The sequence below is a fragment of the Gimesia algae genome, assembly GCF_007746795.1.
Taxonomy (GTDB): Bacteria; Planctomycetota; Planctomycetia; order Planctomycetales; family Planctomycetaceae; genus Gimesia; species Gimesia algae.
On record NZ_CP036343.1, the window covers coordinates 5,859,500 to 5,917,170 of the forward strand.

At 49.0% G+C, this 57,671-nt stretch carries 26 protein-coding genes and 1 pseudogene (2 of these 27 running past the window's edge); 14 read left to right on the forward strand and 13 right to left on the reverse strand.

Translation table 11 applies throughout. The features are described from left to right. Positions 1–3,941 carry the 3' portion of a DUF7133 domain-containing protein gene (locus tag Pan161_RS21910; RefSeq protein WP_197995461.1) on the forward strand. It extends 235 nt beyond the left edge of the window, so the window shows 3,941 of its 4,176 coding nt (coding positions 236–4,176); its start codon lies off the left edge, out of view; it ends in the stop codon at positions 3,939–3,941. Here Pan161_RS21910 and Pan161_RS21915 read toward each other — a convergent pair. From Pan161_RS21915 to Pan161_RS21935, 5 genes are all read right to left on the reverse strand, one after another. Continuing rightward, positions 3,904–5,262, reverse strand: a complete 1,359-nt coding sequence (locus Pan161_RS21915; protein ID WP_145230862.1) for a prealbumin-like fold domain-containing protein — start codon at positions 5,260–5,262, stop codon at positions 3,904–3,906. The genes Pan161_RS21910 and Pan161_RS21915 overlap by 38 nt on opposite strands. A gap of 45 nt (positions 5,263–5,307) precedes the next feature. Beyond that, positions 5,308–6,753 carry a DUF1700 domain-containing protein gene (locus Pan161_RS21920; protein WP_145230863.1) on the reverse strand — a complete coding sequence of 482 codons (1,446 nt, stop codon included), beginning with the start codon at positions 6,751–6,753 and terminating at the stop codon, positions 5,308–5,310. A 44-nt stretch (positions 6,754–6,797) separates the two neighbouring features. Then, entirely contained in the window at positions 6,798–8,255 is a 1,458-nt protein-coding gene (locus Pan161_RS21925) for a DUF1700 domain-containing protein (protein WP_145230864.1), read from the reverse strand. After that, the gene (locus tag Pan161_RS21930; RefSeq protein ID WP_145230865.1) at positions 8,242–8,574 is read right to left on the reverse strand and encodes a PadR family transcriptional regulator; all 333 of its coding nucleotides are present in this window, start codon (positions 8,572–8,574) and stop codon (positions 8,242–8,244) included. Before Pan161_RS21930 ends, Pan161_RS21925 begins: the two co-directional genes overlap by 14 nt. 386 nt (positions 8,575–8,960) lie before the next feature. Further along, a complete protein-coding gene (locus Pan161_RS21935) occupies positions 8,961–10,142 on the reverse strand; it encodes a M20 family metallopeptidase (protein ID WP_232103405.1) in 1,182 nt (393 codons plus the stop codon). A gap of 214 nt (positions 10,143–10,356) precedes the next feature. Here Pan161_RS21935 and Pan161_RS21940 point away from each other — a divergent pair, with 214 nt between their 5' ends. The 4 genes from Pan161_RS21940 to Pan161_RS21955 all read left to right on the forward strand — a co-directional run bounded on the left by Pan161_RS21940 (position 10,357) and on the right by Pan161_RS21955 (position 14,988). Beyond that, entirely contained in the window at positions 10,357–11,301 is a 945-nt protein-coding gene (locus tag Pan161_RS21940) for an SMP-30/gluconolactonase/LRE family protein (RefSeq protein ID WP_145230867.1), read from the forward strand. Between the two features lie 315 nt (positions 11,302–11,616). Then, positions 11,617–12,804, forward strand: coding sequence for a 2-oxoglutarate dehydrogenase complex dihydrolipoyllysine-residue succinyltransferase (gene odhB / locus Pan161_RS21945; RefSeq protein ID WP_145230868.1), 1,188 nt, complete (start codon positions 11,617–11,619; stop codon positions 12,802–12,804). Positions 12,805–12,866: 62 nt separating this feature from the next. Then, the gene (gene lpdA / locus Pan161_RS21950) at positions 12,867–14,249 is read left to right on the forward strand and encodes a dihydrolipoyl dehydrogenase (RefSeq protein WP_145230869.1); all 1,383 of its coding nucleotides are present in this window, start codon (positions 12,867–12,869) and stop codon (positions 14,247–14,249) included. 1 nt (position 14,250) lies between these two features. Further along, positions 14,251–14,988 carry a lipoate--protein ligase family protein gene (locus tag Pan161_RS21955; RefSeq protein WP_145230870.1) on the forward strand — a complete coding sequence of 246 codons (738 nt, stop codon included), beginning with the start codon at positions 14,251–14,253 and terminating at the stop codon, positions 14,986–14,988. Between the two features lies 1 nt (position 14,989). Here the strand turns inward: Pan161_RS21955 and Pan161_RS21960 are convergent, their stop codons facing one another. Next, positions 14,990–16,438: an MATE family efflux transporter gene (locus Pan161_RS21960; RefSeq protein ID WP_145230872.1), complete on the reverse strand. Its 1,449-nt coding sequence runs from the start codon at positions 16,436–16,438 to the stop codon at positions 14,990–14,992. A gap of 403 nt (positions 16,439–16,841) precedes the next feature. Between Pan161_RS21960 and Pan161_RS21965 the strand changes: the two genes are divergently transcribed. The 4 genes and pseudogenes from Pan161_RS21965 to Pan161_RS21975 all read left to right on the forward strand — a co-directional run bounded on the left by Pan161_RS21965 (position 16,842) and on the right by Pan161_RS21975 (position 22,440). Next, entirely contained in the window at positions 16,842–18,923 is a 2,082-nt protein-coding gene (locus tag Pan161_RS21965; protein ID WP_145230874.1) for an ABC transporter ATP-binding protein, read from the forward strand. Between the two features lie 156 nt (positions 18,924–19,079). Beyond that, positions 19,080–19,652, forward strand: coding sequence for a hypothetical protein (locus Pan161_RS21970; RefSeq protein WP_145230876.1), 573 nt, complete (start codon positions 19,080–19,082; stop codon positions 19,650–19,652). 238 nt (positions 19,653–19,890) lie between these two features. Beyond that, positions 19,891–19,989, forward strand: a pseudogene (locus Pan161_RS31450) (MJ0042-type zinc finger domain-containing protein); the annotation flags it as partial. 297 nt (positions 19,990–20,286) lie between these two features. Beyond that, entirely contained in the window at positions 20,287–22,440 is a 2,154-nt protein-coding gene (locus Pan161_RS21975) for an alpha/beta hydrolase family protein (protein ID WP_232103406.1), read from the forward strand. A 112-nt stretch (positions 22,441–22,552) separates the two neighbouring features. Here the strand turns inward: Pan161_RS21975 and Pan161_RS21980 are convergent, their stop codons facing one another. Further along, complete coding sequence (locus Pan161_RS21980) at positions 22,553–23,824, reverse strand: hypothetical protein (protein WP_145230878.1); 1,272 nt, start codon at positions 23,822–23,824, stop codon at positions 22,553–22,555. 380 nt (positions 23,825–24,204) lie between these two features. Between Pan161_RS21980 and Pan161_RS21985 the strand changes: the two genes are divergently transcribed. Both Pan161_RS21985 and Pan161_RS21990 read left to right on the forward strand, forming a co-directional pair. Continuing rightward, positions 24,205–27,903: a [protein-PII] uridylyltransferase family protein gene (locus Pan161_RS21985; RefSeq protein ID WP_232103407.1), complete on the forward strand. Its 3,699-nt coding sequence runs from the start codon at positions 24,205–24,207 to the stop codon at positions 27,901–27,903. A gap of 260 nt (positions 27,904–28,163) precedes the next feature. Continuing rightward, positions 28,164–28,478 carry a hypothetical protein gene (locus Pan161_RS21990; RefSeq protein WP_145230879.1) on the forward strand — a complete coding sequence of 105 codons (315 nt, stop codon included), beginning with the start codon at positions 28,164–28,166 and terminating at the stop codon, positions 28,476–28,478. A gap of 273 nt (positions 28,479–28,751) precedes the next feature. On the opposite strand, the gene Pan161_RS21995 is transcribed toward Pan161_RS21990, so the two are convergent. Then, positions 28,752–30,080 carry a sulfatase family protein gene (locus tag Pan161_RS21995; RefSeq protein WP_197995462.1) on the reverse strand — a complete coding sequence of 443 codons (1,329 nt, stop codon included), beginning with the start codon at positions 30,078–30,080 and terminating at the stop codon, positions 28,752–28,754. 590 nt (positions 30,081–30,670) lie between these two features. Between Pan161_RS21995 and Pan161_RS22000 the strand changes: the two genes are divergently transcribed. Beyond that, positions 30,671–31,030 (forward strand): hypothetical protein, encoded by a 360-nt coding sequence (locus Pan161_RS22000; RefSeq protein ID WP_145230881.1) that lies wholly within the window; start codon positions 30,671–30,673, stop codon positions 31,028–31,030. A gap of 87 nt (positions 31,031–31,117) precedes the next feature. On the opposite strand, the gene Pan161_RS22005 is transcribed toward Pan161_RS22000, so the two are convergent. The 3 genes from Pan161_RS22005 to Pan161_RS22015 all read right to left on the reverse strand — a co-directional run bounded on the left by Pan161_RS22005 (position 31,118) and on the right by Pan161_RS22015 (position 49,884). Next, a complete protein-coding gene (locus Pan161_RS22005; protein WP_145230883.1) occupies positions 31,118–31,849 on the reverse strand; it encodes an endonuclease/exonuclease/phosphatase family protein in 732 nt (243 codons plus the stop codon). Between the two features lie 13 nt (positions 31,850–31,862). After that, positions 31,863–32,648 carry a hypothetical protein gene (locus tag Pan161_RS22010; RefSeq protein WP_145230885.1) on the reverse strand — a complete coding sequence of 262 codons (786 nt, stop codon included), beginning with the start codon at positions 32,646–32,648 and terminating at the stop codon, positions 31,863–31,865. 211 nt (positions 32,649–32,859) lie between these two features. Then, positions 32,860–49,884 (reverse strand): choice-of-anchor Q domain-containing protein, encoded by a 17,025-nt coding sequence (locus Pan161_RS22015; protein ID WP_145230887.1) that lies wholly within the window; start codon positions 49,882–49,884, stop codon positions 32,860–32,862. Positions 49,885–50,722: 838 nt separating this feature from the next. Between Pan161_RS22015 and Pan161_RS22020 the strand changes: the two genes are divergently transcribed. After that, positions 50,723–51,949 (forward strand): Lpg1974 family pore-forming outer membrane protein, encoded by a 1,227-nt coding sequence (locus tag Pan161_RS22020; protein WP_145230889.1) that lies wholly within the window; start codon positions 50,723–50,725, stop codon positions 51,947–51,949. A gap of 88 nt (positions 51,950–52,037) precedes the next feature. On the opposite strand, the gene Pan161_RS22025 is transcribed toward Pan161_RS22020, so the two are convergent. Beyond that, positions 52,038–55,100, reverse strand: a complete 3,063-nt coding sequence (locus Pan161_RS22025) for a PVC-type heme-binding CxxCH protein (RefSeq protein ID WP_145230891.1) — start codon at positions 55,098–55,100, stop codon at positions 52,038–52,040. 388 nt (positions 55,101–55,488) lie between these two features. Further along, complete coding sequence (gene guaA / locus Pan161_RS22030) at positions 55,489–57,087, reverse strand: glutamine-hydrolyzing GMP synthase (protein WP_145230893.1); 1,599 nt, start codon at positions 57,085–57,087, stop codon at positions 55,489–55,491. Between the two features lie 521 nt (positions 57,088–57,608). On the opposite strand from guaA, the gene Pan161_RS22035 reads away from it, so the two are divergent. Next, a protein-coding gene (locus tag Pan161_RS22035; protein ID WP_145230895.1) for a hypothetical protein crosses the window boundary here: on the forward strand, positions 57,609–57,671 show its 5' portion. Its footprint extends 897 nt past the window's final position; 63 of the gene's 960 nt are visible here — the first part of the coding sequence; it begins with the start codon at positions 57,609–57,611; the stop codon falls past the right edge of the window.

Consider the following 57,671-nt stretch of genomic DNA (forward strand, 5'->3'; position numbering starts at 1 on the left):
TCCGACAACCTGGTGACTACCAGATCTCTGCTTATCTGGAAGGGGAGCTCACCGTCGAAATTGACGGCAAAACGGTTCTGGAAGGCAAACGCGATACCGCCGGCTGGATCGTCGGAAAAAAATACAAACAGAATTTTGGTGAATTCGAACTCAAAGTCGCCTATCAAAAAATCTCGCCACAGGCACGCGTGCAACTGTTCTGGTCTTCGAATCGGTTCGGACTCGAACCGATCCAGGCCAACATCCTCTATCGCGAAGAGGGGAATCCCGAAGTCGCACAGATCTGGCGCGGTCGCACTCACTTCGACGCGCACCGCTGTAACCGTTGTCATCAACGCGAACAGCAACTGACCAGTCCCGCCGCCCCTGACCTGACGCATGTCACAACGGCACTCAACCCGGAATGGCTGGTTCGTAAAATTCAAAACGACAACGCTGTCTCCGCACATGCCAAGATGCCTTTCTTCGGCTTTGATGACCAGGAAGCGGAAGCCATCGCCGCCTATCTGTATGCCAATACGAAATCGGCATCGCTCAGCAAAATCCCCGCTCCCAAAAAAGACAAAAAAACGAAGAAAGCTCCTACGCATGATGAAGAACAGCGTGCCGGCGAAATCCTGATGCGTTCTGTCGGCTGTCTTGCCTGTCATACGATTGACGGTAAAGGCAATCAGCAACCCTTCAGTGGCGGCGATCTCAGCAGTATTGGCGACAAACGCGAGACACAGTGGTTTTACACCTGGCTCTCTGACCCGGCGAAACTCAATAAAGACCATCGCATGCCGGTCATCAAACTCAGTACCACCGAACGCCGCCAACTGGCCTATGCGCTCTCAGAATTGAAACAGGCCGATCTCCCTGAAGGTAAAAAACCACCAACTGACAAATCGCTCATCACAGAGGGAAAAAAACTGATCACCCAGGCCCGCTGTGCCGCCTGCCATACGATTCCCGGCATTGAAAAACCGACTCAGCAGATCGTCGATCTTTCCAAGTCTACTGAGGACTGGAAAAACTCCTGCCTGGCTGAAACCCCCGACCTGAAAAAGGGGCGCCCCGCCTATCGTACCATCGACCGGGAAGCCGTCATCGCCTATCTCAAATCAAGCGCTGGAGCCCCCTCTCCGGAAAATGAATTCGACCGCGGTCGCTATGTTCTGGAACAGCGCAACTGCATTTACTGTCACGAAAGGGATAAACACGAAGGCATCACCCAGATCGCCGGATCTATGGCCAAGTTCGATCCCGCGCTCGCCGGACAGAGTGAAGGCATGATTCCGCCCGCTCTGACTGCCGTCGGCGACAAACTCAAACAAGAAGCCCTCTCAGAAGCCGTCAGCGGCGAACAGAAAAAAGTACGCATGCCCTGGCTGCGTGTCCGCATGCCTCGCTTCCAGCATACGAAAGCCGACAAACAGGCACTCCTCGCTTATCTGGTTGCCCATGATCGTGTGCCCGCCGATGGTCCGCGACAGCCCGGATTTATGGTTGATTCGTCCGACCAGGATCGTGCGCAACTGCTGATTGCCGGCCAGACCATCACCGGCGCCAAAGGCTTCAGCTGTATCTCCTGCCATGTACTCGGCGAATACGAACCGCGCAATGTCGCGCTCGGAACCCGCGGTTCTGACCTGCTGATGCTCGGCGACCGGATGCGAAAAGAATACTTCCTCCGCTGGGTGCACAACCCGCTGCGGATCGTGCCCGGCATGGAAATGCCTGCACTCAAGAAAAGCGTTCCCAAAGTACTGGGAGGCGATATCGACCGTCAGCTGGACGCCATCTGGCTCGGATTAAATGATCCCCAGTTCAAAGTCCCGACGAACCCCTCCGTTGTGGAGCAGTTCTTTACCATCGCTGCCGGCGAACCGGCGCGGATTGTCCGCGATGTCTTTACCAACCCCAAAGAGACCGGCGGTGGCTATGTATCCCGCGCCTTTGCGGTCGGCTTTAATAACGGACACAACCTGCTGATTGATCTCGATCAGTTCTCCATCGTCCAATGGACGCTCGGAGACCTGGCCCACCAGCGTACCGAAGGCAAAAGCTGGTACTGGGACATGGCCGGCTCACCGATCATCTCCGGCTACGATCGCGGTTTTGAATTCGTGCTGACTCCCACCGGTAAGAAACCCGCAGCGGCCGTCTATCCACAGCTCCAGAACGGCCTGGCAGGCTCGCTGCGCAGCTACGAATCTCAGGGCAATCAGGTCAGCCTGAATTACGAACTCAATTTCAAAATCGGTGATAAGACCACGACCGTTGCAGTGACCGACACCTTTAAAACGCTTTCCGATCAACCAGGCCTGACGGGATTACAACGCACGGTCAAAGCGGGCAATCTTCCCGAAGGCTACTCTCTCCATATTGGTCGGCCTCGATTCTCTGCGAGCATCGGCAGCCCTCAAATTACAAATCCGGACAAACCCGATGCCACCTGGATGCACATCACCGATAATAATTCACACGAATTTATGCAGGCGGACACTCCCTCATCCGGCCATGCCAACCTGACGCTGAACTACCTCTGCAAACTCAATGCAGAGGGGCTGCAGGTCAAAACCAAACCCCAGCCCAAACCGGAAATTGAAACCGTCACCAGTGCGCCTGGCTTTGATGGCGTGCGACTGCCTCTGGATGGCGGCATCATGCCCACGGCCCTCGCCTGGCGCGAAGATGGCACAATGATTTTCACCTCGCTCAAGGGAGACGTCTATCTCGCGAAAGACACCGACGGCGATGGCGTGGAAGATCAATTGACTCTGTTCGAAGAAGGGCTCTCCGCACCGTTCGGCATCATCGCCGATGGCTCTGATATCATTGTTTCTCACAAACCAGAAGTCATTCGCCTCTCTGATACCAACGGGGATGGCAGAGCAGACCAGCGTACGATCATCGCCACCGGCTGGGGCTTCAATGATAACTACCATGACTGGGCCACCGGCTGTATTCGTGACAGCCAAGGCAATCTGTATGTCGGCTTAGGCAGCGATTATGCCCAGATGAAACGCCCCGACGATCAAATCAACTGGCGCGGCAAAATTCTCAAAATCACCTATAACGGCAATCTCGAAATTCTGGGTCACGCCTTCCGCTATCCCACGGGACTGGCAATCAACTCCAAAGATGAAATCTATATCTCCGATCAACAGGGCGTGCAGAATACGTTTAACGAAATTAATTTACTGATACCCGGGAAAGCCTACGGCGTTCCCAGCCAGTCTGACCTGCGTAATAAAGAAAACCTCGAAGAAACCCGCGCCGCCATCCAGGTGCCTCACCCCTGGACACGCAGTGTCAACGGTTTAACCTGCATACCGAAACAGTTCGCATACGACAGTCTGTTCGATCAAGGGCTGGGCTGCGAATACAATCAACGTTTCCTGATTCGCTTCACCACACAGAAAGTCGGCGATACCGTTCAGGGCGCAACCTACTATTTCACCCGCGCGGATGTCCCCCCCGATGAACACAACTTCGCCGGCCCCATGTCGGTCGCCGTCAGTCCGAAAGGTGACATCTACGTCGGCAGCATCCACGACAGCGGCTGGCTCGGAGGTCAGAATACCGGTTCGATCACCAAACTGACTCCCAACGGCAAACTGCCGAACGGCATCAAAGAACTCCGCGCGACTCCCGATGGCTTTGAACTTGAATTCTTCGCCCCCGTCGATGCGAAAAAAGCCGCCGACAAAGAAGCTTACTCCATCGCCGGCTACACCCGCGTCTGGAGCGGCAGCTACGCCAGCCCCGACAGCGGCCGGTATAAAGTCGAAGTGGAAGACGTAACTGTTTCCGACGACAGGAAAACGATTCGCCTGCAGGTCAACGAACTCAAAGAAAAGTTCGTCTACGAAGTCAACTGCCAGCAGATCGGCACAGGAGCTGAAACACTCTTCCCGGTCACCGGTCACTACTCAATGAACCAGATTCCAGAGTAACCGGAAACAGATCGGGAATGTTGATTTTCCAGACGTTGGGCTGATTTTCTGTGGCCGCATAGGTCTCATGAGTTGGCCTGTCCGGTATGAATCCATGAATCTGTTTCAGCGCAGTAGGTGTTTTATTAATTACCAGAGCGGGATCGATCGAGAGTTTCTTGAAAGGCGAAATAATTGCCCCCTGTCCTGGTAACATGAAGCTGATTGTTTCAAGCTTGCCTCTATTGAACCTTACACCTTTTGTGCTGCTGAGCGAATTGATCTCAGATATTTTATTGAATTCATGCTGCGCTATCAGGTAGATTGTCGGCGGATGATACACACCTTGCAGAATTTTAACAGTCGGATGCCAGTCCAATTGCTGTACATCAAACTTTTTAATGCTCCCGTCTGCAGCAAGCGGACAGGAAACCGCCCGCTGATTTTCCACATCAATCAGGTAAACATTTCCCTCGGATTCCTGGTCCAGGTCATGTGAATAGACCCATCGACGTCCTTGGATCTCCTGATAGGAACTCAATGCAAACTGTTCCGATACGTTAGATGAAATACTCACTCGATGTCGAAAGTCACATAGCAGATAATTTTTTTCTTCAGGCATATTCTGCCAGTTGACCTGAAATTGAACTTCCACCTTTTCTGGAGCATGCGCCGGACAGACGATGGTCTGTTCAAACTTTCGGCCGGGAATCGTGGTGATCAGCTCAGCCTGAGGAGACTCTCCCCAGGGTGCTTTCAGCGTCAAAAGATATTTACCCCAAGGCAGCTTTCCAAAATCCAGCAAGCCATTTTTGTCACTGATCGCTTCAACAGTAAAAACAGGGTTATTGCCATCACCCTTGGATAAGGTCCCTTCAAATCCTATAGCCGGTTGTTCCTCACTCCCCTCCTGCACCAACTGAAACAGAATTGGCTGCAGTTCCCCCGACGTTTCAGCTGATGATTTCTCCTGTGCCTGCTTGAACTGCTCCAGCATCTGCAGATTAAACGCCCGGCTTTCCTGCATCATCGACCAGGCAATGCCCACTACCGCGATACAGCACACCGCCATCACGGCAGAAATTCCGGTCAAAATTCGTTGTGACATAATTCTCTCCTTCATCGCGTCCAGCCAGAGTTGGCGGGCGATTTTGATGGGATCGCCGAAATGTTGAATAACACGTTGTCTCGCCAGTTGTTCGTCTGAGTTCTTTAACAATTCGCGATTCAAAGCACACGCAAAGTGGTCACTGAGTTCGTCGATTATATCCTGCCGGAGCGATGACGGTTCATCGTCCCGTCGCGGTGGAAAGTCTTCAATGCTGATCTCAGGCCAGGCCACTTAGAATTCCTTCTTTAATTGAACATCTCACAAACAGTTTTAGTCTTACTGAAAAGAATCGATCACAGAAACGAATTCTACAGTGGGGGGGGTATCTAACTCGGGAAGCGTCATCTTCCAGATATTGGAATCTGCCGTTGATGCATCGAAGCGGATTGCATCAGGAAACTGAACTCCACTGAGTTTATTCGCGACGACGCCATATCTTTGCTCAAGCAACTTTTGTGCTTTTGGTTGCATTTTGATTGATTCAAAGGGACGAACCAGCATGCGAGGGCCCGCATTACGGGCTGCCAGAATTCTCATCTCACGCGTATCATCAAGTTTTACGACCCCGAAGTACTCCAACCGGTTCAGCTCAGACAACCGGGACAGATCTTTGTTCTGTAACAGATAAAGTGCAGGATCTTCGTAAATCCCCTCTTCCAGTTTTACGGAATCCTGTAGTTTTAATTGCTCCGGATTCAGATCAATAAACATCCCGCGTTCATCCAAGGGACACGCTACCACCTTGTTCATTTTCAAATCGATCAGGTAAACTCCCTGATCCGGATGATCGGCCAGGTCATGAGTATAATACCAGTATGAACCTTCAACCTTTCGCGGCGTAACCAGGGAGAATGTATCTTGTGTTTTGGAAAGTATCCGATTTCGAAAATCACACAACAGATACCCCTGCTCTTCATCGGTTTGTTTTGTCTGATCAACTTCAAAAACGACCGAGACTTTTTCAGGCGGTTGTGCGGGGCAGACGATAGTACTCTCATACTCGCGGCCGGGAATGGTGGAGATCATTTTCGTTTTCAGATTCTCGCCCCAAGGAGCGGTGATGGTCAATTGATACTGCCCCCAGGGGAGACGTTTAAAATTGAGTTTACCCGTTTCGTCGCTGATCGCCTTGACCGTGAATGTGTCGGTCTTACTGCCTCGCTTTGTCAGCTGTCCTGTAAAACCGCTTGCCGGCTTCAACTCTTTACCAGTCTGGACCAGCTGAAAGGTGATGGGGCTCAATAAATCTGAAATGGATGCCGCCTGACCAGTCTGCCTCTCGTTTAACTTTTCCAGTTGTTTCAGAATCTGTTGATCCACTTGAGACGCTGTAACAGATTGAGGTCGATCTGCTAAAGCAGCCAACTGCTCCAGCATTTTCAAATTCAGACGTTCATTCTGTTTCATCATCGACCAGGCAATTCCCGCCACGGCAATGCAACAGACTGCCGCGGTGACAGAGACTCCGGTCATAATGCGTTGCGACATGATTTTCTCCTTCATCGCGTCCAGCCAGAGCTGGCGGGCAATTTTGATGGGATCGCCGAATTGATTTAGTACACGCTGTTTCGCCAGCTGTTCGTCTGAGTTCTTTAACAGTTCCCGATTCAGGGCACACGCGAAATGGTCGCTGAGTTCATCAATGATGTCCTGCCTGAGTGATGACGGTTCGTCGTCACGCTCGGGCGGAAAATCTTCGATGCTGATCTCAGGCCAGTTCACGTTCTACTCCTGTAGTTAGCAAACGATTTTTGAAACCGTTTATCTTAGAATAAGCCCTGACCCGCACCGCCGATTCTCTGGGGCATCTTGAGATTTTCCAGGTAAGGTAATTTGATTTCCCAGAGATTTTTCTCGTCTTGAGATGCTGTAAAGACAAGGCGCTTTGATAATTCGATCCCGTCTGCATACCGTGGTGCTTCATTCACGTTCATCAGATCAACCTGGGTTAAATGAATGGGGGCATTTCGAAAGGGGAGCATAAGAAAAGTATGAGCTTCGATTGTGCCAAACCCCTCTGTTCCTCCCATCATTGCACGATATTTCAGACTATAACTACCGACGTTAGATCTACTGTTGTTTAAAATGTTATAGTTTTGCTTTTCATTCAATTCCGTCAGCCTCTGTAAATCGTTTTTCTGAACCAGAACCAGATCAGGCAAAACATGTTTTCCCTGACTCATCTTTACCGAGGTGGTTTCGCCCAGATGCTGCATATTAATGTCTTTGTATTCTCCGTCTTTAGCTAAAGGACAAGCTGTAATTAAATTCTGATTATTGATGAGATAGACACCAGTGGAATCTTCAGTCGGATCCTGTTGGTAAATCCAGTTTTTATCTTGAATGAGTCTACTGCTCTCCACCTGCTGCTTCCGGCCTGAGGCATGACGCAAGTCACATAACAGAACCCAGTCTTCTGCGTTGAATTCGCCAGGCCATTTCACTTGAAACTGGACGGGAACTTGTGCCGGCACCGCAGCTGGGCAAATGATTTCCTGTGAATAATTCCGTCCTGGGATGACCGAGACATGCTGATGAAAAGACTCACCCCAGGGAGCATTCAAATTCAGTTGATATTTCCCCCAGGGTAGTTTCCCAAAATCGAGTTGCCCCTCTGCATTACTGGCGGCTTCCAACGTGAAAGTCTCTGAAGGAGTTCCGTCTTTTATCAGTGTGCCCGTAAAACCGACTGCAGGTATTTTGTCTTTGTTGTCTTGAACGAGCTGGAAGGAGATCTGATTCATTCCCTCAACTGTAGCACTGGCGGCAGCCTGTTGTTCCTCTCTCAATTCCTTCAGTTGATCCAGGATCTGCTGTTCTCTACCAACTGCTGCAACGGGCTGAGGTCGATCGGCGATCGTCGCCAGTTGTTCCAGCATTTTCTGGTTCACCACCCGGCTTTCCTGCACCAGGATCCAGGCAAAGCCCACCACGGCGATACAACACACCGCCATCACAGCAGAGATTCCGGTCATAATACGTTGTGACATGATTTTCTCCTTCATTGCGTCCAGCCAGAGCTGACGGGCGATTTTGATGGGATCGCCGAAGTTTTGAATAACACGTTGTTTCGCCAGACTTTCGTCAGAGTTCTTTAACAGTTCCCGATTCAGGGCACACGCAAAATGGTCGCTGAGTTCATCGATAATATCCTGACGCAGCGATGAAGGCTCATCGTCCCGTCGCGGTGGAAAATCTTCGATACTGATCTCAGGCCAGACCACTTTGAGCTCCCAGAATGCGTTCGATGGCTGAGGAGAACTGCTTCCATTCCTGTCGTTTCTCGTTGAGCGCTTTCTGCCCCTGGATCGTCAGTTCGTAATATTTCCGTCGACGACCATCGACTTCTCGCCAGAACGACTTCAACAGTTTTTTACGCTGCAGCTTATGCAACGCCGGATACAGACTCCCCTCTTTCAGCTCAAACTCATTGGCTGAACGATTCGTGACGCGCTGCGTAATTTCATAGCCATAAGTGGGCCCTTCGGAAACCAGTTCCAGAACGAGCATCTCCATGGTGCCTGCAAATAATTGCGGATTCATCGCTTATCCTCCGATACATAGGATGACTACATATTCCATATATAGCCGCTCTAGGTATTAACTGTCAAGAAGTTTTTTGGAAAGAAATCACCAGGGGGTGAGCCCGAATGTAATTCGGGCCGAGCGCAGCGAGCAGGAGGTCCCAGCTTACGAGATTAATTCACAACAGAGAAACCCAATTGTTTGAATAAATGAGCTTGAGGCACACGCACTCTCCACATAGTCTGCACTGCGACCTCCTGTTGCCTGCGGCAATACCGGATTCCATCCGGTACTACCCTGACTGTTTTCTGTTGCCATCGAAAGCGGGCACGAATTGAACCTCACCAGGCATGCGGACACATGACCCGCAACCTGCGCCAATTGAAGTAAGGACAATCAGACTGTTACACACCCCGGGCTGCGTTGGCGCAGAACTGGTAGTAGACTTCTTCCGATTTCAGCAGCTCTTCGATGTCAATCCATTCATCGACGGTATGCGCCTGGGCAATCGAACCGGGACCGAACACCATTGAAGGGACCCCTCCCTGATTCACACGGGCCGCATGCGTGCCATAAGGCACACCCACTTTTTTGTGGCCTGGTTCCAGTTGATCAATGACGGACAACAGTCGGTCGCTCCATTCTCCATTATTATGATCGGACAGGGAAACTCCGGTGATCCATGGCGGCAGCATCTCGAATTCGAATGGGAGTGTCTGCTTTAAATATTCTTCCACCTGGTTCATAACCTCGATCCCGTCTTCGCCGGGAATGACGCGTCGGTCAATTTCGATGGTACACCAGTCAGGCACGATGTTGACACTTTCGCCCCCTTCGATCACGCCAACACTCAAGGTCGGCGGACCACATAAAGGGTGTGCATCCCGAGCTGCGAGTTCATCCGCGTGCGTCTGCAGCGCCTTGATGACATCCGCCATCTTGTAAATGGCATTCACTCCATCGTTGGGTTGGGAACTATGGCAGGCTTTTCCCGTCGTCTTGATTTTCCAGCGGGTGGCGCCCCGATGTGCTACGACAATATCCAGCATGGTCGGTTCGGCAACTAACCCCAGATCGGGAGGCTCGGTCAGAATTTGACTCAGGCCACTCGGGTTTTCCCAGAGCTGCACCAGGTGATTGATGCCTTTGACGGTCGCTTCTTCATCACACGTGCAGGACAGAATCACATTCGCAGCATCGGGAGGATTGTCTTTGACCAGGCGGGTAAATGCCATCAGCATTGCCGCCATGCTGCCTTTGACATCACAGGCGCCGCGGCCGTAAATCTTTCCGTCTTTTTCCGTGCCTTCAAAAGGAGGGACAATCATGCCTTCGACGGGAACGGTATCCTGGTGAACATCCATCAGAATCGTGGGGACACCCGGTTTAGGAGCCGTGCGGGCAATGACGTTATTTCGACCGGGAACGACTTCGATCGATTCATATTCGACCCCCAGTTCTGCAAAATAATTGCATAAAAACTGGGTCAGCCTGCCTTCGAAGTAGATATCACCGGTAACAGCGCGACCCATCGGGTTCACGCTGGGAATCGCAATCAGTTGTTTTAACAGCCTAACGGCATCCATCGACATTTCACCTCTCATCAAGCTCTCTATTCACGCCTAAAAGCACTTTATTGCGCAGTAATTCTCTACGCCAAGTGTCCCTCATGGACGGATCGATTTCCACTGATACGGCAATCCGATTCGTCAGATGGTTGAATTTTGTGTTGTTGACAGGCTCTAATAGGAAGAATTGATGTCCCCCATTTTGCTGAACTCTTACTCCAAGGAGTCTCCGATGAAAAACATACTGAACTGGACTGCAGTGGCTCTGATGCTTTCCCTGTCTGCTGCGATAACACAGGCGGAAGACCAGGCCGAGATCCCCGGCGTAGGCCCCGTCAGCAAGCCCGTTAAACTGTTTACTGATTTCAAATTTACGGAAGGCCCCGCGTTTGATCTGCAGGGAAACCTCTATTTCACGGATATCCCCGATAATAAAATCTATCAGGTCGACACAAAAGGAAAACTGTCCACTTTCCTGGAGCCCTCCAATCATTGCAATGGCCTGATGCTCGATGGGTCAAACAAGCTGCTGGCCTGTGAAATGGACGGACGCCTGGTCAGTATCAACCTGAAAAACAAAAAAGTCACACCGCTGGCTCCGGAATACAAAGGGAAGCGATTCAACGCCCCCAATGATCTCGTCATTGATCGAACAGGAGGCATCTACTTCACAGATCCTCATTTTCGGGCTCCTGAACCACTGCCACAGGGTAAAGTCGCCGTCTACTATCGCTCGGCGGAGGGCGAAGTCACGCGTCTGGTGGATGATTTAAAAGCCCCGAACGGTGTGATCCTTTCCCCTGATGAAAAGACACTCTACGTCATTCCCAGCATGTCAAAAGAAATGTGGGCTTATCCTGTGACTGCTCCTGGTAAAATCGGCAAAGGCCGTGTTTTCTGCAGCCTGAAGCAGGAACCTGGGACGCCCGAACCAGGCAGAGGCGGCGATGGTCTGACGATCGATACCAATGGAAATCTCTATATTACCTCGGGGTTGGGACTGCAGGTTTTCTCTCCTGAAGGGAAACTGCTGGGCATTATTCAAGTCCCCGAAAAACCCGCGAATGTGACCTTTGGCGGAAAAGATAATGCGAGCCTGTTCATTACCGCACGCACTTCGCTGTATCGTGTCGACACCAAAGCAAAAGGGCACCGTTTTCCCGGTAAATCCTCATGATACCGGCAATGCGACTTGTTCCATCTGGTTCGATAATGAGTGAACCGGGATAAACTAAACGCTGGTCTGGCTGAAAAGCCGATAAAAAGACCAGCGTTTTTTTATGGAACCACGCTAATCTGCAGGCAGTTGCCTGTTTCGTTCGATTCCGTTCAAAAGTTTTTCCTGATTATCATCTTCCCTGTACGCGGGAATTGTGCTGGCTTTCTTAAGAAGTCATAATCGAAACTGCTGCTCGCAAATTGAAGAAAATCATCTGAAATAAGTCTGAAAACATACGTTTTTTCCCGTGACTCGGTTGGAGTATTGTGTCCGATGTCTGTTGAAATTAAAGTCCCCTCGGTGGGGGAATCCATCTCCGAAGTCCAAATCGGAGCCTGGCACGCCGCTGAAGGAAAATGGGTCGCTCAGGACAGTGAAATTGTCGAGCTCGAAACCGATAAAGCCACCTTCGATGTGCCCGCTCCGCTGGACGGGATCATTATCGAAATCCTGAAAAAAACCGGGGAGATGGCAGCCGTCGGTGAAGTCATCGGCTATCTCGAAGAAGCAGAACGCCCCGCAGGAGCTGAGGATCCTGCTCCGGAAAAGGGCCCGGCCAAAGCAGAATCAGCGTCTGCTCCCGCTGCCAGTCAAGGCGCACCCGCCGGATCCGGTGATCGAGTCATGCCGGCTGCCGCACGTGTGATGGCGGAAAAAGGGCTGAGCCCTGCGGATGTCAAAGGGACTGGACCGGGGGGACGAATTCTGAAAGAAGACGCCCTCAGCTTTCAGACGCCCAGCGGTTCAGACAACGGTGCCTTCCGCGAAGAAGAAATTGTCCCCATGAGCCCGATCCGCAAAAAGATTGCGGAACGCCTCGTCGAAGCGCAGTCCAACGCCGCCCTGCTGACCACATTCAACGAAGTCGACATGTCAGCCGTCATGGATCTGCGGGCCAAGTACAAAGATATGTTTCTCAAGAAATACGATGTTAAACTGGGCTTCATGTCTTTCTTCATTAAAGCCGTGGTTGATGGCTTGAACCTCTATCCACAGATCAATGCAGAAATTCGCGGAACCGACCTGGTCTTCCGCAACTACTATGACATCGGCATCGCCGTCGGTGGTGGTAAAGGACTGGTCGTTCCCATTCTGCGCAACGCAGAGCGACTCAGTTTTGCGGACATTGAACTCAAAATCAATGACTTCGGCCAACGCGCCAAAGCGAACAAGATCAGCCTCGAAGAACTTCAGGGGGGCACCTTCACCATTACCAATGGTGGTGTGTACGGATCACTGCTCTCCACTCCGATTGTGAACCCGCCTCAAAGTGGTGTGCTGGGTATGCATGGAATTCAGGAACGCCCTGTCGCCATCAACGGCCAGGTCGTGATTCGTCCCATGATGTATATCGCTTTGACTTACGATCACCGTGTCGTTGACGGTCGGGAAGCTGTGGTCTTCCTCAAACGAGTCAAAGAGGTCCTGGAAGAACCATCACGCATGCTGATGGAAGTCTGAGAATCAAACGCACATCTTAAGAGGCTTGGAAAGGTTTCCTGTCACTGCAGGAAAATGAGAAAATGAACCACGATCTGGTTATTATCGGTGCTGGCCCCGGTGGCTATATTGCAGCGATCCGTGCTGCTCAACTGGGTTTAAATGTCGCCTGTATCGAAAAAGAACGCATGCTCGGCGGGACCTGTCTGCGAGTCGGTTGCATCCCCAGCAAAGCGCTGCTCGAATCGAGTGAGCTGTATAAAGAAGCAGAGCACACCTTCAAAGATCGCGGCATCAACGTCGGTTCGCTGTCGCTCGACCTGGAGAAAATGCTCAGTCAGAAAGACCGAACCGTCAAAACCATGGGCGGCGGCATTGATTCCCTGTTCAAGAAAAACAAAATCACTCGCTACTCCGGTCACGCCACAATTACAGCACCGGGAAAAGTCTCTGTTGATAACGGAGAAGAAAAAACCGAGCTGGAAGCAAAATACATTCTGATTGCCACCGGCAGCGAACCATCCACTCTGCCGGGAATCGAACTCGACGGCGACCGCGTGGGGACAAGTACGGAAGCACTTTCCTACGACCAGGTTCCCAAACATCTCGTTGTGATCGGCGGCGGTGTAATCGGCCTGGAATTAGGTGCCGTCTGGAGTCGCCTGGGAGCGAAAGTCACCGTACTGGAATACCTGGATCGCATCCTGCCTACCACGGACTTTGAAATCGCCAAAGAGGCACAGAAGATCTTCGAAAAACAGGGAATTGAATTCCAGCTCGGCTGCCGGGTGACCGGAGTCAAAGCAAATCGTAAAACCTGTGATGTCGAAATTGCAGATGCAAAGTCCATTCGCTGTGAGCGTGTTCTCGTTGCGGTCGGCAGACGTCCGAATACGGAAAATCTGGGTCTGGCAGAAATCGGTATCGCCTTGGACAAGCGGGGATTCATTCCCGTGAATGACCATTACGAAACCGCCGTCAAAGGCATTTTCGCCATTGGTGATGTTATCGGCGGAGCCATGCTGGCTCATAAAGCTGAAGACGAAGGAGTTGCATTCTCCGAACGTCTGGTGACAGGTTACGGACACGTCAACTACGATGCCATTCCCAGTGTTGCTTATACCAATCCGGAAATTGCTGCCGTCGGAAAAACGGAAGAACAACTGAAAGAAGAAGGCATCGAATACCGTAAAGGAGTCTTCCCCTTCATGGCTAATGGCCGTGCCCGCGCCATGGGTCAGACTGAAGGCAAAGTCAAGATGCTGGCAGACAAGCAGACCGACCGTGTCCTGGGGGTTCACATCCTCGGGCCTCGCGCCGGAGATCTGATTGCCGAGTGCGCCGTCGCGATGGAATTTGGGGCCAGCAGCGAAGATATCGCCCGCTGCTGTCACGCACATCCGACATTAGCAGAAGCGGTCAAAGAAGCAGCGTTGGCCGTAGATAAACGGGCACTCAATTTCTGAGATGTCTGATCGCCGCTGTCACTTTTCCGACACGACATTATCCACTCCTGCTGAAAATCTGGCGCTGGATGAGAGCCTGTTGTATCAGATCAATCAACAGGATTCTCTGGGTTGTCTGAGAATCTGGGAAGTGGACCAATATGCGGTTGTCCTGGGCAGTTCGAATCAGATCGCTGAAAATGTGAATCAGGCGGCTTGCCAGCAGGATCAGATTCCCGTACTCCGTCGCTGTACGGGCGGGGGAACCGTTTTGCTGGGACCGGGCTGTTTTATCTATTCGTTATTCCTGCGAATTACAGCCGAACAGCATCTGGCCGGTATTGAAGCCACGACGCGAGAAATATTGAATCGTATCTCCGGAACCCTCAATCAACTCAAACCAGAGCTGATGGTCGAAGTGCGTGGCATCAGTGATCTGACTGTGGAGGGACACAAATTTTCCGGGAATTCCCAGCGGTGGCTAACCACCACGCTCCTGCATCATGGCACGATTCTCTACGATTTTGATCTCGACCGCATTCCCCGGTATTTAACCAGCCCCGAACGTGAACCCGAATACCGATCCCGCCGCGATCATCTTGAGTTTGTCACTAATTATGCGATCAATCCTGCTCAACTCAGAGACTCGCTGATCAAATCCTGGCAGGCAACTGAACCGGAACCCGTATTGCCCCTCAATCGCGTGCAACAGTTGGTACAGGAAAAATATGCGACCGAGAACTGGAATCTCCGTCGCTGAGTCAGGACAATGCCTCCTGAACAGGTTCATCGAGTTCTTTGATTACCGGATCGGTAAAGTGCTCTTCAATGACCCGCATTTTTTTCCAGTGTCCTGCCTGGAAGCGAATCAGGTAACCAAATCCTAACACGCCAATATAGGCAGTACAGGCGGTCCAGCTGCCAAATATTTTTTCGTCAGCGTATTTCCAGATCAGAAAGGTCGGAATGACCATGATGGTCCAACCCGTGATCAGTGAATAGATCATACAGAACCGGGTGTCGCCGGCTCCGCGAATCGCCGATCCAAAGATCACGGCCAGCGCATCAAATAATGAAAATAACGCAGCAAATCGCAGCAGAACAAACGTCATCTGCCTCACCTGCTGAAATTCTTCTGTCATGACTTCTGGTCGATATGGTCTGAGTAATAATTCGGGTAACCCCACATAAATGACAGCAAAAACGGACATATATAAAATCGAAACAATAAACGCTTTCCAGGTCGTCGTGACAGCCAGTTGTGGTCGTCCCTCGCCGATGCGTTTGCCGACCAGAGTCATCACGGCCGTTCCGACTCCCATCATAGGTACAAATGCCAGTGAGTTCAGATTAAAAGCGATCGTCGTGGCGGCCAGTTCAATCTTTCCAATTCGTCCGACCAGAACCACAAACAGCGTGAACCCGACAATATCGACGAAAAACAGCATACCATTGGGAAATCCATAGCGAATCAATCGCATGAGCAGACTCTGATTCCAGTGGTAATGATTGAGTAATCCATACTCCCGGGCTTCATGTCTGGCAAAGATGATCGCAGCATAAAAAGCCATTGTCGCTACATTAGCCAGTACGGTTGCAATGGCGGCCCCCTTGATTCCCATGGCTGGGATTGGCCCTGCCCCGAAGATCAGCAGGTAATCCAGGAGCATATTGACGAGTACCCCCGCCAGATTCACCCACATGACGACCATGGTTTTGCTGCGACCTGTGTAGAAACAGGAGAGTACGGTCGAAATTAATGAGGGACCTGATCCCAGGCAGAGAATCGAAAAATAATCGACTTCCAGGGTCTGGATTTCCGGCGCATGACCGATCCAGTGAAAAAAAGTACTGGAGAGAGGGATTCCCAGTAACAGAATGCCTCCCCAGATTAACGCCAGATAAAATCCCTGCCAGACCGATTCTGAAACAAATTGCTTCTGGCCCGCACCTTCATACTGTGCCACAAAGGTATTCACATATGTGGCCATGCCCATCGCAATTGACATGATGGCCCATTGAATCATGCCAGCAGGTAAAGCAGCAGCGACTGCATCTGTTGACCACCAGGACAGGAAGATACGGTCCATGACATGCATAATGGACAGCGAACCACAGCTCAGCACCAGGGGTATCGCCACATTCGCCAGTTCACGTAAACTTCCCGGTTGCACAAAGCCATTCTGATTTTTGAGGGACGAGGAGTCCATCTTGCACAATCCGATTCAGGATAAATGAGCGCAGAATACAATCGCCGGAATTGTAATAGCAGGGAAGTAGAAACGCAGACCGTCGGCTGGCAGCATATCACAATTTTCACACAAATGCCTCTACTCACGACACTCCCGATCTTCAATTAGTTCGCATTTCTCACAGCAATCACAGTCCGAATCTGCTGCATAAGACCTCTGGCATATTGTCCAGATACGCAGAACTTAAAATCTCGTCTGGACCTGATTTGCAATTCCTAGTTTAATTCACGGATTTCATCGAGTTTCTACCAATCCCGAACTCGTGAAATACCTGATTCAGGCAGCATACAACAGCATCTATCTAACGACATATTATAGACTTAGAGCAACACCACCTTACTCATAGACTAGAGTGAATCCTGTGAACAGTTTTACGCGATTAATACAATACGTCTGGCCCTACCGTAAAAGACTGGTCGTTTCCTTCTTCTTTGCGATCATGGTCGCGGTCCTCTGGGGGGCGAATCTTTCCGTCACTTTTCTGGTGGTCAAGGTTCTGCTGCAAGGGGAAACCCTGGGCGGATACGTACAGGACCAGATCAGTGAAACAGAAAAAACCATACAGGATAAATCAAGGGTCCTGAAGGACCTCTCCAATTCGATTCAGTCCCAGAATCCGATTGAGAAATCTGAAGAAAACAAAACTGACACCACACTCACACAAACGGACCTGGCAGCCGCCCCCGTCGATTTGCTCAGTGAGCATACCCGTCAGCAGACCAAGCTGAACTCGGCTTCGCAAAAACTGCTCGTACTCAAGTGGATCCAGACAAACGTCATCAGCCGTATCCCCGAAGATCAGTTTGACACCTTCGCAATCATATTGGGAGTATTGCTGATTACCACTTTCATCAAAGGCATCTTTATCTTCACGCAGGATGTCATGGTGGGCGGGGTCGTAGAACTGGTGACGATGGCCATCCGCAAGGAATGTTTTCGTAAAGTACTTGATCTGGATTATCAGAGCATCTCCTCTGAAGGAACGGCATCGCTGATGTCACGGTTTACTTTCGATATGCAGCAGCTCTCCCAGGGGCTCACCCTGATGGGAGGCAAGATTGTCCGGGAACCGCTCAAGGCGCTGGCATGTATCATTTTTGCCTTCCTGGTCAACTGGAGACTCACGCTGCTCTCGTTTGTGTTCGCACCACTGATTGCGATTGTATTTTACAAAATCGGTAAAACGCTGAAACATGCCAGTCAAAAAATGATGGAAAGCATGTCCCGGATTTATAAAACACTGGAGGAGTCATTCGATAGCTCTAAGGTCATCATCGCATTTAACGGCGCCCGTAAGCACCGCAACCGTTTTCATCATGAGAATAAAGAGTTCTTTAAGAAAGCACTCAGAATTCTCCGCATTGATTCGCTGACCAGCCCTACCACGGAAATGCTGGGACTGATGGCCATCTTTATCGCTTTGATTCCCGGCTCTTATCTGGTGCTGCGTCAAAAGACAGAAATCTGGGGGATTCAGCTCTCCGCAACCCCCATGGATATCGCCACACTTTCGATGATGTACGCCTTGCTGGCCGGGATTTCCGATCCTGCCCGCAAGATGTCCTCAGTCTATTCCAAACTGAAAAAAACAGCCGCTGCCCTGGAACGGATTTTCCAGATCATCGACCGCGAAACACTGGTCAAGGAAACGAATGAACCGCAACGCTTCCCTGCGGAAGTGCAGACCGTCAAATTCAATAAGATTGATTTCACTTACGCGCAGCGTAAAGAATCGACACGTAATAACGAACCGATTCTGGATGGCGTCAACCTCGAAATCAATGCGGGGGAAGTCGTACTCGTTGTGGGCGAAAATGGTTCCGGAAAATCGACACTCGTCAATCTACTCCCCCGTTTTTATGATCCCGACAAAGGTAACATTTTTATCAATGAAGTTGATATCCGGGATATCCGTTTGAAGGATCTGCGAAATCACATCGGGGTGGTCTCCCAGGAAACCATGCTGTTTGATGATTCGATTCTCGAAAACATCCGTTACGGTCGGCCGAATGCATCCCGACTGGAAATCGAATCCGTCGCCAAGAAATCTCATGTATCGCAATTCGCTGAACAGTTGCCAGATGGGCTGCTCTACAATGTGGGAGAAAAAGGTCACGAACTCTCCGGCGGACAGCGACAGCGCATTGCACTCGCACGTGCGATCCTCCGAAATCCGGATATTCTGATTCTCGACGAAGCGACATCCGCCATCGATTCGCAGAGTGAAATCCTGATTCATAAGGCCTTGAGAGAGTTTGCACCCGGCAGAACCGTATTTATCATCACACATTCTGTCGGTCAAAGTCTGCTGGAATTTGCGAACCGAGTCGTTGTCATGGATTCCGGCAAGGTTGTCGCTACCGGACCACATCACGCTCTCGTTGATTCCTGCCCGCAATACCAGAGCCTGCTTAGTGCTCAGGTCCGCCAGCGTTCTGCCTGAAATCGATCAGAACTCTGGCAACATATAGTACTGCAGGCTTGTGACACATCCGTTTTAATGAATATCTCGACTCACCGTTCACGGACGGGTATGATAATGCGCTGTTGATATGACTCCTTATCGTTTCATCCCTCGAAGCCACTGGAACTGTGAACCATGAAGTCGACGCTCGCTACTATTTTAGTCATTCTCGTTCTTGCCAGCCTGCTGAATTCAGAGACTCCCTTTTCCTTTGACACTAAAGTCGAGGCACAACCCCCCGTTCCAGTGGCAGAGCAAACACTTTCAAGAGCGATCGACCGCTATCTGGAAACAGAAGCCAGGCATGAAAAACGGCGAGCACACACACGTCGCCCCGACCACGAAAGAGAATCTGCACGACACCCGGAACTTGATGATCGCCCCGGGAATCCACACCCTCAAGCCCGTCGAGAGCATGAGCGTCATATGGATCAGCAACGACACCGGATTCAGAAAATACAAGTCGCAGCGGAACACCTGCAGGACGCTGGCCTCCCCGAACTGGCACATCAGGTACGCCGCGAAGCAGAAGAACAAGAGCAACGCCTGCAGCAACACCTGGAACACATGCATCATCCAGAGCATGGCCTCCGCCACGAAGTACGGGAATCGTTACAGCAACTGCGAAACGAGGTTCATGAACTGAAACGGGAAGTACACCAGCTCAAATCGATTCTTACAGAACGTGTGCCCCAGGCAGCTGAGTAATTCTATTTGATGACTCAGCTGCAGACGGGGAATTAAGCAGATACAAATTGCATCGTGTACTGGCAACCAGTAGAATTATTTTAGACTGTGTCCGGTTTTACTGTTGCGTCTCCTGGAACAATGGAACCAATTGCAATAGTACGAAAGACACGATGTTAAAATGTGATGCACTCTGGAGAATCAGATTGCATCTGTTTCAACAGCTTATTCTTCCATCTGATACGCCAGAGATGCTTCGATGATCGATCCACTCCTAATCAAATGCCCACACTGTGTGGCCTCATTTAAAATTAAAAACAAGTCCGCATTTGGGAAAAAAGTGAAATGCCCCAAATGCGAGACCCCCTTCGTCATTCCGGAGCCAGTCTCCATTAAGTCAAGTTCGAGCAAAAAGAAGTCGAAGCCATCGACTCTCGCTGAGGAATTCTTTGGAGAAGAAAGTGAATCATCATTCAGCGTGCCCGACGATGAATTTGATAACTGGGAAGCAGATCTAAGTAACGGTCCAGCGGATAATAGATCACCCCCTAAGAAAAATGTGAGGCCTCCAGCGATTCCCCCTAAAATACGATCAAGGACTGGATCGACTCAATCGAATCGATTCCTGCCTTTAATCCTAGTCGCAGGAGGCATCTTGCTGCTCTTTTTCACATTCATCCTGATCAAGGTCTTCGTTCCACGGACCACTCATCCAGCTGCAATGCGCGATCAACTGGCGGGAGGAGCAGATCTAAGTGATGCGAAGAAATTGAATCTCCCTGCCGTTGACCATCTTGAAACAAATTGGCCTCACCAGGGAGTGCAAGGCGATCAGGTGTTTCAGGAACGTCAAACGGCATCCTCGGGCAAAGTGTATGATCTCGTCTGCCCTGGTGAAAAAACGGCTACGGGCAGTACTCAGAAATTCAAGGTTTATCTCCCCCCCAACATTCCTGAGAATACACAGGTCCCCTGCGTTCTGGTTCCTCCGGCAGGGGCAACTCTCTTAACGGGTATGGATATCGAACTGAACGATGTCTCTCTTGATTCGGAACATGAACCCTATATCAAAGCAGGTTTTGCTGTCGTCACATTTTCCATTGATGGATATATTGGCGACATCGAAAATACAACCAACGATCAGTTTGCAGCGGCTCATATGAAGTTTCGTAAAAGCCAGGCTGGAATCATCAATTGTATCAATGCGTTTCTCCAGGCTGAAGAAACGGTCCCGGGTATTGACCGCGATAATATTTTTATCGCAGGACATAGTTCCGCTGGTACACTTTCTTTACTTTTCGCTGAGTACTTCACCAACGCATTTCAAGATAATTCGCATCAACTCAAAGGTTGCCTGGCCTACGCCCCGGCAGTTGATCCGCGGGGGTTTTTCAAGGAAAACCTGCCCATCTTCAAAAGCATCATTCCAGATGTAGAAGAATTTATTCGTGTATCGGCTCCCGTCAATTATACCGAAAAGATTAATTGTCCGGTGTTCTTATTTCACTCAGTCGGCGACCAGGTCACTTCCTATTCGAATACAAAGATATTTGCTGCACAATTACAGAAACAAGGGATCGATGTCAAATTCGTTAGCAGTAGTGGCTTCGACCATTACCAGACAATGATTGACGAAGGAATTCCAAACGGGATCAGGTGGATCAAAGAAAGAATTACCGGACAGCAAAGACCCCAGCCTCGATCGACGCCTGATTCAACACCCAATACGACCCCGAAGGCGTTACCTGATTCCATGGTAGAGATCAATAAAAAAATCAGAGAACAAAGAGAGGCATCTCGCGCCAGAATCGAAAAAATGAAAATGCGATTTCAGAATCAGGAATTTAAGGACAAACCTGATCCCAGTATTCCTCAACAGAGGGTCATCTTTAAAGTCACAGGATATAACGATTTTTATACAAATGCGATGAAGAGCCAACCTGCTTTCTGGGCGAAATCCATTGAAGATAAAATGGAGATCAGTTTAGAACGACTTGTAGCGGGATATATCAAGAAATCAGTTCGACTCGATCTGCAGAATCAGTTACTCAGCTTCAAGTTTACCGGTAAACTTCCTGAAGACTTGCCGCAGCTCTGCGCACAAGACAACATGGCCAATGCAGTCACCCTGGATCGAGATCCGCCCGTCATCAAAAAAATAAACAATGACCCAAATTCGTCCGACAGCAGCCAGGGGCTATTGTTCAAAATCTTTTCCGCAAACGGCATTAGATTTGATAAAAATAATGCTGCCCGGATTGCAGAGATCAAATTGAAGCAACTGGATCGCTATATTCCTGGCTCACTAAAAATCAATTATGAAGATAAATGGGTCTTTATCAGAGCCACTGGTGACAAAGAAATTAACTATCAGGTGAATAACATTTTATCGGGTGTGGGGATTTCTATCGACTCAACGCCGACTCGTCTCACTCCCGAAAATATAACGAAATACGAGAATTACGGCGCAGCGACAGCGAATCCTTCCAAGATGTCAAACCCAGCGTCAACAGCAAGTCCAAGTAAGCCCAGTCAGAAATATGTCATACTCTACGGAGTTTACGGCGGTGATGACGCTAAAGAATCTGTGCAGCGCAGCCTGAAGGGATTTGTGTGGGTCGATCAGAAATCGATCCAGTTCAATCCTCATAAGAAAGAAATCTCGTTCACGAACAGAAGCCCCGTTGACATGGGGGCGCTGGAGCGTGCTTTGACAAGAAATAAATTCTATCAACTTGCAATCTCACAGGAAGCGCTGCCTGAAAAACCAACCGAGCCTGAGACAAAAGAAAAAGCCGCAATCAATTAGATTGTGTGCAGTTTTTCTGTAGCGTCTCCAGGATCATTGAAACCAGGTATTTCAGCCTGAGAGACGCTCTGGTCAAATGCGAAACGCGCCAGCCCCCGGCTACGCACGCGATTCAGGATTGCCCGACGATCTTTGAGATATCGATCAAATGCAGTTGTCGCCCCTCATTTTTGTGCGGACTGTCAATACAGACATACTTCGCATCGGGGCTGAAACGGGGATGGGTATCCACTCGCCACTCACCAGTATAGATGGCGGGAGAATGAAAATGTCCCAGATCAATTCGCTTACCAGAAGTGACATGGTACAGATGAGGTGTCTGAATCCGTGACTTCCCTTTGGGATAAGTATCATTCAGGATCCATTCATTGCCCGGCAGATAAGTCAGATGTCCGCCATTATCCAGCACTCCTTTTCCGACTTGCTGTAATTTTCCCTGCGATACATCTTTTACCAGAAAATCCCCCCAGGAGGGGCTGTCGGGAGTCGCTTTCGACTGTGTCAGAATATGTTGAGGATCACGCCAGATAAAATGTGAAACAAAACCATTATCCACAACCACTCGCACATCGCTGCCATCCAGGTTCGCCGTCACCATTCTCGAAAGACGTTTGCCATTCGGATATTGCCAGCGATGCAGCGTGATAAAGCGGGAGCCATCCGGACTGAACAGGAGATGATTGAAATAATGTTTAATGTCCTGCTGTTGATTGGGAATCGTGCCGGTTCGGGAAATTTCTTCCAGAGTCAAAATCAGCTCTCTTTTACCGGTCTCAAGATCTACTTTGAAAATCCCGGAATCTTGTGGAGCCAGATCTTTGAAATGAGGATCAGGAAATCCGGGATAACCATAGCCGGGCCGGACGTCTTGAACCCTGCTGAAATCCGGAGTGATCGCCGTTTTACCATCCGGGCTCACTGAATAAACCGGGGAAGCAACAGTGCGACCTTCACCGGTTTTTACATCCAGAATGCGGCTCACAAACTGCCCCTGCTCTCGATCGTTCCAAATGACTTTTGTTTTTGAGCCAGGCAGCCACTGCAGCATACACCCCTGCTGCCAGTTCCAGGCGGAAGATTCCCCCAGTTCGATCCAGCGATCCTGATCCTGCAGATCAACCATTCCGATTTTTATCACATCATCCTCTTTGGGTGAACGATGCTCAAACGCCACTTCCATCCCCAAAACATAGCGACTGCTGGGATCGAACTGCAGTTTGTCATAATATCCAAACCAGTGATGCCGGGGACCTTTGGTAATCACACGTGTGGGAGGAAACTCTGCTTTGTCAGCACAGGCAAGTCCAGCCAGAGCAGCTGAACCAGCGGTAGCAATCATGCTTGAGAGAAACTGACGACGGCTGACTGATTCAGGATTGATCATTGATTTTCTTCTGATTGAGATAACAGGAAGACTCTACACAGCACAGCTGCAACACGGAAAACCACTTTACTTCAGAGTAAAATAAACAGATCAGAAAAGCAACTGGATTCCATAATGCTTACTTTGTCAGGAGTTCCAACTGTTCGGAACAGAGGAACCAACTGATTTCGTACAATTTCAACGGAGGAGAACCTTCTTTTGAATCGGCATCGGCTTTATAATACTGCCAGACCTCTCACATGATTTTTGTACGCCGGACTTCCCTCAGGAAACATCCAGCAGGTTATCCACCGCAAAAGCAGACTCGCAAATATCTGACCCTTGATTTGATCTCATCTTGAACACCGGGTCTGACACTCTGCAGGTTCTGCCGTTTTTTTATGAATAAACCCGTGCTCTACTCCAACGCAGCGAAACTACTGGACCAGCAGGTTCCAGCCTCAGATCCGGAAGTACAACAGATACTGGCTGGAATTGGATTTACAGATCAGGAACGCGCGTTAACCCGTGTTCGCGAGATGTGTACCTCTGAAGGCATCCGCAAAGAACTGACTTTAATCCTGCCGACACTCTTGCAGGCTTTGACAGATGCAGCCACTCCCGATGGATCACTGATCAACTTTGAACGCTTCATCAACAGTGTTTCTGAACCAGAGATCATGCTTAATTTTCTCACCCACAATCCCCGCGCCGTTGAAATTCTGGTCAGGTTGTTTGTGGGCAGCCAGTTTCTCACTGAGATCCTGCTGAAAAACCCGGACTACCTGGAACGGCTGACCCGTTATAACCGGATTGCCGAATTTAAAAGCCAGCAGCAGTTTTATTCGGAGGCAATGGCGGCAGCGCGACAGGAAGCGAAATCGACAGCAGAAATATTTGATATCTTGCGCCGGTTCCAGCGGTGGGAACTTCTGCGCATCGGTGCCTGTGACACATTTGGCCTGATGGACCTGAAAAACATTACCGTTCAGCTTTCACTGCTGGCGGATGGACTGGTCCAGACCTGTTTGACGATTCTCTCTGAAGAATTGAAGCTTCCTCTCGATGACTTTGCCGTACTGGCGTTCGGGAAACTGGGAGGGGAAGAGTTAAATTACAGTTCGGATATTGACCTTGTCTTTATCGCAGGTGACAACTCAACACAGTACTGGCAACTCGGGCAACGATTGATCAAGTCCCTGATGGAATCCACCTCAGAAGGTTTTTTATATCGTGTTGACATGCGACTGCGCCCCTGGGGCCGATCGGGAGCATTAGTCACGACGGTGGATGCTTACGTCGATTATTTTGCCAGGCATGGTCGCCTGTGGGAAAAGCAGGCGATGCTCAAAGCGCGTGTGATCGCCGGTAACCAGAATCTGGGAATTGATTTCTTTCGACGGATTGAACCGCAGATTTTCAACTGCGATCCGGAAGAAGTGCGTAAAAACGTTCTGGAAATGAAACAACGAATTGAAGCGGAATTGAAAAAGAAAGGCAAAGACTGGGGAGAAGTCAAATCGGGAAAAGGCTCCATTCGTGATGTGGAATTTACCACTCAATACCTGCAGATGGCAAATGGCGCCAAGCATCCTTCGATTCGGAGTATCAATACACTCGATGGACTGGTCAGGCTGGTCGACCATGGCCTGATTCAGGCAGACGAATATCGGCACCTGACCAGTGGTTATGTCTTTTTCCGTAAAATTGAGCACGCGCTGCAGTTAATGCATTATAACCAGGAACATCGTATGCCAACCGATGAGCGGGAACTGGCATATCTGGCACGCAGACTCGATTTTCAGGAAGGCCAACAGCTGGTTCAATATTACGAACAACATCGGAAAGCAGTACGAAATATCTTCAAAAAGTACATCTCTGCTTCCCACTCAGATTCCGGTCTGCACGAGACTCAGTCTGAGCAGGAGAGTAATCCGATCGGCATGATGGCGGCATCCTACACGAAAGTTTTCAGTGAGCAGGAAATCGAAAAACACAGCCAGATGGCCCGCAAACTGAGCGAAACCAATAATGTGGAACTGCAAACAGAAAAAATTCCGGAAAACCAGGTGCGCCTCACGATGGTGGGCTTCGATCAGACCGGGGATCTGTCCCTGATCTGTGGGCTGCTGTTTGTGTATGGATTTGATATCCAGCAAGGTCACCTGTTTACCAATCAGAAGGTCAAACCTGCTGCATCCTCTCAAAGTCGTGCTCCCAAACCGAGTGAGAAGTCAAAAAGTGCACGCAAATTTGTCATCGTGCTCGAAGTCAAAGCATCTGACGCAGCCATCCAGCCTTCTGTCTGGATCAGCTATAAAAATGATCTGACAGAACTGCTGCATAAGGTAGAAACCGGAAAAATTGAGGAGGCGGTCGGAGAACTGGCAAAGCGGGTCGCGGCGGCTTTGCACGATTTGCCTCAAGCCAGCCAGATGCTGTATCCGGTCGAAATTGAACTGGATAACGATACTGACACACGCTACACAATCTTAAGGATTCAATCGGAAGACACGATCGGCTTCCTCTATGAACTGACAAATGCGTTGTCCATGAGTGGCATCGATATCGCCAGAATGGTCATTGATTCCGAAGGAACCAAAGTCAGTGATGTGCTCTATGTCACTGATGACAAAGGGGAAAAAATCAGTGCCGAAGCACAACAACAGGGATTGCGGGCTGCCATCGTACTCATCAAACATTTTACCCATCTGCTGCCCCGCTCGCCTAATCCGGAAGCGGCATTACTGCATTTCCGTGAATTCCTGGAGCATTTGTTTAAGCAACCAAACTGGGTAGAAGAAATTTCATCGCTCGAACGTACCAGCGTGCTCAGCGCACTGGCCCGGCTGCTGGGCGTGAGTGATTTCCTCTGGGAAGACTTCCTGCGGTTGCAGCACTCGAACCTCTTCCCGGTAGTCGCTAACGTGGAAGAGTTAAAAAATCGTATTTCCTTTGCAGAGTTAAAAGCAGAACTCGCAAGGGAACTGGCAGAGGCAACTTCAGCAGAGGATCAGCAGGAACGCCTGAACGCTTTCAAAGACCGGGCCATGTTACGCACTGATATGCGACATATCCTGGGTCATATTTCTGAATTTGGACAGTTTTCAGATGAACTGACTGATGTCGCTGAAGTCATCGTCCAGGGTGCCTATGCCATCTGTGATCTGCAGTTACGGGAACGGTATGGCGTTCCTCAACTGGAGACCGAAGACCCTTGTCGAATTTCTATTTGTGCGCTGGGTAAATGTGGCGGTCGTGAACTGGGCTTCGCCTCGGATATCGAGCTGATGTTTATCTATGAAGGCTCCGGCCAGACAACCGGCCCCGAATTGATCACGAACAACGAGTTCTATCTGAAACTGGTTGAGAAATTCAGCAAGATGATCAAAGCCAGAAGCGAAGGCATTTTTCAGATCGACCTCCGACTGCGACCTTATGGGCAGGCAGGCAGCCTGGCCGTTTCAGCCGAAGCATTCCAGAGTTACTTTTCTCACGAGGGAGCAGCCTGGCCTTACGAAAGACAGGCACTGGTGAAATTGCGCCCCATCGCAGCCGATGAAGAATTCGGAAACCAGATTGTCCGCATGAGGGATTCCATCATCTATGGCGGGAAACCATTTGATGTCGCTGCCATGCTGGCTATGCGCGAGAAACAGATTCAGCAACTCGTCAAGGGGGGCACGATCAATGCGAAACTCGGAGACGGAGGACTCGTTGATTGTGAATATCTGATCCAGGGTCTGCAGATCACTTATGGTCACCGGAATCCAGGATTACGAACCACGAACACACTCGAAGGGATTGACTCACTCAAAGAACTGGGATTAGTCAGTCCTGATGATTACGTGAAACTCCGAAATGCCTATATATTCCTCCGCAGACTCATCGATGCACTTCGAATGGTGCGAGGTAACGCCAAGGATTTAACTGTACCGCCTCAAGATCAGGAAGAGTTCGAGTTCCTTGCCAGACGCCTGGGCTATGGTCCACATACCGAGAAGCTTCAGAAAGAAATTTCCATGACCATGGATGGTGTTCGTGACTTAAGTCGCCTGTTGGCCCCTATTAAAGCCATGACCATTCGAACCAATGGCTGATCCTCAAACCTCCTGTTCCGCTCATCAGTTGCAGTAAACTGCCGAAAACAGCTTACAAACAATCATCATTTTGATATCACTTTTATCATTTTGAGCGCACACTTTACGTAACCCGAAATAATGCCATTTTCATTAAGAATAATATTAACAGTCACTTACAGCAATTCCTGTTTAATTGGCACAATCGATGCTTTTTAACATCCTTCAGAAGCGGTCGTGAGATTCAAACAAGACTGTAATTTCAAAGAAGGAATGGAGAGATGAAAAAATTATTGATCGTTTGTGTTGCATTCGCAGGTTTGGCATTCGTCGGAACAACATCCACAGCTCAAGCAGGCGGCGTGAATTTCGGAATCACCATTGGCAATGGCTACGGTGGTTACTATGGAAATCGGGGGTTTAACCAGACTCCTTACTACGGACGACGCCACGCATTCTGGCATGACACCAGTCACTACGATTATCATCCCGGCGGCTTCCAGCGCCATGGAAATCATTATCATTATGTACCAGGTCACTATGATTATCATCAGACAGGGCACTGGGACGGCAGACGACGCCACCATCGTCATTAAATTGCATCTTAAGCAACTTGATCTCACAATCGAGAGCGCGTCACATTTAACCATAGCGTCTCTCAATCTAAAATGCTCGGTCCATTGGGACCTGGGAACGCTACAGTAAAACTGGACACAGTCTAATGGCCACCGTCGATCCGATGAGTCTGTCCAGGAGACGCGTGTGGAAACGGGAACCGGGTGAATTCTCACTTTCCTGTTATTTAAAAGTGGCAAAGAAAACCAGAGCAGTCCTGAGAAGGATCTGCTCTGGTTTTTGAACAATCAGGTTTACTGAGAGCCAGCATCCCACCACTGGTCTGTCAGCTTCAGCAAATATCTGGCGTGTTCCGGGTATTCGGAAATCAGATTGTTCTGCTCGAAGGGATCGCCTTTGATGTAATACAACTCCGGTGATTCCCCCATGAGTCGTGAACTGGGAAAAATCGCCTTCCAGTCCCCTTGGATGCACCAGCGATATTTCAAACTGGAGGCGGGATCATCTATGTCGATCATATCATGCTCATAGATATCACCAAAAATGGCATCCCGGTCGGTATACCCACACCGACACATGACATCCATTAAATTAATGCCCTGCATCGATTCAGTCGGTTTCAAACCAACGGCGTTGAGCAGCGTGGGAGCAATATCAATACTACTGACCAGTGTGTTGTAATCAGCCGGAGCAATGTGACATGGCCAGCGAATCATAATGGGCGTGCGTATTCCCCCATCATAAGGACTCCGCTTGGATTTGGGCGCATATAGAAAACGGCCCTTCTTTTGTCGGCGTTTCTGCTCATTTTCAGGAACATCCTGAATCCAGCCATTATCAGTGACATAGACCACAATCGTATTCTGAGATAGGCATTTTTCATCCAGGTGATTCAACAGTTGACCACAGGTTTCGTCAAACCATTCGCACATTGCATAGTATTTTGCCAATTCAATCGGAATTCCGTACTGGCGGTATTTATCCAGTAAACGCTGTGGAGGATTGTGAGGCGTATGAGGCAGAAAGGGTGCATACCAAAGAAAAAACGGATCTTGTCCGCATTCATCTATGAAATCGAATACTGGCTTTAATCCTTCCCGGCCGATTTTCAATCCCAGATCCCCATGGCGACCTCCTCGTTTCGGGTCTCCGTGTGTCATCCCTGCAGTAAAGCCAGCCAGATTCGGGTTGCCTTCCCACCATTTGCCTGATTGAAAACTTTTATACCCGATCTTGCCCAGCATCTCGGGAAGACAATCTACGCTTTTGATATGTTTCAGCAGTTTCCGACGGTCCATTCCTTTAGGAGGATCGTTGCCGGTAATCTTATGCTGATGGGGGTACAAACCAGTTATCGCTGTCATCAGACTGGGGCGGCAGAGACTGACGGGGACATAGCCTCTTCTGAAAACAGCACTCTCACAAGCGAGCTTATCCAAAGCTGGTGTCTCGATCATCTCGTGTCCCATAAAACTATAGTCATTCCAAGCCTGATCATCGGACAGAATAAGTACAATATTAGGACGACATGCTGCAGATTCAGCCTGGACCAGTTCCGAAAAGTGACTGAGACATAAAAAAATCGTAAACAGATACCCGGACCACTTAGAAAATGACTTCACGTTGTTACTCCTCAGGAATAGAGCGCAAGGTTTTGCTGACGAGGGAACCATAATCTGGTATTCGGTGATCATACCTGACAGACATCCCAAATCACTTTTTGATAAGATTTTTCAAACTGGAATTATTCTGAAATATTTCGTTTATTTCCCCAACACTCAAGATTATAATGACGTATTAGTTGCAGGAGACATACACACACTTCTGCTTCACATTCTATCCATCCTACCAATTGCTTCACTAAGATCAATACTCAAAAAGACTTACAATTAATTTTACTTTCAACATTCAGGTTGATCTGAATCGATTCGCTCAATTCTACAGAGGGAATTTTTCCAGAGCCTGAGCAAAGTGTGAAGAAACAGGTTTTTCAAATTAAGCATTCCGGTTAAAGCAGCTTGGATGCGTTGACAGCGTGGAAAATGATAATTCTAATGTATTGGTAATCCTGTTTTCTGGATTATCAATTGGAACGTTACGTGATACGGGGCAAGCACTTCCAGAGATCTCTGGTTGGCTCAAACCAGAGTGATTGAAGTTTAAATGTCACTTACTTTTTTCGAAGAATATGAGGAATTTTATGCGGAAACTGATGAATGTGAAAACAGCTTTACTGTTCGGTCTGGCAGTAGCAGGACTTTCAATGATCTGCGCAGAAAATAAAGTTGAGGCTCGACCTAACTTTAAAAATATCTGGGCTGAAACTTACCCCGACTCCAAAATGCTGGTCGCGAAAAAATGTGGCGTCTGTCATCCTGGAAAAACCAAGAAAGAAAAGAACGACTACGCAGCAGCCGTTTTCAAAGGCTTGGGAAAACGCAAACAGACCGATAAAGACGTTATCGTGAAGGCACTCAAAGCTGCTGAAAAGATGCCTAGCTCAGTCGAAGGTAAAACCTATGGTGATTTCATCAAAGCAGATGAAATCCCACCATCAAAAAAATCTGAGTAGTTGAAATGAGATCAGTGCATCCCGCAGGATGTACTTGAATTACTCAACCAGCGACACAGGCAGGGCAATCAATTGCCCTGCCTTTTTTTATGATATCGTTTCAGACCCGTTCAAGTGAAAATCGATTACCAGCGGCAAATGATCTGATGCCTGCTTCGCCAGTATTGATTTTGCCACTTTGGCATTCTTAATCGTGATTGCCCCACGCACAAACGCTTTATCCAAAGTCCCCACAGGCATGTAAGCGGGAAATGAGCGAAACCTGGAAGGAGGTTGTGTCACTTCCTGAAACTCATGCTCTGAAAACGTTCCTTTCGCCAGTGTGTTTCGCCAGTCATTCGTATCACCCACAATGACAGTGGGATATCCATTACCCTCTTGAAACAGGCGATGGGTCAACAGATGATTGATCTGCCAGTGTCGTTCTTTTTCCGCCAGTCCCAGATGGAAATTCACCAGTTGGAATGCGCCTTCTGGTGAATCAATCATCACGATCTGGGCACCGCGTGCTTTACGCCATTTATTTTTTAAGGAAATCTGATGCTGAGATAAAAAGTTCCAGCGAGACATAATCAGATTTCCATACCCCCCCGTCTTCAGCTTGACGTTGAGTTGATACAGCGACTCCTGCATATTGAAATAGTCTGTAAAGATTTTGGGCTGATTATTGAAACGCGAACGTTTGACATTGCGATCCACTTCATGCAGACAGATGATGTCAGGGTTTTCCTGTTCAATCACCCCGATCACTCGTTCCAGCTGATAGCGACGATCTCTGCCGCCAATGCCTTTATGAATATTATAGCTTAATAATCGCATAATCGATTCGCTGTTACTTGCCTGCGAACACTGAAGGAGACACCTTGATCACTCCCAGATCATTTTCGCCGGGCGTAATTTTCAGTTTAAAACGTCCACGTTTCCACTCCGGCCTGGCCGCTAGATAATGTGCCTTCTCCTGCCAGAGTTGAAATTCCCATTCGCCGACCGGCAGGTTTTTGATCTTAAACCGTCCCATTTCATCTGAGGTTGCGAAGTAAGGGTGGTTCAATGCAACCAGCCAGCCTTCCTGCCAGGGATGAATGCTGCAACTCATTCGGAGCGGGAGTTTTTCTCCATACTCGAACGTGTGAGTCATCTTTTGACCGGGTGGCAGAACCTGATTCAGACTGGTATTCCTGTAACCTTTCACCTGAAACCCGTGCGCACATAAGTCTTTATTTTCAGCCTGCAGCTTCTGCCTGTTCACCCAGAGCCCGGCCACATGCGGTTGAAAGATACAACCTTTATTTTGAATAGTTACAGTTTCTGGCAGATTCTGATAATCAGGGTGAATGCGAGTCTCATCCAGACTCGATTCCCGCAGGTAGATGCAGACATTCTGCAGTCCCCCATTTTTCCCTGTCAGCAGGCCCTGATCAACAATCTGATCACTGAATTTTCCACAAATTGCCTCATCGCGACTGATATCCAGCTTCTCAGCCTGGGGCACCTGACCGGTATAGATAAACTGCCCTGTCAATGTTCCCCACTCTGCAGCTGCAACAGTCGTCGTCAGCATGCCAGCCAGGCTGAAGATCAGCAACCATAGACAAAACTTTAAACGAAGACAATGCAAAGTGGTTTCTCCTCATGAAACAGGCAAATCGATACATCTTTGAAAAGGATTCGTCCTGTAGACAAACCCCTCATCATATCTTACCGCCTGCCAGCGTGGGATGAAAGAATCGTGAGCGATTTCGAGTATTCAAAAGAAAGACCCTCTGTAGACAATTCTCATCTACAGAGGGTCAATTCTAATTCCATTCAGCACGATTGGAAACAGGCTTTTACAGCAGCGGTCCTTCCCAGTTGGTAAAGGCGTCGTCCATGGCTTCCTGCTCCCCGTTAAAGTCATCTGCCAGATCCCACTCCTGCTCATCGTCAGCATGGGCAAAGACCAGGTGACGGTCATCGGTATCAGAATCCATTAGAGTGTCTTCAAATTCGGACGATGAATACAGGTCTTCGAACAGGCTTGTATCCAGTTCGAATTCGTCAGCAACCTGTGGATCTGAGCTGACCGATGGCTGGAAGACATCGAAGGTGACAGTCTGCTGAATTCCAGCATTCGAATCTTCTTCTTCAGTCGATTTAATGACTGCCGGAGCAACCAGACTCATTGAAGATTGTTCAATAAACGTCTGGGCAGCTCCCTGACTTTGAATCAGTACCGGTTCAGCAATCTCTTCAGCGGGTACATTGTTAGTACCAAAGATCGGAGCTGCACCACCACTGGCTGAACCTGACTGAGCGTTGGCATAAGCTTCCAGCAGCATCTGCACGTTCACATCGGAAATTGTCTTGCGGATACCAGGATCAAGCGTATCGCCCATCAGATCATCCGCGTATGCAGGGTCATCGACATGCAGACCAGTTGAATCCAAAGCCACAGTAAAGTCAGAACCGACAAATACCAGATTGCCACCCGATTCTTCAACCAGGCTTCCAAAACCACTGAAGTATCGTGTAAATCCAAGTACGTGTCCAATTTCGTGTAACAATACCGTATACAGGTCATAGGCACTGCCTGAGGGCAGATCGGTCACATCAACGTGCCAGCCTAAGCCATTGGCATCGTTATCAATTACGACACGACCTCCGACTGGAACACCATCTACACTGTATTCCGTAGTCAGTCCTGACCCCAGTTGAGCCGTTCCGAAGTCATGTACGACGACTTGCACATCCAGGTCTTCAACGCCCAGAGCTGTTTCCCAGGTATCGACGGCAGCCTCGATCACCTGATCAATGCTGTCATCCCCACTGGCCACTTCCAGCTGATTTCCAACCCATTTCTGACCGAAGTTTACAGGGAAGGTGACTTCAGTATTACCACTCTTCTTCTTGCCGTAATTACCAGCCAGAGAAATCAGGTCGCGATAATCCACTTTACCACTCTTATCAAAGTCGAGAGCAGAAGCGTAAGGTGAAGTCGCGTTGAATACTTTTTGGTTATAAGCAGAAGTAAAGAAGATCAGATCACGATAATCAATCTTATCATTGTCGTCGATGTCATAGATCACCGGATAGAGATCGGTCTCGGGAAGCGCTCCCACGTTAACAGAGACTTCGCCAATTCCCGAGATATCAATTATGGCATTCTGAATATCAAGCCCTAATTTCTGTGGCTCAATCGTCAGGTCTGTGGGATCGACCTCAACCTGATCACCTGCGAGAGACTCGAATTTAATGCGAGCCAGCAGGGCATAACCGGTTCCACCGACGTATGCTTTCGATGTGCTACCCCCCAGATTGCGGACCACACCGGCGGCATCATCAATCACAACCGTTTTGTTGAAGGTAAAGTTGGAACCAAATTCCACCGAGGTCGCGGTGAAGTAGGCTGTGTTATAGGCAATGTCAGTCAAGACATCGCTGATACCAAATCCGCTGGCAGTATCCACCCAGACTTCAACCCAGAAGGAATCCCATTCCTGAAGCCAGTCTTCGTTACCTGGTAATGCTGCTGTATGACCATTGCTGGAAACACCCGTTTTCTGTTTGACCACCGAAATCTGAATACTGGTATTTTCATCTACAAGTGAAGCATCACCGCCCGTTCCAAACAGCGGAGCCCCTTCATCAGGATTAGGATCAACCAGGATGTTTTGAACTTCCACAGCACCGATATCGACATGCGGAGTACCATCGGTTACTTGTGATTTAGGGCGCTCATAACCTCTCTGGTCAACAGCAGGTGCATTAAAAGATAAATCACTATCTTTGCCGGCGTCAAGCGCCAGGCTGCCAAACAGCAGTGAATGGGTTAGAGTAGGGCCACCATTATCCAGCAGGTCACCCAGTTTAGGATCAATGGGTGCCTCCTGAGTACCAACAAGATTTCCATACATTGAATCATCGGTCAGCCCGGTTGCAGTGCCGATATCACCAATCAGGTTATTAAAGCTGCTTGTGGTATCATAAGCACCACCCAGATCGGGATTTGCAAAGAAGCCACTATTTTCTGCAACAATCGTGTTGCTCAGTGTGGCAAAGGCACCGGTATCATTCGAAATCCCCCCACCAGACTGATCTGCCGTATTCTTTGTCAACGTGTTGTTCAGCACACTCAATGAGCCGGTATTGAAGATGGCACCACCACGTGATCCTGCATGATTTCCAGAGAACGTGACGTTGGTCGAAGTGATTGTACCTTCGTTAAAGATGGCACCACCACGGCTTCCCGCGTCATTCGCATAGAACAGAGACTGCGAAACATCAAAACTGGCATCGCTGGCAACATAGACGGCTCCTGCACGTCCATCCGAGGAGTTCTCGGAGAAGGTTGTACGACTGACTGTTGCTGTTTCAGTGTATTGATAAATAGCTCCCCCCTGGAAACCGGCATGGTTATTCAGGAACTGAGCATTAGTAATATCGAGCTGCCCGAGACTGACGATCGCCCCCCCCAGGAAGGAAGCAGAGTTATCCTGGAAGATGATCTGATTCAGATTTGTATCACCCTCGGCAAAAATGGCACCACCGTCATCAGCATCACCGTTGATCAATGACATACCTGACAGATTCAGTGTCACATCACTTTGGGTATGGAAAATACGATCCAGGTTAGCTGCATCAATGATGGTTAATCCGGCCCCCTCACCAACAATTGTCATATCCCTCTTAATATCATAGTCACCAGTGCCATTATTATTTTCATTGATGCCTGCAATAGACATAACATAATCATCTTGGTTCAGGATGATTGTATGATAGCCTCCTATGTTATTATTTATAATTTGAATCGCTTCACGAAGTGAAAGATCATCCCGGTCGTAACCCGCATCCGTGTCATCTACATCTAATTCATCATCGGTCGTAGTCACGACCAGACCCTGGCCCGCTTCGATAATTGTACCCACAGCTGTATCATCACTTAACGGAACAGCCTCTGCAGTGGCTGTTACTTCAGCTGAAATAATTTTCAGAGTAAAGTATTCAGTCAGTTCAGCATCAGTCATACCATCAACATCATCGAGAATATCGATTTCGATGAACGCCATACGCTCATCTTCGTCTATCGATATGGATCCTGAATCCGCCGTATAATCAGATCCTGCCAAAGCTCCGCTTCCACCGATGCCATCAGATGTCTCATAATTAACAGTCACTCCCCCCGTTGGTGCAGGGTGCGATAATGTGACTGCAAACCGCATTTTAACTGGCCCTGTCCCATCTTCAGGTTCCACCATTGTCGCATCGCTTATCGATAAGAAGGCCTCGTCGTCATTCGTGATTGTTCCTATAGCCTGTATATCAACATCATTGATGGTGATACTTACGTTTCCGCTTCCGCTCACTGGTTTCACTTCTATATTCTGAAGCTCGACCCTGAAGACTTCATCTTCTTCAATCAAAGAATCGCCAACGATTTCCACAGATACCACCACTTCCGTATCGCCGGGAAGGAATGTGATGTTTTGAGTCGATATGCTGAAATCATCCCCATCTGCATATGCATCGCCTAGAGTTTCAGATGAATCTGTAATCAGTGAAACAAAATCAACAGAGACAGACTCTGTTAGCGGATGCGAGAGCGTTACGGTAAAGTCCATGTTAGTAATGGTGCCTTGTGGACCTTCATCAACAGATATATCCTCTTTAATGCTCAGAATTGCTTCGTCATTCTGAATCGTACCTGTACCATGGGGTGTACCAATCACAGCACCGCTTGCATTATACAGGTTCACAGTGAATGTTTCATGAAATTCAGGGACGGTATCACCGTATACCAATACCTCAATGACCTGAGTCGTTTCCCCTGCTACGAAAGTGACAGTGCCGGTTGTAAATTGATAATCGACCCCCGCTGTCGCCGATATGTTGGAAGTTTCAAAGTCAACGGTGACGTCATCCACATTACTGTTCGATAATGAAACGATAAATTTCATTACGGTTCCGTCAGTTATATCAGTTTCGAGCTGGCTGACATCGGAAATACTGATGGTCGGCGTGACAATTTCAAAGGCACCAATGTCGCTGGTCGTATCGGTGGGCCGTGTGGCACCACGCTGGTCGAGGGAGATGCCATCAGTATTGTCCCCGGCATCAATGGCCCGGCTGCCTGCGAGTAATGCATGCGTCTCAGTTGGGCCACCATTGTCCAGGAGAGCAGTGAGGGCGGGATCAATGCGTTGAGAATTGCTTCCCACGATATCACCATTGAAACCATCAATGAATCCTGCTGCTGAACCGCTGGTTCCAATCAGGTTATACCCCAGAGAGGTGAAAGTCCCTGCCAGGTCAAATCCACCGAGCAGAGCATTATTGCCGGCCACGATCGTATTCTTAACGCTTACACTGGCGGTATCAGCGACAGAATAAATACCGCCACCTGTACCTTCAGTAGAGTTTTCATAAACCGTGGTATTGTTGATAGTCATCTCGCCGGTGTTATGAATCGCCCCCCCTTCTTTGCCGGCTTCGTTTCCGGAGAAGGTGACATTGGAGATATCGACGGTGTCTTCATTCAATAATCCACCGCCACGGGTACCAGCGAAGTTATGCGAAATCGTGCTGTTGGAAATCGTCACGTGACCGACGACGTCCACAGTCGGAGGCAGGCCAGTAACCGTAATTGTATACTGCCCCAGGCTCCCGTAATCTGAGTACCCCGTTCCCAGAACGTCTCCCTCACCTGTTCCTTCGATAGACACGTAGTACGTACCAGCTGCCAGTCCGGTGAATGACGCATTGAGAGCACCAATAGGATTGCTCGTTTGAATCTGAGTGCCGCTGGAATCGTACAATGTGGCAAGAATATCGAGGTTGGGGCTCTCAAAGAATGGATCAATGATGGCATCGCCACCAGTGGTTGTGAACTGGAAAAAGTCCACATCTGTGTTTCGCTCGATAATTCCGGAAGCTGTGCCGTTGATGAGACTTGACGCAGTGCCAATGCTGCTCCCGTAATCATCGACGCGATAACTAAATCCGTTCTGAGTGGTGATGATATTCAGATCGTCCTCGCTGTTGTCGGCGTCGGTATACTCACCTTGACTCCACTGGACCAGATCCTGGGAATAACCAGCTCCCATGATCGGAGCCCAGCCCGTTGGACCGCTGCCATGACCGAAGTAGTATTCCTCGGTTGACGTACCATCATGGAATAGCCCCAGTGTGTGTCCTACTTCATGGCTGGCTGCTTCGGCAACACCAATCAGACCTGTGTTGAACACGTAGGTTGGTGTGTCGAGGTTGTCGTTGAACGAACCAACATACGCGACCCCCCCAGCATTGCTGTACCAGGTGTTCTCACCAATGACAACACGCACTCCCCAGCGTGTATCTGAGCCATCAGTCCTGATCAGATCGCTGACTGGCGGCTCTGCGGTTGTCACATTGACATTAAACGGAGCAAAGTCCTCAGCAACCCGTAACCAGGTGCGTTGAATGACTTCGATTTCGGCAAGGCTGAATGACCCGACATTGCCATCGGTATCATAAGCAGGTGTGACAATGGTACCGAATGCGGTATTCCACTGTGTGCCTGTTGTCGTGTGACCATCGAAATCGAGATAAATCGTGAAGTTAGATCCGGGCAGCGAACTCAGGTTGAATGTATCGCTGACTGGGAATGGAGGAGCTTCGCTTAACAAGGCAATTTCTGAGTCACCGTTATTGTATTTAGGAATAGAGTGTGCTTCATACTCTTCTACTACCACGACCTCACCCTGATACTGAGCTCCCGTGGAAGAAGATGCGTTCCCTTCACCATTCCCGACAGCCACTTCATCCGAAATGAAGACACCACCACCGGCAACCGTTGCGGTATTGCCGTCGATTGTCGTGTCATTGACTGCCAGGGTTCCCCCTGTGGAGTTGTAGATACCACCACCATTTTCAGCATCGTTGCCGGAGATAGTACTCAGATCGATGGTGATCGTACCATAATCGCTGTTGAAGATGGCTCCCCCGTCAGCAATCGCGGTATTGTTTTCGAATAAGCTGTCCGTCATGGTGACGATCCCATTGTTGAACAGGGCACCACCACGATTCGCAAGACCGTTTTCAATTGTCACATCTTCCAGAATCAGATTTCCAAAGTTCAGAATGGCGCCACCATCCTCAACACGCGTGACACTTCCATTCACAAGTGTCACGCCGCGAATCGTAACATTGACGTCGGTAAAGATATGGAAAATACGGTCCAGGAAGTCGGCGTCAATAAAGGTTCGCTCCGAACCGGCACCGATAATGGTCAAGTCGTCGGTAATGTCCAGGTCGCCTAACAGGGCGCCGTTTTCACCCAGACCGAACAGAGACAGCGTATAAGTGCCGGATCCCAGCAGAATCGTGTCGGCACCAGCATGTGCGTTGGCTTCGATGATCGCTGCACGCAGTGTGCTGCGTCCCTGGGAGTCGACACTGACTCCATCACCGGGAACGGCATCGACCGAGTCTTTAAAGCTGGTGACAATGTAACCGGATTCAAACGCCCCGATATCGACGACCAAAGTTCCATCTCCGTCACCATCGAACAGACGGGCAAAACCACGTTGATCGTTTGTCGGTGCGTAGAAGTTGTTACCGGCATCACGCGCCAGGCTTCCCCCCAGCAGTTCGTGGGTGAAAGTCGCACCGCCATTATCCTGTAAGTTACCCAACCCTGCACTGGCGACATCGACCTTGTCAGTACTATGAATGAAGCCGGTCGAATCGGTATCATCACCAATCAGGTTGAATCCGATAGAATTGTATTCTCCCGCGACGTCAACGCCTGTCCCTGTCGCTGAATTTCCGGCAATGATGGTATTGACCACACTGACAAGCCCACCGTCTTCATTAATAATTCCACCGCCGGTTGTTCCCGCGTTGTTGGTGATGGTCGCGTTGGTGATTTCCATCGTGCCTTCGTCACCGTTGAAAATCCCGGCACCATTAATTGCTGCGTTCCCGGAGATCGTGGCATTCTCGATGTTGGCAAGCACCAGCGAGTTATTAAACAGGCCACCGCCATCGCCGGTGGCAACGTTATTGGAAACAGTACTGTTAATCAGATTCAACTGGGCGATGTCTTCGTTATAGATACCGGCTCCATTGGAAGCGACGTTACCATCAACGGTCGTCCGCCTGACGGTAATCGTGGCGTCTGCAGTATTGAAAATACCACCACCATTTTCGCTGGCCGTATTATTCAACAGGTCAGACAGATCCAGGTCGATGACGCCCAGTTCCTGGTTATAGATGGCACCGCCGGAATCTGCCTCATTGTTAATGAAGGAAGCGTTTATGAGACTGACTGTTCCTTCTTCCTGATCGTTAAACAGGCCACCACCGTTTCTGACGGCATTGCTGTCTCGGACAATTGTCCCGCTGAGCGAAAGACTGATCCCGAAGTTGGCAATTGCACCCCCGTCGCGGCCCGCAGAGTTATCATCGAACATACCAGTTGTAATCGTGACCTCACCTGCGGATCCGTTATATAGACCACCGCCGTCAAAAGCAGCAGTATTCAGCAGGAGCGAAACCGTATTCAATGAGACCACACCCTCATCGTTATAGATACCACCACCGTCCTGCGATGCAGTATTTCCAGACACCGTGGTCCGGGTAATCGTCAGCGAAGCGGCTTCTTCGTTGAAGATACCACCCCCCTGGTCAGCCATGTTATTATTCACTTTACTGTCAGTGATGGTCACGCTCGCCAGGTCATTGTTGTAGATACCACCACCGTCTTCTGTGGAAGTATTACCGGAAATCGAGCTTCGCAGAATATCAACAGTCGCCTGCAGGTCGTTGAAGAGACCACCACCATCACTGGAAGCGGTATTGCCTGAGATTTCAGAATCTACAATCGTGATGACAGACTGATCGTTGTTGAAGATACCACCGCCGTCGACGGCACTGTTATTGGTAACATCGCTGTTGGTCAGAGTCAGGGTTCCCTGCAGACCAAGCTGGCCATTCAGAATACCACCACCATTAACGACAGCGGTAGTGTCGTCTACATCAACTTCAGCGGCATTGCCGTCTACCAGTGAATTGATCAGCGTCAGAGTCCCTACATTACGGATACCACCACCGCTGTCACCAATTACTTTACCACCGGTAATCATGACTCCCTGCAGGGTGAGGTCAGCACCAGAGAAGATATCAAAGACACGATCACGTTCATCCGTGAGGCCGGCTGCATTGATAGTGGTCTGCCCGCTTCCCGCACCGAGAATCGTCAGACTGCCTGTGGTATCGGTAATATCCAGGTCACCCGTTTCAGATGAGTTTTCACCCGAACCGAGTAAACTCAGGTTGTACTCACCTGCTCCCAGAATGATGACGGAATCCCCGGCCAGAGCATTGGCTTCCATGATTGCTGCACGCAAGCTGATATTTCCATTTTCATCCGCGACGATACCATCACCGGGATTGATATCTACGGTATCCTCGGTGCTGTTCACAAAGAATGTACCATACTCAACAGCCCCGATATCAACATTCGTCCCCAGGATACGGCTTGATCCCCGTTGTTCCAGAGTCGCTGTGTTGGTATTGACCCCGGTATCGATGGCAATACTGCCCAGCAGCAAAGCGTGGGTAAGAGTGGGACCACCGTTGTCGGCCAGATTGAGATCCAGCACAGGCGTGGGGTCTGCCACATTGATAATATCACCAAATCCGAAACCGGTTGCGGTTCCAATCACTCCAGTCAGGTTTCCACCCAGACTGGTAAAGCTGCCATCCAGTTCCGAATTGGTTGTCGCTGTATTTGCTATGACCAGGTTATTCTGCATCGTGGCAGTTCCGCTGTTGGCAACAGCACCACCGGCTGTCCCGGCATCGTTCAAGGTCATCGTATTGTTAGTAGCGTTCAATGTTGCTGTATTACGGATCGCTCCACCACTTCGATCTGAAGAGTTACCCGAGAAGGTCGAGTTCGAAACAGTGACCGTTCCGATGCCCGCATTGAACACCGCACCACCGTCACGCTCCGTGGTATTTTCGCTGATCGTGCTGCGTGAAATCTGCAGGGTTCCCGTATTTCGTAAACCACCACCGCTACCGCCGGCTGTATTATTGGAAATCGTACTGTCAACAATCACCATCAACCCGGTGTTATTGATACCACCGCCACCGTCTTCTGCTACGTTTTCAGTGACTTCCACATTCGTTAAGGTGGTGGTACCACTGTTACGGATACCGGCACCATCATCGCTGCCTGTCAGTCTACCATTTTGAATTGTCAGATTTTCCAGATTCAAAGTGACGCCGGCAAAGATCTGGAAGATACGATCCAGGGCACCCCCATCGATAATGGTAACTCCCACTCCCTGACCACGAATCGTCAGGTTATCGCGAATATCCAGGTCGCCGGTAGCAGACTGGTCTTCATCGATACCGGCAATATCCAGTAAATAGGTTCCTGCTGCCAGTTGAATGACGTTCGAACCAGCAAGAGCGTTTGCTTCCTGAATCGCCGCACGTAAGGTGATGTTTCCGTTTTCGTCCGCGACAATACCATCACCGACATTAGTATCAACAGCGTCATCAACAGTAGTGGGGTCGATTCCCGTTAAATCAATGGTCGAGCTATTGGTCCAGGCTTTAGATGCATTGACCAGCAGTGGATTATCATTAATGTCTATGATCTCTGAACCTTCAGCGACCAGTGTCAGCACATAACTTCCAGTCGCCTGGGTAACCTGAGTTAAATCAAGGGTAAACAATGAGGCAGTGGTGGTTGTACCACCTATAACGGGATTGACAGCTGTAACTGTGACACCAGCAGCAGCCAGATCGATTGCCTGACCGTTGAGTGTCAATCGGAAATCACTGATTGTCACATCAGCCACATCAACGGCAACAGGGTTGGGGTCCACATTATCTAACACGGGAACATCTTCAAAGTTGATCGATACAACACCCGCGTTGGTATGTATCACTTCATCATCCTCAATTCCTTGAATCGAAGCCCCCAGCTTAGGTCCACCAATCCGCCAGGTTTCTGATGCACCTGACACCAAGGCGTTAGAAGATAGATCTACTATCCCCGAACCCGCAGCGATCAGTTTCAGAGTATACTCACCATCCACGTTTGTAACCGTACTCAAATCAATAGTGTAGGTTGATGAATTCTCCTCTGTCAGCATTAACCCTGAAATGTCAATTTCTTCCGGACCGTTGCCCTTATCTATCCACAACTCAAAATCTAAAATATCCACACCAGTTACGTCTTCGGAGAAGTTAATCATCACATCATAGACCAGAGACGTCTCGGGATCAGGAATAACATCCTGAATACCTGCGATGGGAGCTGTAAAGTCAGTACCCTGATTCCATTTTACATCAGAGGAGCTGACAGCCTCATTGCCTGCGTCGTCTGTGACTCCGGAACCTTCTCCCACAAAGACCAGTCGGTATTCACCGTTTGCACTAAGGTAGTCAGCATGGATAGTAACTTTATACGCCGAGTCCGACCCTGCTATAGAAACGACACTGACAATGGTTTTGACGACTACTGACATGTCTTCAATCGTGTCAGTGATATCGTCACCGCCCCGGAATAATTTGAAATCATCAACATCCAGACCCGTAACGTCATTATCAAATTCGATATCCACAGTACCATCAGTTGTTTCAAACGGATCGAATGTAGCAGTCGGTGCCTGTGTATCATTCACCCAGGATACATCCTCAACACTATCACTGTCCGTCGTCAGGGCATTCCCCGCAGAATCGACGATAAACGACGAAGCAGTCGAATTGATCGACAGCGTATATGTTCCAGACAAGTTGGTCACCTTACTGAGATCCAGTACAAACTGGCTGCCGGTAACCTGCGTCAAAGTCGCGGGGGTTGCCGCGAGATTGACTGAGTCATTGGGACCCACGAGTGTAAAGTCACCCAGGTCAACGCCGGTCACATCTTCCGAGAAGTTGACAATCAAGTCACCCACCGCCGCACTGCGAGGATCGGGAGAGACATTCTCAATCTGGACCGTCGGAGCAGCCGTATCAATGGTAAACCGTTCGACATCACCAAACAGGAGGGTGTTATAGCTGTCTGAATATTTAATATCAGTGATCGAACCGTCAGCATTTAATCGCAGTTCATACTCTCCATCTGCCAGACCGCCCAGAAGTGTATCAATATTTAACCGGAACGTGCGGGGTGTCAACTGTTCCAGATTGGCTAGCGAATAAAAATCATTAACCAGAGCGTTATTGTGGTATAGAGCAAAATCACTAAGAGTCACAGCTAGATCTGAAACATCTTCCGTGAACGAAACAATAAAGTCTCCAGGAAAAGTGTGATTCAATGGATCAGGAGTTGTCACCGAAATATCGGCGGTCATGAATGTCTGCACAAATGGTGCTAGAAATGTATCTACATCCGGATTCCAGAAATCCCATGCAAAATCAATTTCTCCGACCCCACCACCTAAAATTACACTATTGAAAAAATTAGATGTGTAATCATCAAAAGAGTTATTGAAATAAGTTTGATTGACACGAAATGTGCTGACCCCAACCCCGTCAAACACAAACGATGCGGTATTATCATTTGTGGACCAGAAGCCAGTAGTCGAATAGCCGGTCAGGTCATAACCTTCGGTACTCACGAGGGTAAAAGTATTCGCGTTGTAATCGATATCAGCAATGGTAAACAGCCCGTAAATAGGATTGGCGTCATAACCATCTGTTGCTCTCAATGAGCGCGTAATCTCAATCGCATAGCCGTTCGCCAATAAACTGACATCGTCAGCTTGAATGAGAATCCGTCCCGACACTGGATCAATACTGGCACCGATCACATTTCCGGAATCAGGCGGGCCATTGGGTGAAGGTTCGATTGTGGGATCATAACCAGCACGTGACGCGATACGCTGTGCGTTTCGACGCCGGGTTGCAGATGTAAAATCACCATCGGGAACAGGTGCGGTATAATTATTAAGGCGTGATTTGAATACGGGTTCAGCTGTATCGTAATACGCCCCGAAATTAGTCACATCCAGACCGTTACCCGTATTCTCTTCAAAAAACAGATTCAATCTTGCCAGGGGATCACGCTCATAAGATGATAAAACGCGAAAGTTTGGATTTGACGCAGGAGACGTCCAGACATCCGAAGTAATATTGGGATCGACAGTTGAGACAAATGACTCAGCATAAACATCTTCGCCGTAGTTCCCTTCAAATACGTTTCCTGTCACCATCACATTGGAGCGGCCATTTGCGGCATTGGCACTGTCTTCATCACCTACTGCTGCACCACCATTATCTGATGACGGTCTCTGAGTTGAAGACCAGAACGTTCCTCCCCCCCAGATTGAATTCATGGTACCAATTCGCAGAACCAGACCAGTGGTGGTAAAATTGCTGTTTACCCCGTTATCCTGTATGTAGTTGGTATTGATCTGCAGGACCATGTCGGCATCAGAATCGACGACACTACCGGTGGCATCCAGGGTCGCTGTGCTGGCGGCATCCTGATCCTGCCCCACCGAGGCGGTTGTGACAACATAAAAGCCTTCCAGACCATTGGAGACAATATGATTCGCACCAGCTTCAGTTCCGTCACCAAAGATAAAGTCTGAATTGGCCCGATCTTCTGTCTGCAGATCCACACCGCGACCACCATTATTATCAATGAAGTTCCCAATGGCAGTCACACTGGTCGTAGGCTGCTGAGGTCCAAATTCTGTAAAGTTGTTACCAACTTCACTGGGGCTGACACGATTCGCACTCAAGATTTCCAGACCATCCAGCGTGTTCTCGGTGATGATATTTCCACGAATAAAGGATACCTGGGAGTCCGAATTAATATCGATCCCCTTACCGGTATTAGAGGCGATCAGGTTATTGTCGATTGAAGACCTTAACCCAGCCCCTGTCAATTCAATTCCCCCCGTTGAGTTGGACAGAATCTGGTTATTTGCAATTCTCACCCGACCATCAATGCGATCTACCGTAGCTGCAATCTGGATTCCGTCACGTCCATTTCCAGAAATCAGGTTGCCCCGATCTGCACCAGTGACAGGATCAACACCGTTTAGACCAATAAACAACATCTCATGATTGCCGATACGTCCGGAAATATCGATACCATGCTGGCTGTTATTGCTAATGGTATTCTGCATCCAGGTTCCGGCGACATCGCGTTTATCAGTACCAGCATAATTTGATGAATAACTTGTCGATTCGATCCCGTTCAATGAGTTCGTATTGATTTCGTTATTGATGATATCTGCAAAAATCAAAGCGTCCGCTTCGGCGTGCATCTTGATACCGTCGCGCGCGTTACTCGACAGCACGTTGTCTTTGATTTCGAAATCGGTGGTCGTCAGCGAACCATTTTGTGCCAGGATATCGATGCCGTCACTGTTACCGGAGATCATATTGCTGTAAATTTTTACGGCTCGTTCTTCGCCGACAATCGGATCAACGTCAGCACGCCCCACACGGGCATCATCTTCCCGGTGGAAGTGAACTCCGTCCCCTGTATTGTTCATGATGACGTTATTGGAAATCTGGGTGTAGTCGATAATCGTAGATTCTTCGATATGAATCCCGATACCATTGCCGGCGTTGCCTAGCCCGGCAGTACTGTCAGCATCAATACCAATATAGTTACCATCAATGATGAGGTCACGTAACTGGTTGAACGCTTCAAAATGGACATCAGTTCCATACAAGTCAACATAGATGGCATCCCCGGTGTAAGGGGTGGCAGCATTCAAATCATTACGAGTATTTGTGATGGTATTCCCGGTGATACTCACATCACCGGTTGCCGTATCTTCCATACTGACGGCGATGGCTGCCCCCTGGTTGGCATCCAGCGTATTGTCTTCGACTGACAAACTGAAATCGATACTGACCAGAGTGGTCGGATCAGCGGCATTCAGATTGATCCCCTGGGTGTCATTGGAACTGATCGTATTGCCTGTAATATCGCCATAAAACGAGGTATACATCTCCAGATCAATTTCAATCCCTGCACCGGAGTTACCAGTAATCGTGTTCCCGCTGATACCTCTGAGGTAACCGCCAACAGTCGTCGTTTTCACACTCAAAGTGGCACCGGTCAGATTGACAGCAGTCACAGCAATCTGTGGAGGATTCGTGTTCGCCAGTTCTCCTATAAATTCGATTTCAAAACCGTTAGTAACATCTCCCCGGACTAATACATTTCCGTTGAGTACAGGAATGGTATTTAATTGAGTCAGGATGTCAGCCGCATCATCATTAAAATTGATGACCCCTGTGGTCTCAACCCCATCGAATGACAGTTTGAAATCACCCGCAGTCGGAGTACCATTCACCACGACTTCCTGAACTTCGTTGAGGCTGGTTCCCTCTGACACTGTTGTTACTGTCGGGACTGCCGCGATCAGCCCATCATCATCAATCGTTAGGAGAGTTCCTAAAGGTTCATTCTCAAAATCAGCGGGTCTCAGACTGTTTGAGCCTACAAACTCAACCAGGAATATGAAGCTGTTGCCAAAACTCGATTTGGTAACCAGGACATTGCCCGGACCAATATTCGTCAGCCCTTCAAGAGCAAGCTGAACATCAGCTGCAGTCGCATCGTAGGCCAGCGGAACTGTCGTTTCGGTATCGAGGCTGATCGTAAAATCGCCCCCTCCGGGTTGTGCAGGAAATTCAATCGCCTGGATTTCATTCCGTCCGGATCCCTGTGTTGTTGTACTCGCAGTAATTGTAATATCGGTACCGGGAGGCAAGGCTATCTGAAACAGTGCATGATTTGTCTCTTCCAAGTCACCCGTAAATTCGATCACAAAACCATTAATAAAATTGCCGGTTACAGTAAAGTCAGTTCCTGTGGTTCCAAAGCCTGCAGCTTCAAGTGCAGCATCAATACTGGTAATCATAGCCGCACTGGAGTTCACGATTGTGATCGGTGCCGTCGAGGTACTTCCCAGGGACAAGATAAACTGCTGGCCGACTGGCAGATTGACATAATCAAATTCCAACAGTTGTTGCTCGTTCAGAGTCGCCGTTCCCGCCCGCTGCTCAGTAATTGTGATATCATAATTCAAGCCATTGGCATTTGGGATAATCTGATCGATATTAATATAAGCCAGTGGGTTCCCCGGGTCATCAACGACTGTGACTTCAAACCCGACGCCGGTAAGTTCAACTGTCACAAACTTAAAATCAGCGGGCATAGACGGATACAGATTCGCTGCCAGATCATTCAAAGCATCTTCCACTGCACTAGCATCATCGTCCCAGTTGAGAGTCGTCGACTGTCCCAGGAAGAACAAGGTATAGGTGCCAAAGGTTGGTACATTGTCAAACGTCAGAACCTGGACTTCACTTGCCCGCTGATAAAAAAGATCCTGAATAGAATCCTGAAATATTGTCACAGTCGGGTTATCAAACGTTAAATCGGCGTTTACCACTTCTAACGGGTTGATATTCTGGTGGGCCAGATCGTTCACAAATTCAATTTCGTACCCGTCTGTGAAATTTCCGTTGACCTGAATATCATCGACTTCGATGTCGGAGTCCAAGGCAACCAGGAACGCTTTGACCTGAGCAGCCGTCGCTGTGTGAGCGATATCATCGGTTGTGTAAGAATTTCCCCTGTTATCCGTATATTGCAGCTGAAAAAATCCGCCAATGGCTGATCCCGCGAAGCTGACTACCTGGACTTCATTCCTCGGCGCGGCAAAGTCAATTCTGTCAGTAGGACCGCCGGGCACACCGGGATTAGCGGGTACACCGGGAGAAGCACCCGTTGGAACCGGATTGGTGGTTGACGGTGTGAAGAAAATACCGTGACCTGTGTTGCCGGAAATCAGGTTATCGCCGATTTCACCGCTCAGGTCGCCGTCAGTCTGATCGAAGACAATCCCGTGTCCGCTGTTGGATGTGATCGAGTTTCCGGTAATCGAGACAAACTGATCGACATTATTCAGATTGAGGCTGACACCAGCACCGGCGGTATTCCCGGTGATGACATTCGAATGAATGAACAACTCGGTCAGTAATGCAGCACCTTCGGCGGCGGTATCATCGACGGTGATACTCACACCTTGAATACTGTTGTTATTGGTCAACCGCAGTTCTTCAGCTTCCGAATCCACAATGTTGACGCTCACACCATCATTACCTGATGTGCCGGCAATGGTGTTATCAGCCAGTGTGGTATTACGCAGATTCGATTCATCGGCAACATCGATGGAAACACCATCGATGTTAGAACGTCTGATCGAAGTTTCATCAATGATCGTATTACTCATTGCCACGGTGACACCGGCTCCGGACTGCCCGGACAAGGTCGAATCAACGATATTGAATTCATTGATGACAATATCTGTCAGATCAATGTTAAATGCATTTCCCACCGCGCCGGTGATGGTGGAACTGTCCACGGCGATCGAGATAGATTCGGCAAGCAGACCATCCAGGTCAATGTCAATTCCCCGTCCAGCAGCAGCATTGACAGTGACATTATCAAACAGAATGGAGAACGGAACATCTTCTGTATGATCATCATTCTGGAATTGTAAGCCATCCAAGTCGATCGAAATACCAGCTCCCGACGTGGCATTGACGGTCAGGTCTTCAAAGATGATCGAATCGTAATTGGAAAAACCATCGTCATCCGGGTCCAGCACTGAGTTATCAATCGTCATACCCAGCCCGGCAGTCAGCTGATTGATGATGAGCGACGTCAGAAGAGTTCGATCTTCGAGTTGCTCAATCGCGATGCGGCGTTGAACCTTCTGGCGGGCGGATGAAGGAACACTTCGAAGCTGAAGTCTGCGACGAGGATTTAAAGTCGCCTTACGGCTTTTTTCGAACGCAACTCGCATCGACTCAACCCAAGATGTCAGTAACATCTGCTGTCTCCCATAAACTCTAATTTGCCATGGCATTTTACTAAAACAGGAGCAGGAAATCACATCCCGCTTCGCCTGTTTCAGAACAAACTTGAATGCCATTCTGTTGTATTGTTAGTTGTCAATTTAATGATTCGGTTCAAGGAATTCTGCCTGCAGCATACACTTAACGGAACATTAGAGCACTACCCCTGATCCGTAATACTTGACTGTTTACAGAACTCCAGCCTTTGATGCTAAAAACTACTCTGAACCGATGTCAAAGAAATTTGCATAAATTAGGTAATTTATAACTGGTGTATTCCACTTGTAACAATCATGCCACCACTTTGAGGATTCCCATCTCATCTAGAACTTGCCTGGAACAAGCCCACCTCAAATACAAAAATATATCCCAACGCAACGCGAAATTCTTACATAAGTGACGCATGGCAATCTAAAAACTAACGATGTTTCGCTCCGTCCCGACGGCATTTCTAATTATTTTTTCAACTCATAACTACAATATTTCAATATACTTATGACACTCCCCGTCCAGGAGACTGATTAAAATGGACTGATTTCCAGGACAAATCACGCTATACAATTGCATCATCTGCTCCGAAAAATCGTACTGTTTTTTCAAGATGTAACGTTTTTAATGGTCTTCGGGGCAGAACCAAGCCGATCAATTATGACAGCGGGTTATCTACAGAGGCCCGGTTACTGCTGTACTTACGAACAAAAATGCTCTGAGATCACAAATTGTGCTTTGTCGGAGAGATTAGTTTTTAATTAGCATCTTTCGATCGGCCGAATCAGTGAGATTCTGCAGAGATCGAAATGGAGAGATTGAGCTATGAGAACGAACGGATTCGTTGGCTTGATGATTGCGGGAATCTGCTGTTTTTCGACGCAGATACTTTATTCTCAGTCAGATTTCCCAGTCGAACCATCAAATGAATCTGAAGGGGTCTTCAGAATTTCAAATACGTCAGACTATGATGGTCCAACCGTCGACGCCGTCTCTTTCGCGCCGTCCTCCCCGAGAACTTCTGATTTATCCCCGATCGCCATGCCGGAAGGGGGGCAGTATGCATCAACCGAGTATTACGGTAACGCGGATGAATACTATGGTCCCTTCGAAGAATACCCTCAAGGTGACTGGATCGATGATCCTTATCTTGAGGACGCGACCTATGAACGCCTGGGTCTCGTCGCTGGTGCCGCCGCAGTCTTTGTAAAACCGGGATTCGATACTGACACCGCATTTCTGACGGAAGATCAGTCAGGTGCCGGCACAGTCACCACTTCAAATGACTTCCCATACAACTATCAGTCCGCACCGCGAATTAACCTGGGAGTCATTGATAACGAAGGACTCAGCGCTCAGGTTCGCTGGTTCCAGTTTGAAGATGATTCCTCCAACGGTGCCATCGCGCCGAGCAACTTCGTGTTTTTTAACGGATTACCCACAAAGACTGCCATTGGTGGTATTCGTGCAGGTGGCCAGGCAGGAGATACCATCCAGACTTTCAGTAATATCAAACTCTATACGATTGACGTTGATTTGAGTCAGGAATTGAATTTTGAACGCTGGCAGACCACATTCGGCGGTGGTTACCGTCACGCATCTGTGAGCCAGCAATACAATGCCGTCGGTACCGCCAGTGGTGCTCCCGTCTCTTCTAATGCCGGACACCGTTTCGACGGAAATGGTATTGTTGTCTTTGGTGAAGCACGCCGTCCATTAGGGTTGTTCGATCGACGCTCCAAAGGGACCTCCAGCCTCTCATTTATTACCAGTGCAAAATATGCTGCACTCTGGGGCAATTCCAAATACTCTGCAGAAGACCTGACACCTGGTCCCATTGCTGCAACAGCTCAAACCACGTCGAAGAAATCGCTAAGCATCACTGAAATTCAAATCGGTATGCAGGCTGATTTTGTCCTCCAGACCGGAGCCCTGATCTGGGTCCGAGGCGCCTGGGATGGAATGTGGTGGAGGGGCGCTGGATCCGCTGCCAGCGAATCGGGTGACCTGAGCCTGCTCGGTGGATCGATCACACTGGGGATGGACTGGTAAACCGCTCTCTTATAAATATCAAGCTACAAAAACAGCCCCGTCAGTAACTCACTGGCAGGGCTGTTTTTTTTTATTTCAGTCAGGAATTTTACTTTTCCGGAGGTGCCTCCAGGGTCTTGATAAATACCAGCAGATCAGCCATCTGCTGAGGATTAATCTCTTTTTCCAGACCATTAGGCATCAGAGAAACACCATTGGAGAGCAGCGTATCAATGTTGTTCCGCAAAATGATATCTTCTTTGCCTTCGGCTCTGCGAATGGTATAGCTCGTCGCAGTTTCTGCAGCAATGATACCCGTGTATAATTTTCCCTGCTCCGTCACGACCGTGTAGGCGTTGTAATTCGACTGTGCCTCACGACTTGGATCCAGAATAGCAATCAACAGGTCATTATCAGACTTGTTTTTGGTAGTCGCCAGATTGGGTCCGACGTTATGTCCCTTGTCACCCACCTTATGACAGGCGGCACAATTCTTCATATACACTTTCTGACCATTGACGGTATCCCCCTTAAGCTCCAGAGCAGCTTCATAACTGCGAACAATCTTCGCACGGTCGCTGTTAACTTCGCCTCCGACCACCTTCTGTGCTCGTTTACGAATCCCCTTATCCGGATGATTCGTCAGCAGATCTTTTTTGTCTCGTGACAACTCATTCAGCTTGACCTTTTTGTCCTGAATCGCTTTCAACAGACTGTCGATGCGTACGGAAGATCCCAGTAGTGCATCAACAACATCCGCTCGCACAGCAGGACTGAATGCGGACCAGTTTTCCAATAACGCAGCACTCACATCCGGATGATCCATCCGCGATAACGAGGCGACAGCAGCCTCCTGAATTTTCGGTGACGAACGAGGGTTCAATACCTCAGCCAGCACGTCACCAGAGACACTGAAGTCAAAGAAACCCAGCAGTCGGATGGCGGCGACCCTGTCGGCAACCGGCTTGTCTTCCTCAGTGACCATCTCAACCGCATCGGCAATGGTTTTATCAAATCGCTGCTTGACAACAGGGTCCAGTTTCGGGTCTTTCAGCAGCGTCGCCAGTGAGGCACCCCGACGCCCCAGACCTTCGCCTAATGCCCCCAGAACCAGTTGTTTTTCCGCCAGTGAAACAGCATCATCTGAGACAAACTCCAGCACGGTTAAGGCATCTGACGTATCTTTTTTCGCTCCAGAAATCCGCAATAGTTCAATCACTAAAGATCGCTTACTGCCTGACAGCGTTCCTTCCGCGGCGTTTAAGAAATTCACCGCCAGTGGACCTGCAATCTGGGCAGAAGATGTCAGGACGGCAACCTGCATATCACCATCATAATTGGGGGAATCAACCAGTTTTGTTAAGCCGGCTATCGCAGCCTGATTGTCAAATTCACCGAGCGAGAACGCCAGTTGCAGCTGGACGCGATACTCGGGATCAGAAGTCAACGCCAGTACTGCTTTTGAAAGTTCAGGACTGTCCTGTGCCTGTTTTTCAGACAGACGAATTGCCTGTTCGCGAATTCCGGCCTGGGGATCTTTCAGCGCTTTCAATAACAGATCTGCACTCAAGGCATTTAATCCATCCAGGGTCCACAGAGCGTGCAGACGTGCCAGCGGCTGTTGAGAATCTTCAAACAGTCTGACCAGATCTGGAACGGCAGTCTGATCCTGCCGTTCCCAGATCAGCCTCTGTGCCGTTTCCCGGTTCCAGACATTGGGAGATTCGAGCTGTTGCACCAGCTGTTCGACTGTCATCTTCCCCAGTTTCTGTACTGGAAATTGAGTTCCCTGTGGGTGAACCAGACGATAAACACGTCCTCGATCATGCCCACTTTCCAGGTCCAGATGACGTTTAATATCCTCGGGAATCGAAAAGGGATGTTCGATTGTTTCGCGATACATGTCGAGCACCCAGAGCGTTCCATCGGGAGCATTCACAAAATTGACAGGACGAAACCAGTTATCATTGGAGGTGATAAATTCAGTCTGCTCATCCGCGCGGGTTGCCACATAGGTGGCGCCATTTTCGTCCATGGTCTTGCGATGGATCAGGTTGCCTCCCACATCACCAATAAACGCGTTCCCCTGATACTCTTGCGGATAGGCACTGCCCCGATAAATCGTCACACCGGTTGCTGAAGTAAAGAAACCCGTCGCAACCAGTTCCGTCGGGGAAAGTCGTTTTCGAAAGTTGGGATCGGCTGCCCGTCGCGCTGTACGTACAACACGGTACGGTTCCGGTGGACTTGTCCGGAACACAGGAGCGGCTGCCCCTTTCCGCGCTGCGGTTCGTAAGACTCCAGGAACCGCCAGATATTCATTTCGCTTCAAATAATGACTGGGATAAACGACATGTTGAATATGGTTGCTGTTGCTGCAGACAAATCGATTGCCCCAGTCATCCATGGAATGTCCAAATTGTGAACCACCAGAAACGGGCTCCAACTCTCTGGTTTTCGGGTTCAGTTTCAGATCACGACGACCGGAAGGAATGACTTCTTTGCCATCCTTGAGAATCGAACCACCATTGGTACCACCCGCGAAATAAATATGGTTATCCAGGCTCCATTTCAGATTATTAGCCAGTCCCTGCACATTATTTGTTTTCAGACCGGTGAAGACGGTCTCGCGGATATCCGCTTTGTGATCACCGTCTGTATCTTTAAAATAATAGATATTAGGAGGGGCAATCACGTAGACGCCACCATCATAACAGCAGACGGAAGTCGGCCAGGTAATTGTGTCGGCAAAGACAAAGCTCTGATCCATTTTACCATCGCCGGTGGTGTCTTTCAGCAGGCGGATCACACCCGCTTTTTTTCTCACCGGACGGTCGAAGTAATCGGGAACCTGATCCGGCAGATAAGGATAGCCACGCATTTCCGCCACAAACATCTGGCCGTTTTCATCAAAACAGGCATCCACAGGATCCATCACGTCCGGCTCAGAGGCGACCAGTTCCAGCTGAAATCCGCGTTGAAGTTTGAATCCTTTCAAACTGTCTTCCGGCGACGTCGCGGGAATACGCTTGAGTCGTTTGGCTAAATCACCCTCATCAGGCAATGGCTTCTGGGCAGTGGCCTGCGAAAAATAACCACCACTGGCCATCAAAATAATGGCGAAACAGCCAGTGGCCAGACAGAATAGATATCTCTTAGAAACTGAACGCATAGAAGCCGACTTTCTCTTTCAGCAAAGGCATGGATCAGGAAGGAGGCTGCCGCGTCTCCGAAAACCATTGGTTTTCGAAATCCCGGCAGGTAAAGCGCACAACTAGATCGCATCACATTTAACCATAGCGTCTCACAATCTATTCTACTCGGTCCAAATGGCCCTGGAGACGCGACAGTAAAACTGGACACAGTCTAAAGTACCCAATAACAAAAGCCCGGGCAGCCAGTCCGACAATTATAAAGAACGTTAACGAATACGTTCTACCTTAGCCTGATCGAGAGGGAAATCAAGTCCAGATCTATTGAATTGCAGAACTCAGAACGACGCATTCACTCCTACGTCAGTTCTGTTGAGAACCCGTGCAGAAAAATTGAATCAGGAGAAATTATTCCCATTCAATCGTACTGGGGGGCTTGGAGCTCACATCATACACAACCCGATTGATACCGCGGACGTTGTTGGTAATCCGGGTCGACATTCGTTCCAGAACATCGTGAGGCAGTGGAGACCAGTTCGCCGTCATGAAGTCATCCGTTTCGACGGCTCGAATGGCAGCGACGTCTTCATAAGTACGACCATCTCCCATCACTCCCACAGATCGAATGGGCAGCAGGACGGCAAACGCCTGTTTTGTTTTACGATACAGGTTCGCTTTATGTAATTCTTCGATGACAATCAGGTCTGCTTCTCGAAGCACTTTCAGTCGTTCTTCCGTGACTTCACCCAGGCAACGGACTGCCAGGCCGGGCCCGGGGAAGGGATGACGATAGATCAGCTCATCCGGTAACCCCAGTTCATGTCCCATCTGGCGAACTTCATCTTTAAATAATTCACGCAAGGGTTCGATCAATTCAAATCCCAGTTTTTCAGGTAATCCGCCTACATTATGGTGAGATTTGATGGTCGCCGCTGGTCCATCGGGGTTGGCCCCCGATTCAATCACATCCGGATAGAGTGTCCCCTGCGCCAGAAATTTGGCATTTTCAATCGAGACCGCTTCCTTCTGGAAGACCTCGATAAATAACCTGCCGATAATTTTCCGTTTTTCCTGGGGATCAGTGACCCCTGCTAATTCGGATAAAAACAGATCGCGTGCATCAACCACATGTAAGTCGGTTTTAAAATGTTCCCCAAAACGATGCTCCACTTCATCTGCTTCCCCTTTCCGCAGCAAACCGTTATCAACAAAGATACAGGATAATTGAGATCCGATAGCACGGTACAAGAGCGCGGCGACGACCGAGGAATCAACTCCCCCCGATAAACCACAGATCACCTGCTTGTCACCTACCCGTTCGCGAATCGATTCGATTTCCTGCTCAATCAGGTTGGAAATTTTCCAGGTCCCCTCGCAACCGCAAACTTTTTGTACGAAGTTAGAGAGCAGCAGACCTCCAAATTCGGTATGCGTTACTTCGGGATGAAACTGCAGACCGAAAAAGGGTTTACTGTGGTGTTTGACTGCAGCAAACTGACAGGTTTCCGTAGAAGCCAGAGATTCAAAATGTTCGCTCAAATTCTGAACCTGATCTCCATGGCTCATCCAGGCAATAAAATTGCTGGGAACTCCTGAAAACAGATTGGAATGGTCGAGAACCGTACTCGGTGTGCGTCCAAATTCCCGGGAATCTCCCCCTTTCACTTCACAACCTTGTGAAGCACAAACCAGTTGCATGCCGTAGCAGATCCCCAGAATCGGAATCCCCAGATTAAAGATTTCCGGGTCCGGCTGAGGAGAGTCTTTACCGTAAACGCTGGCGGGACCTCCCGAAAGGATAATCCCCTTCGGATTCAACTCGCGGATGCGTTCTGCGGACAGATCGGGGCGGGCCAACTGACTGAAGACGTTCTGTTCACGTACGCGTCTTGTGATCAGTTGGGCGGTTTGGGAACCAAAGTCCAGTACAAGGATCAACTCTTCCTGCCTGGTATCAATAACACTCTGGGGAACAGCATCCTGCTCAGAGACATGTGGATCAGTCATTACGTTCTCGAAATTTAGAATCAATCATCACTCATCTTGTGAGATGCTCGCGCCAAGCCCTCTCAAGAGGTTGCTAAGATTAAAAAACAGCCTGTTTGACTTAAGTTAGAACTGGTATGAAAAGCAAACCGCTATCTTAGCGATTCCATTTTCGAAATCCAATTCTGCACGATCAATTCAATCAACTAATACTGGAATCTTTGCCATTCAGTCAAAATACAAAAGCTACAAAGTCTGTAGGCTCAGTGATCGCAAATTTCACGGTTTCCATTTCTGGCATGAGTGATGTTTTATATCGCAAAACTGTATCTATTAAACAAGTTAAGGCAATAATAGTTTCAGATGAGCGTTTGAACCATTTCTATCGATCCGTCCGATAATTCCACTAATAGCACAACTAGCGGAAAAGTAGCATCCCTCTGAAGCAGGAAACCATCTGTCATTTCAGAGAGGAATCAGCCACGCGTCAGGAAACTGGTACTTTTCCACTCTCTTTTATCTCGATGCCAGGAATCAATCACATGTTTTTCTCATGGAAACATCTTCTCTCCAGACACTGTCTGGCTCTGTTTGCAGGAACCACT

Coding starts and splice junctions, on each gene's coding strand:
- Pan161_RS22025 (WP_145230891.1), bottom strand. CDS start 55,100: ATGCGTTCAGTTTCTAAGAGATATCTATTCTGTCTGGCCACTGGCTGT.
- Pan161_RS21960 (WP_145230872.1), bottom strand. CDS start 16,438: ATGGACTCCTCGTCCCTCAAAAATCAGAATGGCTTTGTGCAACCGGGA.
- Pan161_RS22015 (WP_145230887.1), bottom strand. CDS start 49,884: ATGTTACTGACATCTTGGGTTGAGTCGATGCGAGTTGCGTTCGAAAAA.
- Pan161_RS21930 (WP_145230865.1), bottom strand. CDS start 8,574: ATGAATCCGCAATTATTTGCAGGCACCATGGAGATGCTCGTTCTGGAA.
- Pan161_RS21980 (WP_145230878.1), bottom strand. CDS start 23,824: ATGATCAATCCTGAATCAGTCAGCCGTCGTCAGTTTCTCTCAAGCATG.
- Pan161_RS21970 (WP_145230876.1), top strand. CDS start 19,080: ATGAAGTCGACGCTCGCTACTATTTTAGTCATTCTCGTTCTTGCCAGC.
- Pan161_RS22005 (WP_145230883.1), bottom strand. CDS start 31,849: ATGCGATTATTAAGCTATAATATTCATAAAGGCATTGGCGGCAGAGAT.
- Pan161_RS21985 (WP_232103407.1), top strand. CDS start 24,205: ATGAATAAACCCGTGCTCTACTCCAACGCAGCGAAACTACTGGACCAG.
- Pan161_RS21935 (WP_232103405.1), bottom strand. CDS start 10,142: ATGGATGCCGTTAGGCTGTTAAAACAACTGATTGCGATTCCCAGCGTG.
- Pan161_RS22000 (WP_145230881.1), top strand. CDS start 30,671: ATGAATGTGAAAACAGCTTTACTGTTCGGTCTGGCAGTAGCAGGACTT.
- Pan161_RS21955 (WP_145230870.1), top strand. CDS start 14,251: ATGTCTGATCGCCGCTGTCACTTTTCCGACACGACATTATCCACTCCT.
- Pan161_RS21990 (WP_145230879.1), top strand. CDS start 28,164: ATGAAAAAATTATTGATCGTTTGTGTTGCATTCGCAGGTTTGGCATTC.
- guaA (WP_145230893.1), bottom strand. CDS start 57,087: ATGACTGATCCACATGTCTCTGAGCAGGATGCTGTTCCCCAGAGTGTT.
- odhB (WP_145230868.1), top strand. CDS start 11,617: ATGTCTGTTGAAATTAAAGTCCCCTCGGTGGGGGAATCCATCTCCGAA.
- Pan161_RS21940 (WP_145230867.1), top strand. CDS start 10,357: ATGAAAAACATACTGAACTGGACTGCAGTGGCTCTGATGCTTTCCCTG.
- Pan161_RS22020 (WP_145230889.1), top strand. CDS start 50,723: ATGAGAACGAACGGATTCGTTGGCTTGATGATTGCGGGAATCTGCTGT.
- lpdA (WP_145230869.1), top strand. CDS start 12,867: ATGAACCACGATCTGGTTATTATCGGTGCTGGCCCCGGTGGCTATATT.